Genomic DNA, 46,953 nt, shown 5'->3' with positions numbered 1-46,953 from the left:
GGGGGGTGGGGCGGGGGCCGCGGGGCCGGCGGGTGCGGGCGGGGGTGCGGGCGGTGCCGGATTCGCGAGCGGGCGAAATCCCAGCGTCCCCCCGTCGGCGCACCCGGGCATCTCGCCCGCTCGGTCGCCGCGCCGCCGGAGCGCGTGCCAACCCGCCTCCGCCCACACGCCCGGCTTGCCCCACACGCGAGCGGGCAGAACATCGGCGTCCGGCCGTTTCCGCACCATGGCATCTCGCCCGCTCGCCGACCGCCCGCTCGTCGTCTGCCCGCGCCGCAGTGGCCGCCCACCCCATCCCGGTCCACCTGCTGGCTCCACGATCGGGCGAATCAGCCGCGTGGCTCCGTCCGCGCACTCCGGCACTTCGCCCGCTCACCCATCGGTCGGCTCGCCCTTGCGCGAACGGGCGGAACAGCCGTGTCCGGCGGCACCCTCACCCGGGTGAATCGCCCGTTCGACGCGAGTGGCTCCCCTCCACAGCCGCGTTGCGACCGCGACCATCCACAGTGGAGGCGCGACTCACCCCGCACTCGTCGGCTCGACTCGACGATGTGGAGATGACCGCAAGAAGTCGCCTTCCGATGATCCTTCGGGATTGCTCGTTCCGCGTGCGAAACGCCTTGCACCGGGGCGTGTCCCGAGGGCGTCTCGACGCGAAGGACCTCGTCCGCCCGTTCCACGGCATCCGTTCCGCGACCGTGCCGCACACCGTCGACGAACGCGCCCGGGCACTGGCGCCCAGGCTCCGCCCCGATCAGGTGTTCAGTCACGTCACTGCGGCGGCGATCCTGGGCGTCCCGCTTCCTCGACGGGTCGAGCGCGATGCACGCCTCCACGTCACGACGATCGGCGTCGACCAAGCACTCCGGGTCCGCGGTGCAGTGGGACACCGCGCGAAGTACGGCTCGGTGCGGATGACCATGAGCCGCGGGGTCCCGATCAGCAACCCTGCCGACACCTTCGTCGCCCTCGGCACACTGCTGACGCTCGACGAGCTCGTCGTCGCCGGGGACGCACTCGTCGGGACGCTGGGCTGGGTGACGCTCGACGAACTCTTCGCAGCGGTCCACCGTCGTCGCGGCATCCGGGGCATCGTGAAGCTCCGGCTCGCCCTCGTGGAGATCCGTACGGGTTCCCGTTCCCCGGGCGAGACCCGGACGAGACTGGCACTCCTGCGTCGCGGGTTGCCGGAACCGCGGTTGAACCACGACGTCGTCGTCGATGGCCGGTGGGTCGCGTGCGTCGATCTCGCCTACCCCGACGCACGTGTGGCGATCGAGTACGAGAGCGATCTCCACCGCACTGATCCAGCCACGTTCCGGAAGGACCTCACGCGGGGCGAGCATCTCAAGGACGTCGACTGGTGGCTCGTCCGGGTCACCGCTGACGACCTCGGACGAGACGTCGAACGATTCGTGCGGCGTGTCCGTCGACTTCTCGAAAGCGGGCTGCACGGGAGGCACGACACACGCTTTGCGTCACTTCAGTGAACAATAGTTGACGCTTCAACCAAAAGGGTGCACACTGGCGTAGCATCAACTTCGATGCGGGCGCATGGATCGGGGCTCCGGTTCGTCCGCGTCGCACTCAGACTCTCGTTCGGAAGAAGGACATCATGACGCTCACCTCTGCAACCGTTCCCGGCTACCAGACCGGCACCTGGAAGATCGACCCCACCCACTCCGAGGTCACCTTCTCGGTCCGCCACCTCGCCATCAGCAAGGTGAAGGGCAAGTTCGAGACCTTCGACGCGACCGTCGTCACCGCCGAGAACCCGCTCGAGTCGACCGTCGAGGCCAACATCGACGTCGCGTCGATCAACACCGGCCAGGAGCAGCGCGACCAGCACCTCAAGACGAGCGACTTCTTCCTCACCGAGGAGCACCCGCAGCTCACCTTCCGCTCGACGAGCATCGAGGCCAAGGGTGACGACCTGCACATCGCTGGCGACCTCACCCTCCGTGGTGTCACCAAGCCGGTCGTCCTCAAGGCCGAGCTCGGCGGCTTCACGACCGACGGCTACGGCCAGGTCAAGTTCGGCGCCGAGGCGACGACCAAGATCGACCGCACCGAGTTCGGCGTGAACTGGAACGCCGCGCTCGAGGCCGGCGGCTTCACGCTGGGCAACGACGTCACGATCAACCTCGACGTCCAGTTCGTCCTCCAGGCGGCCTGAGTCCCGACGGATTCGTCGCCCTACTGAGGGCACCGAACAGCACGACCCGAACACGAGACGAACGCCCCGGCTCCTCCCCCACGGAGCCGGGGCGTTCGTCGTACCCGGATCGGTTCTGCGACCCGCCCACGACGCGCGCCTTTGTCCGGGCGGGCGAATCCCCGTGGTCGATCGTGATCGCGTCGGGACCTCTTCACCCGTTCGTGCGTCCGATGCGAGGACACGTTCAGCTCCGGATGTGCACGGCACCGACCGGGCGCAACGCCCGAGCTGCGACGAGCATCGAGCACGCGGGGCCGAACGGGCGAAATGCCAGGGCCGCTCGGCGTCCCACCCCGCCTTCTCACCCGCTCGCACGCGGCGGGGCGCCGGCCACAGGAACGTTGCGGCGACTGGGCGTATTCGACGGGTCACCCGTGCGCGCACGCTGGTATTCCGCCCGCTCGCGGACACGGGTCGGGCGTAGCGTTGCACCGCACGCACCACGCACCACGGACCCCCACGGGAATCCACCCGCGGCCCCGCGGGTTGCAGGCGAGCACGAGCACGCGCACGCGCACGCGCCACGCGCCGTACCCCCGCGAACACGAACGCAAACGCGAACGCGAACACGAACACGAACACGAACACGACGACGAACAGGAGCACCACCATGGCCACCGACTGGATCGCGCTGCAAGCCCTCGCGGCATCCGAGTTCGGCCGCCGCGTCGCCGCCGTGACGGACTGGGACGCCTCGACGCCCGACTCCGAGTGGACGACCCGCGACCTCGTCCGCCACGTCGTCGCCGAGCAGCGCTGGATCCCGAAGCTCCTCACCGGGTGCGACTACGCCCAGGCCGAGGCGGACCTCGAGGAGGTCGGCGACGACCTCCTGGCCGAGTGGGCGAAGTTCGCCACTGCGGCGACCGACGCCTGGAGGAATTCGCCCGCTGACACGCCCGTGCACCTCGCCACCGACGTCGTGCCCGCCGCGCAGTACCTCACCGAGCAGACCAGCGACATCACGATCCACACGTGGGACCTCGCGCGGGCGACGGGCTCGGACGAGCGACTCCCGGACGAGCTCGTCGAGGCCGTGTGGGAGTACTTCCAGCCGCAGATCGAGCACCTCGCGGCGACCGGGCTCTACGCCGCTCCGGTCGACGTCGACGAGGACGCTCCGCTCCAGGTCCGCCTGCTCGCCGTCACAGGGCGCGATGCCAGGGTGAAGGCATGAGCGAAGCAACCACGCGACTCGGCGCCAGCGGCCTCGAGATCAGCGCCGTCGTCCTCGGCATGATGTCCTACGGCAACCCCGAACGAGGCTCCCACGCCTGGAGCGTCGGCATCGACGAGGCCCGCCCCTTCGTCCGCCGGGCCTTCGATGCCGGCATCACCACGTTCGACACCGCGAACGTGTACTCCGCCGGCAGCAGCGAGGAGATCACCGGCACCCTCCTCAAGGAGCTCGCCCCGCGCGAGGACGTCCAGGTCTTCACGAAGGTCTTCAACCGGATGCGCCCCGGCCGGAACGGCGCCGGGCTGTCCCGCGCAGCGATCATGCACGAGATCGACGCCTCGCTGACCCGCCTCGGCACGGACTACGTCGACCTGTACCAGATCCACCGCTTCGACCCGCACACCCCGGTCGAGGAGACGATGGAGGCCCTGCACGACGTCGTGAAGTCCGGCAAGGCCCGCTACATCGGCGCGAGCAGCATGTGGGCGTGGCAGTTCGCCGAGATGCAGCACGTCGCCGAGCTGCACGGGTGGACGAAGTTCGTCGCGATGCAGGACCAGTACAACCTCCTCGAACGCGAGGAAGAACGCGAGATGCACCCGTTCTGCGCCCACACCGGCGTCGGCGTGATCCCGTGGAGCCCCCTCGCCCGCGGCAAGCTGACCCGCCCGTGGGACGCGAGCGGGTCCGGTCCGCGCGCGGACACCGACGAGTTCGGCAAGACCCTCTACCGCCAGGACGAAGACGCGAACCGTGCGATCGTCGACGCGGTGCAGCAGGTCGCCGAGGCCCACGACGCGAGCATGGCCCAGGTCGCCCTCGCGTGGGTGATGCACCAGGACGTCGTGTCCGCCCCGATCGTCGGCGCGACGAAGGAGCACCACATCGACGACGCGGTGGCCGCAGCCTCGCTCACGCTCACCGACGACGAGGTCTCGCGGCTCGAGTCCGCGTACACACCCCGGGTGCCGTCCGGTTTCTGACGTGACCGGCTGACGGCCTGGAGGCGCGGTGCGGGGCCGACCCGCGCCTCCAGGCCGTCAGACCGTTGCGTCCACCCCGCCGGACGCGCGTCGCTCGTCGTCCGCACGTCGGAGTCGCGCGATGCGCGTGAGCGCTGCGCGCTCCGTGCCGGGCTGGTGGCCGAGCACCGCCCCGATGCCGTCGAGCACGACCCCGGCGGTCTTCCGCACCGGGAACTCGACCGGCCCGAGCCCCGGCATCCGCAGACCGAGCATCGACCGGTGCGCCGGGTCGAGGGAGGCGACCGCGCCGTCGAACAGCGCGCGGTACCCGGGCCGGAGCAGCCGGGCGACCGGCGGGTCCTTGATGAACCGGACGACGTCCTTCGTGCGGGCGGTCACGGCGAGCTCCCCGCGGTCGAGGTACCCGTTCATCTGGGCGCGGAGCTCCGCGTCGGACTCCGGGGCGTCCTCGACGCCCATCAGCCGGCCGGCGATCGCCCACTCGCGGACGTACGCGTCCGGCCCGCCGGGGATCGGGTCACCCCAGAGCTGCGCGCTCCGGAGGAACGCGTCGGTGAAGGCGAGGTGCACCCAGCGCGCCAGGTCGGGGTCGTTCGCGGCGTACGGCCGGGTGACGCCGTGCCCGTCCACGTACTCGCCCCGGACCCGTTCGTGGAGCTTCCGGACCCAGTTGCTGGCGTTCGTGGCGGCCGCGGTGTCGCCGTGGGACACCGTGTAGATCCAGCGGATGGTGCCGGCGAGGCGTCCGAACGGGTCCTCGCGGTAGCGCGAGTGGTCGGCGACGCCCGCGAGGGCGCCCGGGTGCAGCGCCTGGACGAGCAGCGCGCGGACCCCGGCGAGGATCGTCTGCTTGCCGCCGTGCACCGACCAGGTCGCGGAACCGGGGCCGAAGAACCCGGCGTCGCTGCCCTGCTCGAGCTCGTCGATCCACGCCGGACGTTCCGTGGCACCGCCGGTGAACGTGTCGTTGAGACGGGAGCGGAAGGCGTCGGAGACGGAGGGCATGGCGCCATCGTCCGTCCCGCCCCTGACAGTGGGCTCGGACAGTGCGCTTCCCAGCCCCAGCCCGGGCGGCCCGCTAGGTTGGTCCGCGTGAGCATCGACACGCCTCGTCCCTGGCTTGCCTCGTACGCCCCGGGGGTCCCGCACGACATCGAGGAGCCCACGGGTTCCCTCTCCGACATCGTGGAGGAGTCCGCACGGCGGTTCCCGAAGCAGGTCGCCCTCGAGTTCTTCGGCCGCACGACGACGTACGCCGAGCTCGAGGAGCAGATCCTCCGGGCGGCGAACGGCCTCCGGAAGCTCGGCGTCTCGGCGGGTGACCGCGTCGCCGTCGTCCTGCCGAACTGCCCGCAGCACGTGGTCGCGTTCTACGCGGTGCTGCGGCTCGGGGCGATCGTCGTCGAGCACAACCCGCTGTACACGCCGCGGGAGCTCCGCCACCAGTTCGAGGACCACGGCGCGAAGGTCGCGATCGTCTGGGACAAGTCCGTCGCGACGCTGCAGGACTTCCCCGCCGACCTCGCGCTCGACGCGATCGTGTCGGTCGACCTCACCCGGGCGATGCCCCGCGCGACCCGGGTCGCCCTCGCACTGCCGGTCGCGAAGGCCCGCGAGTCCCGCGCCAAGCTGACGACGAAGGTCCGCGGCACGACGAAGTGGGACGACGTCGCGTCGAACCGGAAGCTGTCGAAGCGGCACCCGCGTCCCGCGACCGAGGACGTCGCCCTCATCCAGTACACCTCCGGCACCACGGGTGTGCCGAAGGGCGCCGTGCTGAGCCACCGCAACCTGCTCGCCAACGCCACGCAGGCGCGGCTCTGGGTGCCGCAGATCCGTCGCGGCGACAACGTCGTCTACGCCGTGCTGCCCATGTTCCACGCGTACGGCCTCACGCTGTGCTTGACCTTCGCGATGAGCATGGCCTCGCGGCTCGTGCTCTTCCCCGCGTTCGACCCGGCGCTCGTCCTCACGGCGATGAAGAAGCACCCGCCGACGTTCCTGCCGGCCGTGCCGCCGATCTACACGCGGCTGCAGCACGCGGCGGACTCGGCGAAGGTCTCGCTCGAGGGCATCGAGATCGGCATCTCCGGCGCGATGCCGCTGTCGCAGGACGTCGTCGAACCGTGGGAGGCCCGCACCGGCGGCTACCTCGTCGAGGGCTACGGCCTGTCCGAGTGCTCCCCCGTGCTCATGGCGAACCCGGTGTCCCCCGCCCGCCGGCTCGGCGCGATCGGGCTGCCGCTGTCCTCCACCGAGGCGCGCGTGGTGGACCCCGACGACTCCACGAAGGTGCTCGGCACCGACGAGGCCGGCGAGCTGCAGGTGCGCGGACCCCAGGTGTTCCGCGGGTACTGGGGCAAGGCCGAGGCGACCGACGAGGTCTTCACCCCCGACGGCTGGTTCCGCACCGGCGACATCGTGTCGATCGACGCGGACGGCTACGTGAAGATCGTCGATCGTCTGAAGGAACTCATCATCACCGGCGGCTTCAACGTGTCGCCGTCCGAGGTCGAGGACGCCCTGCTCAAGCACCCCAGCGTCCGCGAGGTCGCGGTCGTCGGGATCACGCAAGCCGGCAACGAGCAGGTCGTCGCCGCGGTCGTGCCGAAGGACCCGGACACGTTCGACGCCGAGGCGCTGCGGACCTGGTCGCGCGAGCACCTGGCGGCGTACAAGGTCCCGCGGCGCATCGTCGTGGTCGAGGACCTGCCCCGGTCGATGATCGGCAAGGTGCTGCGGCGGAAGGTGCGCGACCAGATCCTCGGCGACTGACCGCGGTCGGCCGTGGCCGCAGGCGAACCCCGGCAGGCCGACCGGGCCCCGGCGGGCGGCCGCGACCCCGGCGCAGCAGCCGGGCCGCGACCCGCCCGGCTCAGGCGGCGTCGAGCACCGGCACGTCCTGCGTCGTCATCCACTCGAGCAGCCGGGCGATCCCGGCCTCCGGGTCGACCAGCGGCACGTAGCCGAGTGCGTCCCGGGCCGCCGACACGTCCGCGAACGCCGCACGGACGTCCCCGAGCCGGTACTGCCCGGTCACCCGGGGTGCCGGAGCGCCGGCCTGCGCCGCGACGACCGCCGCGAGTTCGAGGAGCGTCATCGGGCTGCCGGAGCCGATGTCGACCGTCCGGGTGCCGTCCGCAGCGGAGCGGGTGGCGGACGCCAGCGCCGAGACGACGTCGTCGACGAAGACGAAGTCGCGCGTGATGGAGCCGTCCTCGTACACCGGGATCGGCCGCCGCTCGCGCGCCAGACGCCCGAACAGGCTGACGATGCCGGTGTACGGGTTCGACAGCGACTGGCCCGGGCCGTACACGTTCTGCAGCCGGAGCACGCTGAGGGGGACGCCGTGCGCGGAGGCCCAGGCGTGCAGCACGTGCTCCTGGGCGAGCTTCGTGGCCGCGTAGACGTTCGACGGACGCGGCTGGGTGACCGCGGCGGTGTGTGCGAGGGGCCGCACGGCGTGGCCGGCGTGGTCACCGGGAGCGCTCGGGTCCCACTGCGCCCGGTCGAGCTGGTGCACGTCGCGCGCATCAGCCACGAAGCGTTCGCCGTCGTCGGTGGCCCACTCGCCCTCGCCGTACACGGCCCGCGACGACGCCAGGACGAAGCGGTCCGGGACGTGTCCGGCCCGGTGCAGGCCGTCGAGGAGCTCGCTCGTGCCGACGACGTTCACGCGGGTGTGGCGGCTCGCCTCGGTCAGGGACTGCCCGGTGCCGGTCTCGGCGGCGAGGTGGACGACCACGTGGGGGCGCACCGTGCGGAGCACCGCGTCCCACATCGTCGGCACGGTGACGTCGAACGGGATCGCGGTGATGCCGCCGGGCAGCCGCGGCCACCCACCGGTGTGCACCTGCGGGTGCAGCACGTCGAGCAGGACGACGTCGTCGCCCGCGGCGGCGAGGCGTGTGGCGAGTCGGGAGCCGATGAAGCCGGCTCCCCCGGTGATCAGGACGGTACGGGTGGTCATGATGCCTCCTCTCCGGTGAGCAGCACGCGCTCATCGATGGTGTCGTAGACGCTCGGGTCGGCGCCGAACTTGCGTGCGAACGGGTGTGGGGCGGCCAACAGCATCGGCACGTCCTCCACGGTGAAGACGTCGGGTCGCCCCGAACGGTGGTCGGACCAGCGGATGGTGTGGAGCGACGCGTGCTCGACCCGGACGGTCGGGTCGTTGCCGAGGACGGTGGACGTGAACGCCTCGACCGGGATCACCGTGCGTTCGAAGTACCGCACGAGTCCGGGGTCGTCGCGGACGCGGTCGACGACGGAGCGCATCGCCCGCCGGTCGAGGGCGAACCAGCAGCTCGTGTACCAGCAGCGCTCGCCGTGGCGGAACGGTGTGCGGAGTGCTCGGACCCCGATCTTGGCGGGTACGTCCACCTCCGGCTTCGCGGCGGACAGCCGGACGGGTAGTCCGTGCACGCGGAGGCGGTGCGACGCGATGCCGAACGCCCGGTCCAGCAGCGTCCGCACCGGTCGGGGCAGCCGGTCGCCGAGCCGGAGGTCCGGGATCGTGTACCACCGGAACCGGTAGCGCTGGTGGACCTCGGCCCGGAGTTCCGGGTCGGGGACCTCGTCGATCGGCCACGACTCGAGCAGGGCGTTGGTGCCACGGTCGCCGGCGTCCTGCAGGCGGTCGCGGAGTGCAGCGGCCGGAGCCGTCGGGTGGTCCTGCTCGGACAGCAGCATCACCCAGTCGACGTCGAGCGTGTCGAGGATCCACGAGAAGACGCGCCACCGCGCCCGTTCGAGCGTGAGGTCACCCCACCCGATGCGCTCCGGGCTGAGCAGCACGTGCACCCCGAGGTCCTGCAGGGCCGGACGGGGCACGGGGTGGAAGGTCTCGTCGTGCTGCACGACGATCTCGGCGTCGGGGTCGCCGGTCCGCAGCGCTCTGACGAGTCGGAGCAGTTGTGTCCCGTCGCCGTACGACGTGATGAAGTAGGCAAGCCGCAGTGGTGCACGGTCCTCGGTGGTGCCGTGGTGCTCGGACATCTTCGCGTTCCTCGCAGGACGATGGTGCCGGCTGATCGCGGTCGAGCGCCGCGGTGCAGTCAGTATCTGTGCGGGCGCACAGCCACGTCGACGGAGACGTCCGCACTTCCGGTGCGGGAAACCGCACCAGCGCGTCAGCGGACGCGGCGCCCCGGCAGCCCGAGGAACGCCAGGCCGACCACCACGAGCCCGATGCCGGCCCATCCGACCACGCCCAGGTGCTCCCCCACGACGAGGACGGCGAGCACCGCGGCCACGACCGGCTCGAGCAGCGACAGCAGCGTCGCCACCGAGGCGCTGACGCTCCGCAGCCCGGCCGCGTACAGCGAGTGCCCGAGCACCGTCGGCACGAGCGCGAGGTACAGGAACACCGGCCAGTGCGCGGGCACACCGAGGTGCTCGTGGCCGCCCACCACGGCGAGGACGACGAGCGGCACGGCAGCGAGTCCGAACACCGCGCCGACGAGCCCGCGAGCTCCCGCCCGGGTCCGGACACCACGCACCTCGGGGGCCGCCTGCATCCCCCGCGCCACCGCCCACGAGTACAGCGCGTACGTGCACCCGGCGAGCAGCGCACTACCGAGCCCGAGCACGAGGGAGCCGTCCGCTCCGGGCCCCTCCGACCGCGCGAGCGTCACGACGACCATGCCGACCACGCTCACCAGGGTGGCGACGACCCACCTGGGCGTGACGCGCCTCCTGGCCGTCACCCACTCGACCAGTCCGGCGAACACCGGTGACGACCCGATCGCGACGGTCGTGCCCAGCGCGACGCCGGCGTCGGCGAGGGCCGCGTAGAAGGCGACCGCGTAGACGACGAGCGAGGCCGCACCGAGCAGCACCCAGCCGCGGGTCGCGCGCCGTGCGACGGCGAGCACGGTGCCACGGCCGGCGGCCGCGGCGAGCACGAGTCCGCCGAGCCCGAACGTCACTGCCCCGAAGACGAACGCCGGCACGCCGGGCGCGAAGTGCGTCGCTGTCCCGGTGGTCCCCCACACCGCGGCGGCCACGACGACGGCCGCGGCACCACCCACGGACCGTCGTGCGTCCGGTGCGGGCGCGGCGGACCGGGAGGCACGACCCGCGCCCGCAGGGCCGGTCACGACACGTGGACGCTCGGTCGGCGGTTCACGTCGGGTTCGGCTTCGCGGAGGACCTCTCGGGTGACCGGCGCGACGTCGCCGGCGCCGGTGAACACGAAGCGGATCGCGTTCCGGATCGGGCTGCCCTCGTTCCACTCGAAGTAGATGCTCGGCACGACGCCGGCGATGTCGCGGATCGCCAGCAGCGTGGACGCGATCGTGTTCGGCACGTTGCCGGACCGCACCTTGAGGACGCGGAAGCCGTGGATGACGTGCCCCTCGACGACGAGGTCCTCCTCGAAGTCGGACGAGTCGGCGGGCAGGACCTCGAGGAACATCGTCGGCACCCGCGCCGGGATGCCCGAGTCGCGGCGTTCCTCGCGCCCCTTCGACCGGTACGCGTCGGCGGTGCCCGCGCCCGGTTCGTTCGCGATGATGCAGACCGAGCTGAACTGGTCGGCGTCGGCCTCGACGAACTGACGGGCGGTGGCGTCCAGCTCGATCGACGACGCGCGGAGCTCGAAGGAGCGCCGGACGCGGGAGACGAGCGAGACCACGACGATGGCGATGATGAACACCGCGGCGATGCGGACGCCGTCCGGCCGTTCGATGACGTTCGCGACCGTCGTGTAGACGAACACGACGGCGATGACGCCGAACGCGATCGTCCGCTTCTTCTGCTGCTTCCGGCGGGCCGACAGGGTCACCGCGACCGCCGCGCTCGTGATGAGGACGAGCACCCCGGTGGCGTAGGCGCCGCCCTGCGCGTCGACGTTCGCGTCGAAGATGATCGTGATGACGAACGCGATGAGCGTGAAGATGATCACCAGGGGCCGTGTCGCCCGTGCCCACTGCGGTGCCATGCCGTAGCGCGGCAGGAAGCGCGGCACGAGGTTGAGCAGGCCCGCCATCGCGCTCGCTCCCGCGAACCACAGGATGGCCACGGTGGAGAAGTCGTAGACGGAGCCGAACACGCCGCCGAGGTACTCGTGCGCCAGGTAGGCCAGCGCCCGGCCGTTCGCGCCCCCGCCCTGCTCGAACTCGCGCTGCGGGATGAGGAACGTGGTCACGATCGACGACGTGATGAGGAACGAACTCATGATGACCGCCGCCACCGTGAGCAGCCGCTTCGTCCCGCGGATCCGCCCCTCGGGACGGGCGCTCGTGTCGTCCGAGGCGTCCCCGCGGACCTGGGGCATCACCGCGACACCGGTCTCGAAGCCGGACAGGCCGAGCGCGAGCTTCGGGAACACGATCAGCGCGATGCCGATCATCACGAGGGGGTTGCTGTGCTGCGCGGTGAGTCCGCTCCACCAGTCACTCGCCACCGTCGGGTGCTCGAACACGTGCCAGAGCGACACCGCGATCACGATCGCGTTGAGCGCCAGGAACACGCCCACGAGCACCACCGCGATGCCGATCGCCTCCTTGAAGCCGCGGAGGAACACGACGCCGAGCAGGAGCAGCAGCGCCAGGGTCAGCGGGACCGGGATCTCGGTGAACCAGTGCGGCGTGTACGGGTTCTCGGCGATGTGCGCCGTGGCGTCCGCCGCCGAGAGGGTCATCGTGATCATGAAGTCCGTCACCGCGAACCCCAGCAGGACGAGGACGAACAGCTTGCCCGCCCACCACGGCAGCAGCTTCTCGAGCATCATGATCGAGCCCGCGCCCCGGAAGCTGTCCTGCGCCACCCGGCGGTACACCGGCAGCGCCCCGAACAGCGTGACGAGCACGAGGACGATCGTCGCGATCGGTGAGAGGAGCCCGGCCGCGAGCGCCGCGATGGCCGGCTGGTAGCCGAGCGTGGAGAAGTAGTCCACGCCGGTCAGGCACATGACCCGCCACCACGAGTGGGTCTTCTCGACCTCGACCTGGTGCGGACCCTGGTGGGACGCACCCTGGTCGGCCCCGTGGAGCATCCACCGGCGCACCCGGGTGCTGCGGTCGAGGGATGGCTCGGTCGCGTCGCGTTCCGCGGCCCGCTCGGCGTCTGTCGCGGTCACGGAGTTGATCGTAAGCCGTCCGGGTGCCGCTGTCGTGCACCCGGACGACCCTGTGGACGGAGCCGCGCGGTCGGGCCCCTGTGCACTTCCGGCGGGATGCGCTCCCGGCGGGATGCGCTCCCGGCAGCATGCGCTCCCGGAAGGGACGCACTACCGACGGGGACGCGCGACCACCGCCGCGACGCCGGCGACGACGAGCAGGACGCCCGCGGCGATGCAGGCGGCGAGCAGGAGCGTCACCGGGTCCACCGAGAACCACGGCAGCGCGGTCACGGCCATGGCCAGCGCGAACACCAGCAGCAGGACGCCCCAGAAGATCGTGCCGAAGCGGGCCGACCGGCGTGGACGGGGTGCGGCCGGGGTCCTGGTCTGCGGTGCGTCCGGCAGCGTCGGGTCGAGCAGCCGGTCCATCGGGGTGGTCGGGTCCGACGCAGCGCTCCGGTCCGTCGGCGTCGTCGGACGCGTCGGGTCCACCGGACGCGTCGGGTCCACCGGACGGGTCGGGTCGATCGGGGTGGTCTCGTCGTCGTTCGTCATGGTCTCGTTCCTCACTGGTCCACGGGCACGGCGCGCGGGACCTCGACGCCCCCGCCGACGACCCAGACGTGCACGGTCGTGGTGTCGCTGGCGGCCGCGTCGCGCGCCGCTCGGTTCTCGACGGTGGTGGTGCCGAGCACACCGCCGACCGAGTCGTCCCCGGATCGGTCCGGCTCCGTGTCGACGCCGTACCCGATGCCGCTCACCTGCACCCGCACCGGCGCGTCGGTCGGCAGCAGCACGGTGGCACCGCCGGCACCGAGCCAGAGGTTCACCCGCCCTCCGCCGTCCGACTCCTCGAGCGCGCGCAGGTCGAGCGTCGGCCCACCCACGACCATCGCGTAGTTCCGTTCGGCGCCCGGCCCGACGTCGTCCACCCGCCAGGTCGTGCCGCCGATGACACTGAGCTGCGTGCCGCTCGGCAGCACCCCCGTCGCGACGAGCGCCACGACGCCGATGGTGGCGAACAGGCCGAGTCCGCCGCTCTCCCGTCCCCGGATCCCGGCGACGATGGTCGCGACCGCGAGCACCACCACGGCCGCTGCGATGCCGAGCACCGCGACCGGCAGCTCGGCCTGCTGCGCCCAGACCGCGACGCCGGCTCCGGCGACCAGGGCCAGCCCGAGGCTCACCGCGACGTACGCGGCTCCCGGAAGCCGCTCGGCCCGGCAGGCGCGACGCTCGGCAGCGCGCGCCCGCTCCGCCCGCATCCGCTCCAGGTGGGCACGGTTCCGGTCCGCCGCGGTCGCCCCGGGGGTCGGTCCCCACTGCCAGGAGGCGCGCCCCGCGTCCGCCGTCGCCCCCGCGGCACCAGCCGTGGCCGGGTCCGGGGCACCCGTGGTCGTCCCGGTCGACCAGGTCGCCCGGTCGACGGGCGGGTCCTCGGGGCTCGTCCAGAAGTCGCGCCGCGGACCGGCCGCGCCAGGTGCCGCAGCAGGGGCCGCGGGGTCGGCGGCGGGGTCGGTCGGTGCGCTCCGCAGGGGTCCGCGCCGTGCGACCACGACGGTCAGCCACACCACACCGCCGACGAGCGCGATGGTCCACGCCGTGCCGAGGGTCGCGGAGAGCCAGCCCGGCATGCCCCAGGCAACGGGGACGCCCTGCCACCAGATGCCCTGGACCGCCGGCACGAAGGTCAGCACGACGAGCACGCCGATCGCGATGAGCGCCGGGTCGAGCACGCCACGGACCATCCGCTCGACGTGGATGCGCCCGGACGAGTCCGGCAGCAGTGCCCAGCCGGCGGCGTACACGAGGAACACCGGGCCGCCGAGGATCGCCACGACGAGGGCGACGCCCCGCACGACGAGGGGGTCGAGGCCGGTGCGCTCGGCGACGGCACCGCAGACCCCGGCGAGCCAGCGGTCGTCGGTCCGCGTGACGTGGATGCCCCGGATCCAGTCGAAGAACCGTGTCGCCGACGCGGGGCCGCCGGTGTCCTGTTGAGTCATGTCCACCAGCCTCCCGGCAGCGGTCGTCCGACGCCATCGGGGTTGCCCCTGATCGCCCCCTGATCCCGGTCCCCCGCACTGCCCGGGGTGGCGGAGAGGTGTCAGGATGACCGCATGCCCACCGCCACGATGTCCCGCCCGGCCCTCCGGGTCGTCGGTGGCGTCTGCAGCGGCTTCGCCACCCACACCGGCCTGCCCGTCGGCGTGGTGCGACTCGTCACGGCAGCACTCGCCGTGTGCGGCGGGGCCGGGGTCCTGCTGTACGCGTGGCTGTGGGCGACGACGCCGAGCCTTGGCCCCGCCACACCGGTCCCGCTCAAGTCGGTGCTCACCGAACCGACGGACGACGCCGACGCCGAGGCCCGCGGCCGACGTGCTCCGGTCGTGGAGATCCTGCTCGGCGTCGCGCTGTTGACGACGGCGGGTGCGGTGATCGCCGCGCGGCTCGGAGCCGACGTCCCGCTCGAGGTCGTGGTCCCCGGTGTGGTCGTCGTCACCGGTGCCGCACTCGCCTGGCGGCAGTTCGACGCGCTGCGGAACGTCCGGGCACCGGGTTCCTCGGGGCTCGTCGTGCGCGCGCTCGGCGCCCTCGTGCTCGTGGTGCTCGGCATCCTGCTGTTCTTCACGACGAGCAGCCGCCCGAACGCGTGGACGGTCCTGACCGCCGCGGTCGCCGTCCTGCTCGGCGTGGCCGTCGTCGTCGCCCCGTGGGTGGTGCGGCTGGTCCGCGACCTCGCCGAGGAGCGCGCCGCCCGCGTCCGCGAAGTCGAGCGCGCCGAGATCGCCGCGCACCTGCACGACTCGGTGCTGCAGACCCTCGCGCTCATCCAGCAGCGGGCCGAGCCGGGGTCCGACGCCGCACGACTGGCCCGTGCCCAGGAACGTGAACTGCGGACGTGGTTGTTCACCGAGCAGGACGAAGCCTCCGGCGACCTCGGCGCGGAGCTGCGAGCAGCCGCTGTCGAGATCGAGGCCGAGTACCCGGCACGCGTCGAGGTCATCGCGATCGGACCGTCCAGGACGGACCTGCCCGACGGCATCGTCGGCGCCGCCCGGGAGGCCATGCTGAACGCCGCCCGCCACGCCGGCGGGACCGTGAGCGTCTACGCCGAGACCGGGGACGACCGGGTCGAGGTGAGCATCGGTGATCGTGGTCCGGGCTTCGACCCGGACACCGTCCCCGAGGGGCGCTACGGCGTGCGCGAGTCGATCGTCGGCCGCATGCACCGGCTCGGCGGGACCGCGACGATCGGACCCGGCCCCGGGCGGACCGGCACCCAGGTCCGACTGACTCTGCCGATCGCCCGGACCGACGGCGTCCGCCCCGGCGACCGCCGACCGGACGCCACGCGACCCGCCGAGACCGAGGAGACCCCGTGACCGAGGACACCGCGCCCACCGACGGCACCGCTCCCGTCGACGACACCGCGCCGTCCGCGCAGCAGCCGGCCGATCCCCTCACCGTCGCGATCGTCGACGACCACTCCATCTTCCGGGCCGGCGTGCGTGCCGGACTGCCACCGGGCCTCCAGGTCGTCGGTGAGGCGGCCACCGTCGACGAGGCGGTCGACCTCGTCACCGCCACCCGCCCACGCGTCGTCCTGCTCGACGTGCACCTGCCCGGCGGAGCCGGGGGCGGCGGCGCCGAGGTGATCACCCGGGCTGCGCCGGGCCTGCCGGACACCCGCTTCCTCGCGCTCAGCGTGTCCGACGCCGCCGACGACGTGGTCCGGGTGATCCGGGCCGGCGCGCGCGGCTACATCACGAAGAGCTCCTCCGGGGCCGAGGTCGTCGAGGCGGTCCACCGCGTCGCCGAGGGGGATGCGGTGTTCTCGCCCCGTCTGGCGGGGTTCGTCCTCGACGCCTTCGGCGCGGTCAGCGGCGAGACCGCCCAGGGTGACGCCGAGCTCGACCGACTGTCCGCGCGTGAGCAGGAGGTGATGCGGCTGATCGCACGCGGCTACGCGTACAAGGAGGTCGCCGCCGAGCTCTTCATCTCGGTGAAGACCGTCGAGACGCACGTGTCGAAGGTCCTGCGGAAGCTGCAGCTGTCCAACCGGCACGAGCTGACGGCGTGGGCGCTCCAGCGGAAGCTGCTCTGACGGTCCCGCCGGAGGCCGCCGCCGCTACTTCGCGCTGATCCGGGTGTACTTGTTCACCGACCAGGGCACGAAGACCACCAGCATCACGGTGATGCCGATGAGCACCGTGACGATCGGGTGCTGCATCGTCCAGATGTCCGGCACCGGCGCCGACCCGACGTTGCCGAAGAGCTCGCGCGCGGCCTGGACGAGCGACGACACCGGGTTCCACTCCGCGAAGACCCGCAGCACGAGCGGCAGGGTGTCGCTCGGCACGAACGCGTTCGAGACGAAGGTCAGCGGGAACAGGATCATGAACGAGGCGTTGTTGATCACCTCGGGCGTCTTCACGCTCATGCCGAGCAGCGCCATCACCCAGCTGAACGCGTAGCTGAAGAGCAGGAGCAGCCCGACGCCGGCCAGGAACTCCAGCGGCGACGAGTTCACGCGCCACCCGACCGCGAGGCCGGTCAGCATCATGATCGCCATCGAGATCCCGTTGAGCACGAGGTCGGAGTTCGTCCGGCCCACGAGCACCGCGGACGCCGACATCGGCAGCGTGCGGAACCGGTCGATCAGACCCTCCTTGAGGTCCTGCGCCATCGCCGACCCGGAGAACGTCGCCCCGAAGACGACCGTCTGCGCGAAGATCCCCGCCATCAGGAACTGCGTGTAGTCGGTGCCCTGCACCGCGATCGCGCCGCCGTAGACCTGGCTGAAGAGCAGCACGAACATGATCGGCTGCAGCACCGCGAAGACGAGCATGTCCGGCGACCGCTTGATCTTGATGAGGTTCCGCTTCGTGACGGTCCAGCCGTCCTCGAACCAGATCGCGGCGGGCGAGGTGACGACGACGGGCAGCTGCCGGCCGAGCGCCGTGGTGGTGGCGGTCATCGGGCCGGCTCCTTCTGCTTGTCCTTCTTGGCGTCCTTCTTGGCGTCCTTCTTCGTCGTCGCGTCGTCACCGTCGTCGTCGGTGGCGGCGTGACCGGTGAGCCGGAGGAAGACGTCGTCGAGCGTCGGGCGGCGCATGCCCGCGTCGTGCAGCTCGATGCCCGCCTCGCCGAGGTCGGCGAGGACCCGCTGCAGTGCCGAGGGCCCGGCCTCGACCGCGACGGCGTGCGTGCGACCGTCGCCGGAGACCTCGACCTCGCCGACGCCGTAGCGCCGCAGGACGGTGGTCGCGGCGTCGCGGTCGACCTGGTCGACGAGGGTCACGACCACCCGGTGCCCGCCGACCTGGGCCTTGAGGTGGTCCGAGGTGCCCTCGGCGATCACGGTGCCGTCGTCGATCACGGCGATGTCGTCGGCGAGCTGGTCTGCCTCCTCGAGGTACTGCGTGGTCAGCAGCACCGTCGTGCCGTCGGCCACGAGGCCCTCGATGATGCCCCAGAGCGCCAGGCGACTGCGCGGATCGAGGCCGGTGGTCGGTTCGTCGAGGAACAGGACGCGGGGGTTCATCACGAGCGCGCCCGCCAGGTCGATCCGTCGACGCATGCCGCCGGAGAACCCCTTCACGGGACGGTCGCCCGCCTCGGACAGGTCGAACACGTCGATGAGCTCCCGCGCCCGCTGCCGAGCCGTCCGACGGCCGAGGTGGTACAGCCGGCCGATCATCTCGAGGTTCTCGAACCCGGTGAGGTTCTCGTCGACGGCCGCGTACTGCCCGGACACACCGATCGACCGCCGGGTGGCCTGCGGATCGGCGATGACGTCGATCCCGTCGATCGTCGCGGTGCCGGCGTCGGGTGTGACGAGGGTGGTGAGCACCTTCACGGTCGTGGTCTTGCCCGCACCGTTCGGACCGAGCAGCGCCTTGACGGTGCCCTGCGGCACGGAGAGGTCGAGCCCGGCGAGGGCGTGGACCGGTCCGGACTTCGACCGGTAGGTCTTCGTCAGCCCGGAGGCTTCGATGATGGCCATGGCACTCCCTTGTCGACCACGGAGAATATCAGTAGGTCGGTGGGGGGCACGACGCGCTACACGTCGAAGTCACCACCGAAGTCGCCGAAGCCACCGCCGAAGTCAGATCCGCCGTCGCCCCAGCCCGCACTCTCGAACCCGCCGCCGTCGCCCGCGCCGGCATCCGACGCGCCGCCGTCAGCGGAGTCGGCACCAGTGTCCTCCGAACCACCGTCACCCGCAGCGTCGGTACCGCCATCGAACGATCCCGGATCCGGCAGGAAGGCGCTCATGATGGCCGAACCGATCACGTAGCCGGCCACCGTGCCGAGGATCGAGGCGCCGATCATGCTGCCGAACGACGGACCCGAGCGCTGCCCGCCGCCGAACCCACCGAACCCGCCGCCGGGGCCGCGTCCGCCGCCGACGCCACCGAGCGAGCGCTCCATGAAGCCGGGCTGGCGGATCTCGGACCGGGTCGCCGCCTGGGCCAGGGACCGCGGGTCGTCGCCGCGGGGTGCCTCACCGGCGGGGGCGGTGCGGGTGAACTCGTCGTAGACCATCCGGCGCTGCTCGGGCGTCAGGGTCGCGAACGCCTCGGCGTGCACTTCCTCGATGCGCTCGGGCGGCGCGGTGCGGAGGAGGTACCGGTAGCGCTCGACCGCGCGCTCGTCGTCGGTCGAGGCGCCGGGGCCCCCGACCGGTCCGCCGGCGGGCGCACCACCCCACTGCGGCACGCCGTGGCCGCCGTCCTGCGGAGTCGGGGTCGGCGCCGGCGCCGCGGTGGGCTGGTGGTAGGACTGCTGCCCGTAGCGGTACCCCTGCTGCTGCGGCTGCTGCTGCGGCTGCTGGGGTTGCCCCCACTGGTTCGGTCCGGCACCGTTCTGCCCGGCACCGTCCCGGTCGCGGTCGGGGCGTCCGAGCAGGCGGTCGAGGAATCCCATGGTCGATGCTCCTTCGGGTGCGGCCGATCCGGATCGTCAGGGCCGTTGGACTGCCACCCTAGGGAGCGGCGGCGACCGCTGACTGAACGCGCGCACAGAGTCGGCCGAGAGCGTCAGGGGCAGGATGGCACCGTGACCGTGGACCTCGACGAACTCCGACGGCTGCGCCGGGCCCGCAGTCGGATGGACCGTGCGTACGCGGAACCCCTGGATGTCGCGTCCCTGGCCGCCGTCGCGTTCATGTCGCCCGCGCACTTCACCCGGCGCTTCCGGGCCGCCTACGGCGAGACGCCCTACGCGTACCTCGTGACCCGGCGGATCGAGCGGGCGCAGGCGCTCTTCCGGAGCACGGACCTCAGCGTGACCGAGGTCTGCATGGCCGTCGGTGCCACGAGCCTCGGGTCGTTCTCGTCGCGGTTCACCGAGCTCGTCGGGATGACGCCGACGCAGTACCGTGCCGCCGACCACGACGCGCTCGCCGGGGTCTGGAGCTGTCACGCCATGGTCGTCACCCGACCGGACCGAGCAGGATCGGAGAAGCACGCCGAGGTCCCACGGTCCTAGGGTCGCAGCCATGACGATCCAGATCAGTGGCGTGCACGTGCTCGCCGACGACATCGACGCCGCCGTCGCCTTCTACGGGGACGTGCTCGGCTTCACCGTCCGGAACACCGTCGAGAACGGCGGCTTCCGGTGGGTGAGCCTGGTCAGCGACGACCACGCCGACCTCGAGCTCGTGCTGTCGGAGCCGCACGCGGGCCGCTCACAGCAGGACGGCGACGCCGTCGCGGCGCTCCTGGCGAAGGGCAGCCTGTCGATGCTCCAGCTCCGGGTGGGCGACCTCGACGCGACCTTCGACCGCATCGCGGCGAGCGCCGACGCCGAGGTGCTGCAGGAGCCCACCGACCAGTTCTGGGGCGTCCGGGACGCTGCCGTCCGCGACCCGGCCGGCAACACGGTCCGGATCGCGCAGGCCTGACGGTCCCGGCGTCCCCACCCACCGGCCTGGAGGCGCGTGGCGGCCCCGCCCCGCGCCTCCGCGCCGTCCCGTGCCGGGTTCCGTGCTCCGTGCGGTGCGCGGACCGCCGCACCGTGTCCGGAACCTCGCGCCACACGAGCAGCGCGCCGTGCGCCTCAGCCGACGGCGAGCGCCGCCGTCCACACCGCGTGCAGCTCGTCCGCCGCACCGGGGTGCGCCACGAGGAACGGCTCCCCCGACGGCGGGAACCCCTCCACCGGCCCGGAACGGGTGAGGACGACCCCGCCCGCCTCGTGCACGAGCAGCACCGCCGCGCCGTGGTCGACGGGGTCGAACGCCGAGACGCACCCGCCGATCCCCCGACCGGCGGCGACCTGGGCGATCGTCATCGTGCCGGAGCCCTGCACCCGGAGCGTGCACGATCGGTCGGCGAGCGCGTCGAGGAACGCGCCGAACCCCGGCCACGGGCGGTGTCCGTCGAGCTCGGTGCCGACCACGGCCCCGGCGAGTGCCCGCGGTGAGTCGTCCAGCCGCAGCTGCCGGTCGCGGAGGGTGGCTCCGCGCCCACGCCGGGCCTCGAGGACCTCGCCTCGCCACGGATCGGCCACCACGCCGACGAGCGGACGGCCACCACGGGTGAGGCACAGCGACATCGACGTCCACGGCACGCCGTTCGCCAGGTTCGTCGTGCCGTCGACGGGGTCGAGGTACCAGCGGTGCCGGTCGCCGGGGGCGTCGCCGTACTCCTCGCCGGTGAACCCGTGCGTGGGGAACGCCATCCGCACGCGGGAGCGGACGTGCCGCTCGACGAGCAGGTCGACGTCGGTGACGAGGTCCGCCGGGTCCGTCTTCGTGGTCACAGACCGGACCGGGTGCTCCCGGGTGAGCGCGATGACCTCGTGGGCGAGGCGGTGCGCCAGGGCCTGGGCGCGGGTCGCGACCTCGGTCTCGGTGGACTCGCGCTCGCGTTCGGGCCAGCCGTCGCGCTCGGCGGCGGCGAGGGCGGCACGGATCGAGGCGACGTCGTTCGTCGTGATCGAGTCGACGCCGAGTCGGGCCGCCCAGAGCGCGGGTTCGGCGTCGTCCACGGTCCAGACGGCGACGCGGAGCCCGAGGGCGTGCGCGGCCTCGACCGTGCGCGGGGCGAGGAACGCGACGTCGAGGTTGAGGGTGGTCGGCCTCAGCGCGTCGAGGTCGGCCGGGGTCGGCGGCTCGAGCGACTTCCACGCGAGCCACACGTCCGCGTCGGGGAGCTCTGCGCGGACCGCCGCCATCGCCGCGGGCGCGCCGCACCACGCGACCGCCGTCGTGCCGCGGTGCCCGGCGACCGTCCGAGCGGCCACGACGGCGTCCGCCGCGTCCGTCAGGTCGATGAGCAGGGACGAGCGGCAGCCGTCGAGCCGTTCGAGCACGGCGTCGAGGCGCGGGATCCGGTCGAGGCCGTTCCCGAGCCGGGCGACGTCGCACCATGCCACCTCGGACACCCGCCGTGCGTCGCCCCACATCCGCCCGAGGGTCTCGTCGTGCAGCAGCACCGCGACGCCGTCCGCCGTGCGCCGGACGTCCACCTCGACCGTCTCCGCGCCGAGCGCCTCGGCGACCGCGACGGCGGGCAGCGTGTTCTCGCGCCGGACGCGCGGCGCACCGCGGTGGGCGACGAGGCGTGGCGGGCGCACGCCGTGCCTCCAGGCCGGGTCCGGAACGGAGGCGCGTGACGGGTCCGCACCGACCGTCGCGAGCGGGGTCTCCGAGCGCAGCGTCATCAGCGCATCGTCCCAGGAGCGGGCGAACCGCAGGTGGCCTCCCGGTGAACGACGGCCTGCGAGAATGTGGTGTGACCCAACGCACCTGGGGCTGGCTGGCAGCCGTGATCGACGTCGTGCTCATCGTCCTGTTCGCCCTCGTCGGGCGCTCCTCGCACGGCGAGTCGGAGTCCGCGCTCGCGCTCTGGACGACGGCGTACCCCTTCCTCGCCGGATGGGCGATCGGGTACGTGACGAGCGGCGCGTGGGCACGTCCGCTGCGCTTCTGGCCGACCGGTGTCGTCGTGTGGATCCTGACCGTCTTCGTCGGGCTCGCGATCCGCGTCGCGACGGGGCAGGGCGACGTCGACGGCAACCCGCTGCCGATCTCGTTCGTCATCGTCGCGACGATCGTCCTCGCGGTGTTCCTGCTCGGGTGGCGCGGGATCGCGCGGCTCGTGCTGCGCGCGCTCGACCGGCGGAACGCGGTCGCCGGCACCGACGTGCGCTGAGCTCAGAAGAGCCCGCTGCGCGGACCGTCCTCCGGTCCGTCGAACCCACGGAACATGTCCGACACCAGCGCGGCGATCTGCGGCTCGACCAGGCGTTCGACGGCCTCGGCGATCCGCGGGCGGTGTTCGATGAGCGCGAGGCACACCGCGGTGCCCGTGGACCGGGCGCACTCGTCGGAGAGCTCGATCTCGTGGCGCAGCGCCGCCTTAGCCTCGTCCGACAGCGGCTCGCGCGGTGACTGCTCGCCCGCGCCCGTGCCGGTCAGCTCCCCGAGGGTGAACAGGAACGGCTCGCCCGGCGACGGCTCCGGGTCGACGTCGAGGCCCTGGAACTCGGGCGAGAGTCCCTCGGTCGGCTGGTACCCCGCATGCCGCTTCCGCGCGTCCGCGCGCTCGAGTTCGCGCTGCAGCAGCGGGAGGTTCCTGGCCGTGTAGTCGTCGACGGCGTCCTCGACGATGGTCGAGATGCGCCCGATGAGCGCGTGCTGCACGGCATGCGGCACGTCCGGACCGAAGCCCGCGGCGCTCGCGATGGGCGAGCCGGTGCACTTCCGGCAGATGCGGGTGCGCGGACGGGCGGTGCCGATCTGCCAGCGGGGCAGCCAGCGCAGCCAGACATCGACCGCGCCGCGTACGCGCCCCTCGATGCCGTCCATCCCTCCACAGTAGGCCGGGAGGCGCGGATCACCCCCGGAATCGCAGGCCTGTTGACGGATCGGCCGGGTTCTCAGGCCTTCGGCTCGGTCACGAAGTCGATGAGCTCCTCGACGCGGCCGAGCAGCTCCGGCTCGAGGTCGGCGAAGGTGCGGACCTGACCGAGGATCCGCTGCCAGGCCCGGGCGATGTCCGCCTGCTCGGCGTGCGGCCAGCCGAGCGCCTGGCAGATGCCCTGCTTCCACTCGATCGACCGCGGGATCGTCGGCCACGCCCGCAGCCCGACCCGGGCGGGCTTCACGGACTGCCAGACGTCGACGAACGGGTGCCCGACGACGAGCACGTGCGCGCCCCACTTCCCCCGCATCACGGCGTCGGCGAACCGGGACTCCTTCGAGCCGGGGACGAGGTGGTCGACGAGCACCCCGACGCGGCGGTCGCGGGTCGGGCGGAACTCCTCGAGCACGTCGGCGAGGTTGTCGACGCCGGAGAGCTCCTCGACGACGACGCCCTCGACACGCAGGTCGGTCCCCCACACCTTCTCGACGAGCTCGGCGTCGTGCTTGCCCTCGACCATGATCCGACTCGGGAGCGCGACCCGCGCGCGCTGCGACTCGACCGCGAACGATCCGGACGCGGTGCGGAGGCGACCGCCGTCGGACGCCTGCCGGACGGCGGGCGCGGCCCCGGGCCTCCTGGCTGGCGGTGCAGCTTCGGCAGACCGGCCCACCGGAGCCTGCGGGCGACCGAGGGTGACGAGCTCGCCCTCGAGCAGGAACTGCCCGCTGAACGGGAACGAGCGGGTGCGCCCCTTCCAGTCCTCGAGCTCGACGTTGCCGGCCTCGAGCCGGACCACCGCGCCGGCCCAGCCGGTCACCGGGTCCTCGAGCACCATGTCGCGTTCGAGCGGCACCTGCCGCACCTTCTTCACGCCCTTCGAGCGCCAGTCACCCGAGAGCACGTCACTGCCGTACCGGTCGTCGTCCACCCGCACGAGGGTACTGTCGAGGCGGCTCCGGACGACGTCGACCGGCCGATCCCCCACCATCTCGACGGAAGGCACCCCTCTTGCGCGCAGCGATCATCCACGCCCCGAACGACATCCGCGTCGAGGACCGTGACCAGCCCACCATCATCACCCCGAAGGACGTCGTCGTCCGGGTCGTCGCCGCCTGCGTGTGCGGGTCGGACCTCTGGCCGTACCGGGGCGTCACCGAGACGAAGCGGCCCCGCCCGATCGGGCACGAGCTCGTCGGCGAGGTCGTCGCCGTCGGGGACGACGTCACGACGCTCCACGAGGGCGACTTCGTCATCTCCCCGTTCACGATGAACGACGGCACCTGCCAGGCCTGCCGCCACGGCATGACCACGGGCTGCGACCACCTGTCCGGCTTCGGCGCGGACGACGCGTACGGCGACCCGGTCGGCGGTGCGCAGGCCGAGTACGTCCGGATCCCGGACGCCGCCGCGACGCTCGTCGCGGTGCCCGGCCCGGTCGACCCGGCGCTCGTGCCGTCCCTGCTGACGCTGTCCGACGTCTTCTCCACCGGCCACCACGCCGCCGTCTCCGCAGCGGTCGGTCCGGGCAAGACGGTCGTCGTGGTCGGCGACGGCGCGGTCGGGCTGTCGGCCGTGCTCGCGTCGAAGCGGCTCGGTGCCGAGCGGATCATCGCGATGAGCCGGCACGCCGACCGGCAGGCGCTCGCCCGCGAGTTCGGCGCGACCGACATCGTGGCGGAGCGGGGCGAGGCCGGGGTCGCGGCGATCCGGGAGCTCCTCGGGGGCGACCTGGCGGACTGCGCGGTCGAGGCCGTGGGCACCGAGGAGAGCATGGACCAGGCGCTGCACTCGGTGCGGGCCGGCGGCAACCTCGGCTTCGTCGGGGTCCCGCACGGGGTGCCCACGATCGGGACCCGCTACCTCTTCGACACGAACATCGCTATCGCGGGCGGCATGGCGCCGGCGCGGAAGTACATCCCGGAGCTGCTGCCCGACGTGCTGTCGGGGGCGATCGACCCCGGGCGGGTGTTCGACCTCGAGCTGCCGCTCGACGAGGCCGCCGAGGCGTACCGGGCGATGGACGAGCGCCGGGCGATCAAGGTGCTGCTGCGGCCGTAGGCGCCCCACGCGCGCGTCTCGGGCTGCGCGCCGCGCGTGCTGCGGCCGCGGGCCTGCGGGCGCGCGCTGCGCGTGCTGCGGCCGCGGGCCTGCGAGTTTTCGCGGTCACCGACACCTCACGCGCCGTCGTGTCCGTGAGGTGTCGGTGAGCGCAAAACGACGTGACGCGAGCCGACGGCATCAACGCCTCACGCGATCCCGCCGCCGCAACACCCCCACGTTTCGCGCAGCAGAACGCGTGTTTCGAATCGGTAAACAAACCTTTCAGTAAAGAAGGTTGTCCGTTACAGTCCTCGACATGACCACACGAGGACGCACCCCCGGGCAGCCCGGGCTCCTGCGCGTCCTCAACGACCGCGCCGCCCTCGAGCTCCTGCTCGACGACGGCCCGCTCACCCGCAACGAGATCGCGCAGCGCACCGGGCTCAGCAAGCCGACCGCTGCGGAGATCATCCGCCGGCTCGAGTCGGCCGACCTCATCCGCGAAGCCGGAACCGCCTCCCAGGCCGGCCGCCGCGGCCCGAGCGCCGTCGTGTACGAGGCGATCACCGACCGCGACCTCGGCGTCGCCGTGGACGTCCAGCTCGTCGACGTCCGCTCGACCGTGGTGGACGCCGCCGGCCGCACGTTCCCGGTGGCGACGCACACCATGTCCTCCGACGAACTGTGCGCACCCGGCGCCGACATCGTCGCCGCCGCGATCTCCCGCGCCGCCGCCGCGGCCGACGTGGACCCCGAGCTCGTCACCGCGGTCGCCGTCGGCGTGCAGGCGAGCGTCGACCACGCCACCGACACGCTCATCTTCACCGACGGCCTGCCCGGCTGGCCCCGCGACCAGGTGTCCGCCACGCTCTCGCAGGCGCTCGGCGTCCGCGTCGTGATCGAGAACGACGCGAACCTCGCGGCGATCGCCGAACGGAACATGGGCGCCGGCCGCGCTCCCGGCTCGTTCGCCCTGTTCTGGATGGCGGAGGGCCTCGGCATGGCCCTCGACCTGCACGGTCACCTGCACACCGGCGCGTCCGGTGCCGCGGGCGAGATCGGCTACCTCAGCGTGCCCGCCGATGCACGCTCCATCGACCCGACGGCCACGATCGTCGCGGACCTCATCTCCGAGCCCGCGATCGTCGCCCTGGCCGCCGAGCACGGGATCACGGCACCGGACGGCACCGTAGCCGACTGGCGCCAGGTGCTCCCGCAGCTGCCCGGACTCCCCGAGCAGCACCCCTTCACCGCCGCCCTCGGCGAGCGCGTCGGGCACAACGTGCTCCCCGCCCTCGCCGTCGCCGATCCCGAGACGGTCGTCCTGCACGGCCCGACCGGCATCGCGGGCGGACCCGCCCTGGCCGCCGCCGTGACCGCCTGGCTCCGGACCCGCACCCGCTGGTCCACCGCCGTCGTGGCACCCGGCGTCCCCGACACCCCCGTCCTGCACGGTGCGCGGCACGTCCTCATCGACGTCGTCCGCACCGCGCTCGCGGACCGGCTCGAACGCATCAGCGACGATGCGCCCGCACCCGACCCCGTCGAGCGCCCCTGAACGACTCCGCACGACGGAGTCCCACCCGCACCACTCGAGGCACCTCCACCCCAGCCCTGTCCGAGGGCTCTTCGGCGCGCCCGCACGCGGCCCGTACCGGAGCGAGATCAGAGAGCGAGTTCCGCATGTCACTCCCCAGTCCGAAGCTCCGGCGCATCGCCGCAGCCACCGCCATCGCCGCCGCCGGCGCCCTCGTCGTCGCCGGCTGCAGCTCCGGCAGCAGTGCGGCCGACGTCGCCGACAAGGCCCCGAAGGACCTCAAGGGCACGGTGTCCCTCTGGCACTTCTTCACCGGACGCGAGGCGGGTGTCGTGAAGAGCGCCGTCGCCGGCTTCGAGAAGGCGAACCCCGGCGTGACGGTGGACATCCACGCCGGACAGGACGACGAGAAGCTGCAGAAGGCGATCTCGTCCGGGCAGAACATCGACGTGGGCCTGTCCTACTCGACGGCGATCGTGGGCAGCTTCTGCTCCTCCGGCGCCTTCCGTGACCTGTCGCCGTACATCAAGCGCGACAAGGTCGACCTGTCCGACATCCCCAAGGCCGTGCAGTCGTACACGCAGTACAAGGGCACCCGGTGCACGCTGCCGGCCCTCGCCGACGTGAGCGCCCTGATGTACAACAAGGCGGCGCTCAAGTCGGCCGGCATCTCGGCACCGCCGAAGACGCTCGACGAGCTCAAGGCCGACGCGCTGAAGCTGACGACGTACAACGCCGACGGGTCGATCAAGCAGCTCGGGTTCAACCCGCTCATCGACTTCTACGAGAACTCGCCCGAGCACTGGGCGCCGATGGTCGACGGCTCGTGGCTGGACAGCAAGGGCAACAGCGAGATCGGCACGTCCGCCGCGTGGAAGAAGCTCATCACGTGGCAGAAGGGCTTCGTCGACGAGATCGGGTACGACAAGCTCAAGGCCTTCACGTCGGGCCTCGGCCAGGAGTTCGCCGCCGACAACGCGTTCCAGACCGGACAGGTCGCGATGCAGATCGACGGTGAGTACCGCACCGCGTTCATCAAGGACCAGAAGCCGGACCTCGACTACGGCACCGCGCCGACACCCGTGATGGACGGCCTCGGCAACTACGGCTCGACGTACATCGCGGGCAACGTGGCGGGCATCGCGAAGGGCTCGAAGAACCCCGAGCTGTCGTGGGCGCTCCTGAAGTACCTGTCCACGAACACCGACGCGCAGGTCACGATGGGCAACGGCCTGAAGAACATCCCGACGCTCACCTCGGCGCTGGAGTCCCCCGACCTCGAGGTCGACGCGAACTACAAGACCTTCGTCGACGTCGCGGGGAACAAGGACACGATGACCTCGCCGGGCACCGCGGACGGCGCCGCCTACATCGGCACCTTCACGAAGTTCTGGCAGGCATACCAGCAGAACGGCGGCGACCTCGACGCGAAGCTCAAGAAGCTCGACTCGGACATCGACAACGCGAACCAGCTGGCTGGTCCGTGATGAGCGTCACCACCAAGACGACCGGCCGGGAGGCGCGGCTCGCCCGCGCCTCCCGGCCCGCCGGCCCGACGGGGTCGGGTCCAGTGCCCCCGACGGCCGCACGACGTCGGCCGCGGTCCGCCGAGTCGCGGCGCCGCCTGGTCGCGTTGACGATGCTGGCGCCGGCCCTGGCGGGCCTCGTGATCTTCTTCGCGTACCCGCTCGTCGCGTCGATCTTCTACTCGTTCACGCGCTACAACCAGCTGCAGGAGCCGGAGTTCGTCGGGCTGCTGAACTACAGGTTCCTGTTCACGCAGGACCCCCAGATCGGCCCCGCGGTCGTCAACACGCTGTGGTTCGTCGTCATCCTCGTGCCGGTCCGGATCGTCTGCGGCCTGCTGGTGGCGGGACTCCTCAGCCGCGCGAAGACCGCGACCGGGTTCTGGCGCACACTGTTCTACCTGCCCGCCCTGGTCCCGCCGGTGGCGAGTGTCGTCGCGTTCGTGTTCCTGTTCAACCCCGGCACCGGGCCCGTCAACCAGATCCTCAAGGTGTTCGGGATCGAGGGCCCGCTGTGGTTCAACGACCCCGCGTGGTCGAAGCCCTCGCTCGTGATCATGGGCGTCTGGGTGATGGGCGACATCATGATCATCTTCCTGGCGTCCCTGCTCGACGTGCCGCGCGACCTGTACGAGGCCGCGTCGCTCGACGGGGCGAACGGCGTCCAGCAGGTTCGGCACATCACGCTGCCGACCATCGCGCCGGTCATCGGCTTCGCGGCCGTGACGGGCGTGATCGCGGCGCTGCAGTACTTCACCGAGGCCGCGGTGGCCTCCGGCGTCGCGAGCGGCAAGGCGACGATCGGTGGTGGGACCGCTGCACAGCTCGGCTACCCGGGCACGTCGCTGCTCACCTACACCGAGCTGCTCTACCAGCACGGGTTCGCGAACTTCCAGTTCGGCTACGCGTCCGCGATGGCCGTCGTCCTGTTCGTGATCACCGCCGTGGTGCTCGTCTTCACGATGCGCCGCATCTCCGTCTTCCGCCCCGAGGAGTCCTGATGACCGCTGTGTCCCAGTCCCCGCTCACCCGGGCGCCCCGGGGCTCCGCACCCCGCACCGGCAAGCCCCGTGGCCGGACCCTCGTCTGGATCGCCGAGCACGCCGCGCTGGTCGCCCTCGGTGTCCTGACGATCGCCCCGATCGTGTTCGTGATCCTGACCTCGCTGATGTCGAGCAACCAGGCCCTCACGGCGTCGATCCTGCCGCGGCCGTTCGACCTGTCGAACTACGGGCGGGTGTTCACCGAGCTGCCGCTCGCGCAGTGGTTCGGCAACTCGTCGATGTACGCCGTGCTCGCCACCGCGTTCATGCTCGTCAGTTCCGTGCCGGCCGCGTACGCCCTCGCCCAGATCAAGTTCAAGGGCGCGAACCTGATCTTCACGGTGATCATCGTCGCGATGCTCCTGCCCCCGCAGGTCACCGCGGTGCCGGTCTACGTGATGTGGTCGCACCTGCACCTGACCGGCACCCTGTGGCCGCTGATCCTGCCGAACCTGCTCGGCGACGCGTTCAGCATCTTCCTGCTCCGCCAGTTCTTCATGACCATCCCGAAGGAGTACGGCGACGCCGCCCGCATGGACGGCTGCAGCGAGTGGGGCGTGCTCTGGCGCGTGGTCGTCCCGATGGCCCGCCCGGGCATCGCGTCGGCGGCGATCTTCATGTTCTTCCACTCGTGGAACGACTACTACGGCCCGCTCCTCTACGCCTCCGAGAACCAGGCCGCCTGGCCGGTGGCCTACGGGCTCGCCACGTTCCGTGGGCAGCACGGCACCGACTGGTCGATGACGATGGCGATGACCGTCGTCGTCATGGTCCCCGTCGTCATCATCTTCTTCTTCGCACAGAAGGCATTCGTCGAGGGCATCGCGCTCACCGGCGTGAAGGGATAGCACCACAGTGAAACTCGCAGTCATCGGTGGCGGATCCACCTACACCCCCGAACTCGTGGACGGCTTCGCCCGGCTCCGCGACCAGCTGCCCATCGACGAACTCTGGCTCGTCGACCCCGACCCGGTCCGGCGCGAGCTGGTCGGCGGTGTCGCGAAGCGGATGTTCGCGCACGCCGGGCACCCGGGCACCGTGCACGTGACCGACGACGTCGTCGCCGGGGTCAGCGACGCCGACGCGGTGATGTTCCAGCTCCGCATCGGCGGGCAGGCCGCACGGCAGCAGGACGAGACCTGGCCGCACGAGACCTGCTGCATCGGGCAGGAGACCACCGGCCCGGGGGGCTTCGCGAAGGCGCTCCGCACCGTGCCCGTCGTCCTCGAGTACGCCGAGCTCGTCCGGAAGCACGCGAAGCCGGACGCCTGGATCGTCGACTTCACGAACCCGGTCGGCATCGTCACGCGGGCACTCCTCGAGGCCGGGCACCGGGCCGTCGGGCTCTGCAACGTCGCGATCGGCTTCCAGCGCCGCTTCGCGAAGGAGTTCGGCGTCGCTCCCGACCACGTGCGGCTCGACCACGTCGGCCTGAACCACCTCACCTGGGAGCGCGGCGTGCACGTCACCGGCGCCGACGGCACCACGCGCGACGTGCTCGACGAGCTGCTCGCGCCGGGTGACGCGCTGGCCCGGATGGCCGAGAGCGTGCACATGCACGAGGACCTCATCCGCCTGCAGCACGCGGTCCCCTCGTACTACCTGCGGTACTTCTACTCGCACGACATCGTGCTCGAGGAACAGCTCCGCGAGCCGACCCGCGCCGAGGCCGTGATGGCGACCGAGCGGGCGCTCCTGGCGAAGTACGCCGACGAGTCGGTCGTCACGAAGCCGGTCGAACTCGAGCAGCGCGGTGGCGCGTACTACTCCGAGGCCGCGATCGACGTGCTGTCCTCGATCCTCGGAGACCGCGGCGACGTGCAGGTGCTCAACGTGCGGAACGACGGCACCTTCCCGTTCCTGCCCGACGACCACGTCATCGAGGTGCCGGCACGCGTCACCCGGCAGGCGATCACCCCGCTGCCGGTGGCCCCGCTCGCCGAGGACATGGTCGGCCTCGTGTCGCACGTCGCGGCTTATGAACGGCTCGCGCTCGACGCCGCAGTGCACGGCGGGCGCGACCGGGTGCTCCGCGCGATGTGGGCGCACCCGCTCGTCGGTCAGGTCGACAAGGCGGAGAAGCTCACCGACCTGCTCCTGGCCGCGAACGCGGAGCACCTGCCGTGGGCGCGATCGGAGCACCTGACGTGGGCGCGCTGAGCCGGACCGACGGGGCGGACACGACCCGCGCCTCCAGTCCGTCGACCCCGCGACCGACGGACGCGACCGACGTGGTCCTGGCCGTCGACGGCGGCGGCAGCAAGACCGACGTCGTCGCGATCGGACTCGACGGCGCGCTCGTCGGGCACGCGCGCGGACCGGGGTCGAACCCGCAGACGCGCGGGTGGGACCTCGCCGGACCGATCCTCGACGACGTCCGTGACCGGGTCCTCCGCGAGCTCGGGGACCGGCGCATCCGCACCACGCACGTGTATCTCGCCGGACTCGACCTGCACGACGAACTCGTCGCGGCCGAGGCTGCTCTCGCCCACTGGGACGACGACGGCGGTGCCCCGGACGTGCTCGACAACGACCTGTTCGCGCTGCTGCGCGCCGGGACGCTGTCGCCGGACGCCGCCGCGGTGGTGTGCGGGACCGGGATCAACGCCCTCGCGGTGCGCGCCGACGGCGAGACCGCGAGGTTCCCCGCGATCGGCGACGTCTCCGGCGACTGGGGCGGCGGCGCGTACCTCGGCAACCGTGCGCTCTGGCACGCGGCGCGCGCGGACGACGGGCGTGGCCCGGCGACGGCGCTCGTGGACGCGGTCCCGGCGGCGGTCGGACTCGGCACCGTCCGCGAGGTGACCGAGGCCATCCACTTCGGACGCCTCGACTACCGCGTGTTCAACCGGCTGTGCCCGGTGCTGTTCGAGGTCGCCGGAACAGGAGACGCCGTCGCCACGAGCGTCGTCGAACGGCAGGCCGAGGAGATCGTGCTCCTGGCGTCGGTGTCGCTCGGGCGGCTCGGGCTCGGCGGGTCGGCGTCGTCGCCGGTGCCGGTCGTGCTCGGCGGCGGTGTGCTCGCGGCGCGGGACCCGATGCTCGTCGACCGCATCGTGTCGGGGCTCGCTTCGCGGGTGCCGGGCGCCGTGCCGACCTGGGTGACCGATCCCCCGGTGCTCGGTGCGGGGCTGGCGGCGCTGGAGTCCGTCGGTGCCGGCGAGGTGGCGCTCCGGCGCTACCGCGAGGCCGTGCGCTCCCGCTCCTTCGCGTCCACCACGGCCGCGATCCGCTGACGCGGGGCGCGGCGGGGCGCGGCGGGGCGCGGCGGCGGCGGCCCGCGGCCCCGCCCGCGTTTCGCGCTGAACGACACTTCACGCGGCTTCGAGCCCGTGAACTGTCGCTCAGCGCGAAATCCGGCAACCGCGCGCCCGCGCCCGCGCCCCGCGCCCTACGCCGCCCGCGCCAGCATCCCCAGCGTGTCCACCACGCGGTTCGAGAAGCCCCACTCGTTGTCGTACCAGGCCACGACCTTCACGTGCCGCCCCTCGTCGACGCGGGTGAGCAGCGAGTCGAAGATGCTCGACTCCGGCCGCCCGGTGATGTCCGTCGACACGAGCGGGTCCGCCGTGAACGCCAGCACCCCGGCGAGCGGCCCCGCGGCAGCGGCACGGTACGCCGCGTTGACCTCGTCCACAGTGACGGACCGCGACACGACGGTGTTCAGCTCGACGAGCGACCCGACGGGCACCGGCACGCGGATCGCGTCGCCGGACAGCTTGCCCTCGAGGCGGGGCAGCACCAGCCCGATCGCCTTCGCGGCACCGGTCGACGTCGGCACGATGTTCACGCCGGCGGCCCGTGCACGGCGGAGGTCGCGGTGCGGTCCGTCCTGCAGGTTCTGCTCCTGGGTGTACGCGTGCACGGTCGTCATGAAGCCGTGCTCGATCCCGGCGAGGTCGTCGAGCACCGACGCCAGCGGTGCGAGCGCGTTGGTCGTGCACGACGCGTTCGAGATCACCGTGTGCGCAGCAGGGTCGAACACGTCGGTGTTCACGCCGTACGCGATGGTCGCATCGGCCCCGGTCGCCGGCGCGCTGATGAGCACGCGCCGCGCGCCTGCCGCCAGGTGCCCGGCAGCGGCGTCCCGTGCGGTGAAGCGGCCGGTCGACTCGAGCACGACCTCGACGCCGAGTTCGGCCCACGGCAGCTCCGCGGGTTCGCGCGACGCGAGCACCGTGATGCGCCGTCCGTCGATGACGAGCGTGTCGCCGTCGACCTCGACGGTGCCGTCGAACGGGCCGAGCGCCGAGTCGTAGCGGAACAGGTGTGCGAGCGTGTCGGGTGCGGTGAGGTCGTTCACGGCGACTACCTCGAGGTCGTCACCACCGCGGGCGAAGAGCGCGCGGAGGGTGTTGCGGCCGATGCGGCCGAAGCCGTTGATGGCGATGCGGGTCATGGGACTTCCTTTCGTTCCGGAGTCCATGCTCATCGGCCTGGAGGCGCGGCTCCAGTGGCAGGGAAGCCAGCGCCCGGAAGGATCTCGCCAACCGGGCGACGGGTCGCCTCAGTCCTGGAACGTCCGGCGGTACGCCGTCGGCGACGTCCCGAGGATCCGCCGGAAGTGCGTCCGCAGGTTCGCGTCCGACCCGAGGCCGGCGCGCTCCGCCACCTGGTCGATCCCGAGGTCGGAGCGCTCGAGCAGCTCCCGCGCCAGGTCGACCCGGGCACGGAGCACCCACTGCATCGGCGTGTACCCGGTGTCCTCGACGAAGCGGCGGGAGAACGTCCGCGGCGACACCGTGGCGTTCCGGGCGAGCACCTCGAGCGTCAACGGTTCGGCGAGGTGCCGGAGCGCCCACTCGCGTGTCTCGGCGAAGACGTCGCCGAGCGGCTCGGGCATGCTCCGCGGGACGTACTGCGCCTGCCCGCCGCTCCGGTACGGCGCGCTCACCAGCCGGCGTGCCACGTGGTTCGACAGCGCGACGCCGTGGTCCTGCCGGACGATGTGCAGGCACAGGTCGATGCCGCTCGCTGCGCCGGCGCTCGTCAGGACGGACCCGGCGTCGACGAACAGCACGTCCTCGTCGACTTCGACGTCGGGGTACCGGTCCCGCAGCACCCGCGTGTAGTGCCAGTGCGTCGTCGCCCGCCGACCGTCGAGGAGCCCGGCGGCGGCGAGCGCGAACGCTCCCGTCGAGATCGCCGCGATCCGCACGCCGCGCTCGTGCGCCCGCGCGAGCGCCGCGACGACGTCGGCCGGGGGCGGTGTGTCCGCGGGGTACCGGTAGCCGGGCACGAACACCGTCTGCGCCCACTCCAGCGCGTCGAGCCCGTGGTCGACGGCGTACGCCAGCCCGTCACCGCCCGCGATGCGACCGGCGCGTGGCCCGCACACCCGCACCTCGTACGGCATGCTCGGCCGGTTCGAGAAGACCTGCGCGGGGATCCCGACGTCGAGCGGCTTCGCCCCGTCGAGCACGAGGACCGCGACGCGGTGCAGCGGATCCGGGGCCATGCTCCGACGCTAGCCGACCCGGTGACCGGACCGGGCGACCTCAGGCGTCGCGGATCGCCAGCACCCGGTGCGGGGCCGCCTGCTCCGCGCGCCACCCGGTCGGCAGCGCCTCGCGCAGTTCCGGCAGCGTGAACGAGCGTCGGATCGACCGCAGTCCGTCGACCCGCACGAACGTGCCCGCCGCGACGAAGGCCGCTCCGAGCGCGTAGGCGCGGTACGCCTCGGTCGATCGTCGGATGTCCGAGTGCAGGCTCCGGTTCACCGCGAGCGTCTCCGAGTCGGCGAGGAACCCGTGCCGCTCGTCGTCGCCGAGGTGGTGCAGCACGTGGTTCGACACGACGACGTCGAACCGCTCCCCCGCCGCGACCAGGTCGCCGCTGGACTGTTCGCGGAACGTGACGCCGCGCGTGGTCGACCGGGTCGCCGCGTCGATCGCCCGCGGGTCCGGATCGACCCCGACGACCTCGACGTCGAACCCGTCGGCGGCCGCCCAGCGCACGATCGCCCGGGCGAGGTCGCCACCACCGCACCCGAGGTCGAGCACGCGCCCGCGGCCGTCCGCCGGCAGCGCGGGAGCCACGTGGGTCCGCCACACGGCCCGCCAACCGCTGACGAGCGCGTTCACGAGCGCGAACCGCCGGAACGTCCGCGCGAGCGCCTGGGGATCGCAGTCCGGTTCGTCCATCAGCTCGCGCAGGTCGACGGCGCGCCGGGTCAGGTCGACCGGGAGGCGCGGGTCGGGTCCGACGGGCCGGCTCACGACACCCCTGCGGTCGCGGCGGCGAGGACGTCGGTGCGGTCATCCGCCGTGGTCACCGCCGGCACCGCGGTCCGCGGGGTCGTCCCGACCGCGGTGAGCCGCGCCGCCTCGACCGTCAGGCCGGGTCCGAACGCGAGGGCGACGACCGGTGTGCCGTCGTCGACACCGTCGTCGAGTGCGTGCCGGAGGACGAACAGCACGGTGGCGCTGGACATGTTGCCGTGGTCGCGGAGGACCGCACGGCTCGGACCCATCGCCTCGTCGGACAGGCCGAGGGCGTCCTGCGTCCGGTCGAGGATCGCGCGACCACCGGGGTGCACGGCCCACACCGGGATGTCCGCGGCTCCCCCGGCCGGCAGCAGCGGTCCGACGGCCTGCGCGACGGTCGCGCCGACGAGCTTCGGGACGGCGGTGCTGAGGACCATCTCGAAGCCCTCGTCGCCGATGTTCCACGCCATCTCCGACGCGCCCTCGGGTACGACCGTGGTGGCGAAGTCGTCCATCCGCAGGCCGGGGCCGTCCGCCGTCACGACGACCGCGGCGGCGCCGTCCCCGAAGACGCTGTTGGCGACGATCTGGTCCGGGTCGTCCGAGGCGCGGACGTGCAGGGTGCAGAGCTCGGCGCACACCACGAGCACGACGGCGTCCGGGTCCGAGGCGGCGAAGGCGTCGGCGACGCGGAGCGCCGGGAAGGCCGCGCAGCACCCCATGAACCCGATGTGCTGGCGGAAGACGGTCGGTCGGAGGCCGAGTTCGCGGACGATGTCGAGGTCCGGCCCGGGCTGCGTGAAGCCCGTGCACGACACGGTGACGACGTGGGTGATCGACGTCGCATCGATGCCCGCACGCTGCACGGCGTCCTGTGCGGCGGCGACGAACAGCGGCGGAGCGAGTTCGCGGTACCGGTCGTTGCGCGTGCCAGTGGACGGCGAGCGGAGGATGCCCGCGTCGTCGCGGAAGGTGCCGGCCGCATGCGAGGCGTCGAGCTCGTCGAGCACGGTGTGCCGGTGCTCGACGGCGGACGCGTCGAAGGCGGCGGGCACGAGTCGGCGGCCGAGCCGACCGAGGTCGGGCTGCCGGACGAACAGGTCCCGGACCGCCGCCTGCTCGAGCGTCCTCGTCGGGACGGCGGTACCGATGGCGCGGATCGTTGCGGACACGACTCATCTTGTCACCGGGTTGCTGACGCGTCCCCAGGTTGGACGGGAGGCACGGTGCCAGCCGGCACCGTGCCTCCCGTCGCCAGTCAGGTCCGTCTAGGACTGCTGTGCGCGCTCCAGCACCAGCTCACGGACGCGAGCCGCGTCGGCCTGGCCCTTCATGGCCTTCATGACGGCACCGATGATGGCTCCGGCGGCCTGCACCTTGCCGTCCTGGATCTTCGCCAGCACGTCGGGCTGGGCGGCGAGGGCCTCGTCGACGGCGGCGGTGAGGGCCGAGTCGTCGGAGACGACCTTGAGCCCGCGGGCCTCGACGACCTGGGCCGGCGAACCCTCGCCGGCGATGACGCCCTCGAGCACCTGGCGTGCCAGACGGTCCGTCAGGTCACCGGACTCGACGAGCGCGATGACCTCGGCGACGTGCTGCGGCGACACGAGGTCACCGGGCGCGGAGTCCTGCGCGTTGGCGACACGGCTGATCTCGCCGGTCCACCACTTGCGGGCGGCCTGCGGTGCCGCTCCGGCGGCGACGGTGCCCTCGACCTCGTCGAGCAGCCCGCCGTTCACGACGTCCTGGAACTCGAGGTCGGCGAACCCCCAGTCCCCCTTGAGCCGACGACGGCGCGCCACCGGGGCCTCCGGCAGCGACGCCCGGAGCTCCTCGATCACGGCCGGGTCCGGCACCACGGGGAGCAGGTCGGGCTCCGGGAAGTAGCGGTAGTCGTCGGCGTCCGACTTGGGTCGGCCGGCCGAGGTGCGACCGGTGTCCTCGTGCCAGTGCCGGGTCTCCTGCGTGATCGTGCCACCGTCGGCGAGGATCGCGGCCTGCCGCTGGATCTCGTAGCGGATGGCACGCTCGACGGCCCGGAACGAGTTGACGTTCTTCGTCTCGGTGCGGGTGCCGAGCTTCTCCTGCCCGCGGGGACGCAGCGAGATGTTCGCGTCGCAGCGCAGGTTGCCGCGCTCCATGCGGGCCTCGGAGACGCCGAGCGCCCGCACGAGGTCGCGGATGACCTGCACGTAGGCCGCACCCAGCTCGGGGGCACGGTGCTCGGCACCGACGATCGGCTTCGTGACGATCTCGACGAGCGGGACCCCGGCGCGGTTGTAGTCGACGAGCGAGTACTCGGCGCCCTGGATGCGTCCGGTGGCACCGCCGACGTGGGTCAGCTTGCCGGCGTCCTCTTCCATGTGGGCGCGCTCGATCGGGATGTTGAAGATCGTGCCGTCGGCGAGCTCCACCTCGACCTCGCCCTCGTACGCGATCGGCTCGTCGTACTGCGAGATCTGGTAGTTCTTCGGGTTGTCCGGGTAGTAGTAGTTCTTCCGGGCGAACCGCGAGGACTCGGCGATCGAGCAGCCGAGCGCGAGGCCGAGCTGGATCGAGTACCGCACGGCCTGCGCGTTGACGACCGGCAGCGACCCGGGCAGCCCGAGGTCGACCGGGGTCACGTTCGTGTTCGGCTCGCCACCGAAGAAGTTCGGGGCGTCGGAGAACATCTTGGTCTTCGTCGCGAGTTCGACGTGGACCTCGAAACCGAGGACCGGCTCGTACCGCCGGAGTGCCTCGTCGAAGTCCATCAGCGCGTCCTTCTGCGCCATCAGATCACACCTTCCTGCGCAGCGGACTGCTGACTCTGGTCGAGGTCCGGGATGCTGTCGATGAGCGGGTGTCCCCACTGCTGCTCGAGCAGGCGCTCGAGTGCCGCGCCGTAGCGGTAGAGCCGGGCGTCCTCGCGCTGCGGGGCCATCAGCTGCACCCCGGTCGGCAGGCCGTCCTCGGGCGCCAGGCCGTTCGGGATGCTCATGCCGGGCACGCCCGCCAGGTTGGCCGGGATCGTCGTGAGGTCGTTGAGGTACATCGCGAGCGGGTCGTTGATGCGCTCACCGATCGGGAACGCGGTCGTCGGCGCCGACGGGCTGACGAGCAGGTCGACCTGTTCGAACGCGGCCGTGAAGTCGCGCTGCACCAGGGTCCGGACCTTCTGCGCCGAGCCGTAGTAGGCGTCGTAGTAGCCGGCGCTCAGGGCGTAGGTGCCGAGGATGATGCGACGCTTCACCTCGGGGCCGAAGCCGGCCTCGCGCGTGGCGGCCATGACGTCCTCGACCGTGGCACCGTTCTCCGGCGTGACGCGGAGGCCGAAGCGCACCGAGTCGAACTTCGCCAGGTTGGACGACGCCTCGGCCGGGAGGATCAGGTAGTAGGCGCTGATCGCGTACGCGAACGAGGGAGCGTCGATCTCGACGACCTGGGCCCCGGCGGACTCGAGGATCGCCACCGTCTCGCGGAAGCGCTGCGTGACGCCGGCCTGGAAGCCCTCGCCACCGGCGAGCTCCTTCACCACGCCGACGCGGAGCCCACGGAGCGTGTCGGCCTGCAGGCCCTCACGCGCGGCGGCGGCCATCGACGGCCAGGCGTCCGGGATCGAGGTCGAGTCCTTCGGGTCGTGCCCGCCGATGACGTCGTGCAGGAGCGCGGCGTCGAGGACGGTGCGGGACACCGGACCGACCTGGTCGAGGCTCGACGCGAGCGCGATCGCCCCGTAGCGGCTGACCCCGCCGTAGGTCGGCTTCACGCCGACGGTGCCGGTGACGGCGCCCGGCTGGCGGATCGAGCCACCGGTGTCGGAGCCGAGGGCGAGCGGTGCCTCGTGCGCGGCGACCGCCGCGGCCGAGCCACCGCCGGAGCCGCCGGGGATCCGGTCGAGGTCCCACGGGTTGTGCGTCGGGCCGTACGCCGAGAACTCGGTCGTCGAGCCCATCGCGAACTCGTCCATGTTGGTCTTGCCGAGCGGCACGAGGCCGGCGGCGCGGAGCTTCGCGACCGGGGTGGCGTCGTACGGCGGCACCCACCCCTCGAGGATCTTCGAGCCCGAGGTGGTCGGCATGTCCTGCGTGCACAGGACGTCCTTCACGGCGATCGGCACACCAGCCAGCGGGCCGAGGTCGTCGCCGGCGGCACGGCGGGAGTCGATCGACTTCGCCGCCGCGAGGGCGTTCTGGTTGACGTGCAGGAACGCGTGGACGTCGCCGTCCACCGCCTGGATGCGGTCGAGGTGCGCCTGGGTGGCCTCGACGCTCGACACGTCGCGCGCCACGAGGGCGTCGGCGAGCGCGGCGGCGCTGAGGCGGGTGATGTCGTTGGTCACTGTTCTGTCGCCCTACTGTTCTTCGCCGAGGATCGCGGTCACGCGGAACCGCTCACCGTCGGAGTCCGGTGCACCCGAGAGCGCCTGCTCCTGCGTGAGGGTCGGCCCGACCACGTCGGGCCGGGTGACGTTGCCGAGCGGCACCGGGTGGCTCGTCGCGGGGACGTCCGGGGTGGCGACCTCGGCGACGCGGGCGACGCTCTCGACGATGTGCGAGAGCTCCCCGGTCAGCTTCTCGATCTCTTCGGGCGTGAGTGCGATACGTGCGAGGTTCGCCAGGTGGGCGACCTGCTCGCTCGTGATGTCAGGCATGGTGCTCCGTCGATCGGTTCGTGGAATGCCCACCAGTCTATTGGTGCCCCACGACGCGCGAGGCGCCTGTGGAGAACGCGACGGTCTGGAGGCGCGGGGCGGTCTCCGGGACCGGCACCGCGCCTCCAGGCGGTCACTTGCCGTCGCCCGGCTTCGCCGGCTGGCCGTGGCCGCCGTGCTGGGTCGGCTGCTGCTGCGCCGGCTGCTGCTGCGCGGGCTGCTGCGTCTGCGGCGCCGGTGCCTGCTTCGTGGACTGCCCGGATCCCGTCGACGCGGCCGTCGGCGGAGCCGCCACGTGGCCGACGAGGGCCGGGTCCGGCGCGGGCAGGGGGTCGCCGCCGACGGTCTGGTCGAGGTAGCCCATGAGCGCCTTGCCGACGCCGAACTTCGCGCTGTACCCCGTGGTGCCCTGCGGGAAGCCGACGTTCGCCAGCCCGACGTGGCCCTGCACGTTGCCGATCCAGGTCGCGTTCGTGTACTTGGTCGTCGAGGCGACGAGCCAGTTCTGCACGTCGCCGTCGGTCGTCCCGGTCTTCGCGAACTTGTCGACCGTGTCGTTCGGGTTCGCGGCCACCGCCGTGCCCTTGCCGGTGAGGACCCCGCGGAGGGCGTAGTCGACCGTGGCGGCGACGTTCGCGGGGACGCCCTGCGTGCACGACGCCGGCGTCGGGGTGATCTTCTCGCCGGTCGAGGTCGTCACCGAGTCGATCGCGGTCGGGGTGCAGACGACGCCGCCGTGGGCGAAGCCGGCGTACGCCTCGGCCAGGTCGATCGGCGACAGGTCGTTGACCCCGAGGATCGAGGACGGCGTCTGCGTGAGCTCGCCGCCGCCCGCGGGGTGGATGCCCATCGCCTTCGCGAGCCCGGCGATCTTGCAGAGGTCGAGCTGCTTGCCCATCTGGGCGTACGCGGTGTTGATCGACTCGGAGGTGGCGTCCTGCACGGTCAGGGACGGTCCGACCTTCTCGGCGTTCGAGACGTTCCAGACCCCGCCGCTGACGTTTTGGCAGGAGTTCGTGAACTCGGAGTTCTGGAACTCGCTCTCGCCCGTCGGGACCGACTCGGACAGGGTGTGCCCGGTCGCCAGCCACTCGGCGAGTGTGAAGACCTTGTACGTCGACCCGGTCTGGAACCCGCCCGAGTTGCCGTACCCGCTGTCGGCGCTGTAGTTCACCGCGGTCGCCCCGGCCCCGCCGTTGTCGCTCTGCGTGTACGCCGTGTTCTGCACCATCGACAGGATGCGTCCGGTGCCGGGTTCGACCGTGACGTTGGACCCGCCGACGTCGACGCCCGGCATCGTCTGCGGGACGTAGGAGGACAGCGCCGTCTGCGCCTGGTTCTGCAGGTCGAGGTTCAGCGTGGTGTGGATCTGCAGGCCCTCGGTGTCGAGCGCGGCGATCCGCTCCGGGGCGGTCTTGCCGAACGCGGTGTCCTGCAGCACCTGGTCGCGCACGTAGTCGCAGAAGTACCCGGCGTCGTAGCCGGCCGCGGCCGTCGAGCAGCCGTTGGCGGTCGCCGTGATCTTCGGCGTGACCGGCGTGGCCTTGGCCTGGGCGAGCTGGGCCTTCGTGATGTCGTGGTGGACGTACATCCGCTGCAGCACGTAGTCGCGCCGGACCTTGGTCGCCGCGTACCCGTTCGCCGCCCCGTTGTCCTTGTCCTTCGGCTGGTCGATGCGCAGCCGCGACGGGTAGTTGAAGATCGCCACGAGGGTCGCGGACTGCACCAGCGAGAGGTCCTTCGCGTGCACGCCGAAGTAGTACTCGGCCCCGGCCTCGGCGCCGTAGACCTTCCCGCCGAGCCCGACGATGTTGAGGTACCCGGTGAGGATCTGGTCCTTCGTGTACTTCTTGTTGACCGCGACCGCGTACCGGATCTCCTGCAGCTTCCGCGCCTTCGACTGTCCGGCGACCTTCTTGTAGCAGGCGTCCACCAGCGCGGTGGTCGCATCGGTGTCCTTGCCGGTCAGCTGCTCGCACTGCTGGACGAGCACGTTCTTCACGTACTGCTGGGTGATGCTCGAGCCGCCCTGCACGCTGTGGTGCAGCGCGTCCGCGATGGTCGCGCGCAGGGTCCCGATGACGTCGACGCCGCCCTCGTCGTAGAACCGCGGGTCCTCGGTGTCGGTCGCCGCCTGCTTGAGCGTCCGGGCCATCGCCGCGGACGACACGTTCGTCCGGTTCTCGGCGTAGAACGACGCGATCTTGACCTGCTGGCCGCCCTTCGTCGCGTAGACCGACGACACCTGCTGCGGCGTCTGGATGTCGAGGTAGCTCGGCAGGTCCTCGAAGAACGACACCGCACCGGAGGTCCCCTCACCGGCGACGGCGACCCCGGGGGTCACGGCGACGGCGACGAGCATGCCGGCCAGCGCCGACATCGCGACGAACGTCAGGAGAGCACCAGGCCATCGCACCACACGCATGGGGGCACGCTAGGGCGCAGGGCTGTACTGGTTCTGCCGTGGAACGAGATCCGGCTGCGCCGGCACACAGGTTGGCACCCAGCGACGGCCCGACCGTCCCCGCCGTCGGTCAGTCGCGCGGGTGCAGGTCCTGCGGGCGCACGAGGTACATGTCCGGCGACGTCTGCGGGACGCCGTCCTTGCCGCCCTCGCCGCGGCGGAGCTGCTCGCGCACGAGGTCCCCGCGGCCGACTGCGATGAGCGCGACGTCGTGCAGCGAGGCCGTCCCCGGCTTGAGGTAGTCGTTGTGCCCGACGGGCCGCCGGAACACGTCCCCCGCGTCCTGCACGTCGAGGCCGCCGGCGAGGTCGAGGACGGTCGAGCCGAACGCCGACGACCCGGGGTCGGTGCCGAAGTAGCCGGAGCCCGCGATGGGGTCGCTGTGTGCGTCGCCGACGAACACCTGCCCGGCGCCGACGGACAGCTCCGACGACGTCTGCACGTCGCTGCCCGGCGATCCGAGCACGGTGAGGGAGTCGGCGCTCATCCGTCCGGACGACAGCGCCATCAGGGCCGTCGTCGACCCGTACGAGTGCGCCACCACGTTCACCCGGGGCTCCTCGCCGTCGCGGACCCGCCGCAGGCCGTCGACGGCCCGCTCGAGCCGTTCCGCGCCGGTCTTCGCGAGCCCGAGCGACAGGATGTTCGACAGGTCGGGTGTCCGGTACCCCATCCATGCGATGACGGCGACCCCGCTCCCAGGTGCCGGGGCCGCGACGCCGGCCAGGGTCGCCTGCTCGCTGTACAGGTCGTTCGCGGTGTTCGTGAAGTCCGTCATCTGCCCCGTGACGGTGAAGAACATGCCCGGGACGACGACCGTGACGTCGGCCGCCGCGTCGAGGTCGCCGATGGCGATCGCCGCCCGCCCGGACCCACGGAGGTCGAGCGTGACGAGGTTCCGTCGCGGTGCGCCCGGCTCGTGGACGAGCGACTGCTCGACCTGCCCGAGCATGGCGCTGCGAGCGGCTCCGACCGAGGGGTCGGCCAGACCGGCGGCGAGGACGGACCGGTTCGCACGGTCGCGGACGTCGTACGGCACCCCCTCGAGGTTCCCGACGACGGCCGGCGCCGCCGACTCCAGCCGCCGACGTTCGTCGACACCGAGCCCGGCCCACCAGGTGGTGACGTCGGCAGCCGACGGCGGGACGTCCTGCGCGGTCGCGAGCACGCGGCGGTCGGACGCGGCGCGGGTGAGCGCCGACCGGTCCAGACGGGACAGGTCGAGGAGGAACGTCCGGCCGTGTGCCCCCGCGAGGTCCTCCGCCGTCATCTGTACCCCGGTCACGACCGGCCGCGCGGACGGACGCGCGGACGGGTGCACGGACGGCTCGACGGACGGATCGTCGACGAGGGTCGTCGACGACGTCGGCGCCGCGACCGAGTGGACCGCGGGCGCGACTGGGGCCTCGACCACTCCGAGTGAGTGCATCGAGGCGGTGAGCAGAGCCGCGGCGATGAGCAGCAATCGGGTCTCCCCCGGGAAGGCCGTCCCGTCGTCCCCCTGCAGACGACGGGTGATGCTCTCACGAGTGTAAGGAGAATGACCGCTCGATGGCGTGCGGGATGCAACTTGACCCCTGAACTGGGTGCGGAGCCGGGCGCGCCGCGGCGTGCGGACAGTCCGGGTCTGTGCTCCCGAGGACTCCTCAGTCCGTCGGCGTGGTCTCCGGAGTCGGCTCCGGTGCCTCGCCGAGCGCCGCAGGACCCTCGGTGACGAGCAGGCGGAACTGCTCGGCGTCGATGATCCGGAGCCCGAGTTGCTCGGCCTTCGTGAGCTTCGACCCTGCCCCCGGTCCGGCGGCGACGAAGTCGGTCTTCTTGCTCACACTCGACGCGGCCTTGCCCCCGGCAGCGATGATCGCTTCTTGTGCGCCCTCGCGGCTGTACCCCTCGAGCGACCCCGTCGCGACGACGGTCACGCCGCTCAGCACGCCACCCTCGGTCTCGGCGGCCCCGGGCCCCGGGTGACCCGGTGTGGTGAACTGCACGCCGGCCGCGGTCCACCGGTCGATGATCTCGCGGTGCCAGTCGACCTCGAACCAGTCGAGCAGGGCGTCGGCGATGATCCCGCCGACGCCGTCCACCGCCGCCAGGTCCTCGCGCGAGGCGGAGCGGATCGCGTCGAGCGACCCGAAGTGGTTCGCCAGTGCCCGGGCCGCGACGGGCCCGACGTGGCGGATGCTCAGGCCCACCAGGATCCGCCAGAGCGGCTTCGTCTTCGCGGCGTCGATGTTGGCGAGCATCTCGAACGCGTTCTTCGACGGGTACCGGCTCGGCTCGCCGGTGTGGTCCGCGCCGCGGGCGTCCGGGTCGAACGGCGGGTCCGTCTTCTTCCGTGCCCGACTGAACGGCGTCACGCGCTTCGGGGCGCCGTCGTCGGTCGTCTTCTCCATGCCGGTCTCGGAGTCGCGGACGATGACCTCGATCTGGACGATGTCCTCCATCGTCAGGTCGAACAGGCCGGCCTCGGTCACGAGCGGCGGCTGCTCCGGGTGCGACGGCTGGGTCAGCGCAGCGGCCGCCACCTCGCCGAGGCCCTCGATGTCGAGCGACCCGCGCGAGGCGATGTGCTCCACGCGGCCGCGGACCTGCGCCGGGCAGCTCTTCGCGTTCGGGCAGCGGAGGTCGATGTCGCCCTCCTTCGCCGGGGCGAGCTCGGTGCCGCACTCCGGGCAGTGCGTGGGCATCACGAACTCGCGCTCGCTGCCGTCGCGGAGCTCCACCACCGGGCCGAGCACCTCGGGGATGACGTCGCCCGCCTTCCGCAGCACGACGGTGTCCCCGATCAGGACGCCCTTCGCCTTGACCACCTGCTGGTTGTGCAGGGTCGCCTGCCGCACGACCGACCCGGCGACCTCGGCCGGGGCCATCACCGCGAACGGCGTCGCCCGACCGGTGCGGCCGACGCTCACGACGATGTCGACGAGCTTCGTGTGGACCTCTTCCGGCGGGTACTTGTACGCGATCGCCCACCGCGGTGCCCGCGAGGTCGACCCGAGTTCCTCGTGCAGGGCCAGGTCGTCGACCTTGATCACGATGCCGTCGATCTGGTGCTCGACCGAGGCTCGGCGGTCGCCGTAGTCCTGCACGAAGCCGAGCACCTCGTCGATGCCGTCGAACACCCGGTAGTGCGAACTGGTCGGCAGGCCCCACGACTGCAGGAGCTCGTAGACCTCGGACTGGGCGCGGACGTCGGTGTCGCGCTCGAGCTCGCGGACCGGCCAGGCGCCGATGCCGTGCACGAGCATCCGGAGTCGACGCAGCCGGTCGACCATGAGCGCACGCTTCGCCTCGGACTTGCCCTCTTCCTTCTGGCGGAGGGAGCCCGCGGCGGCGTTCCGCGGGTTCGCGAAGACCCGCTCCCCCGCGTCGCGCTGCCGGGCGTTCAGCTCGTCGAACTGCTCGACGGGGAAGAAGATCTCGCCGCGGACCTCGACGATCGGTGGGTGGCCGCTGCCGGAGAGGCGGTCCGGGATCGTGCCCATCGTGAGCACGTTGCCGGTGACGTCCTCACCCACGACGCCGTCGCCACGGGTGGCCGCGGAGACGAGCCGACCGTCCTCGTAGCGGAGGTTGATCGCGAGCCCGTCGATCTTCAACTCGGTGAGGAACCGGACGCGCTCGGCGCCGGCGTCACGCTGGACCTTGACCGCCCAGTCGGTCAGTTCCTCGGGGCTGAAGACGTTGTCGAGTGAGAGCATCCGCTCGGCGTGCTCGACCGGCGCGAACTGCACCGTCTGCACCTGCCCGCCGACGGTCTGCGTCGGGCTGTCCTCGGTCACCAGTTCGGGGAAGCGGTGTTCGATCGCGTCGAGGCGCCGTGCCAGCACGTCGTAGTCGGCGTCGGTGACCGTCGAACCGTTGTCGCCGAAGTAGTACGCGTTCCGCAGCTCGGTGATGCGAGCCCGCAGCCGGTCGACCTCGCGCTGCGCCTGGGCGGCGTCGAGCGCGGCAGGGTCGATGGTCTCGAACGTGGCGTCGGTCTCGTTCATGGAACAGTTCTACAGGGCGCCACCGACCCTGGCGTCAGCGGTCGCGCCGCCCGGGAGCGGCGCGGCACGGCGCCGCCCGGGAGCGGCGCGGCACGGCACCGCGCGCCAGCCGGGCCAGCCCGGTCAGGCCGTCGCCCGGGTCAGGCCGTCGCCGGCACCGCCGGCACCGCCGACACCGCCGACA

40 protein-coding genes are annotated in these 46,953 nt (G+C 72.2%); 17 read left to right on the top strand and 23 right to left on the bottom strand.

The features are described 5' to 3' along the window. The first annotated feature begins 632 nt into the window (after positions 1–632). The 4 genes from BIU96_RS01865 to BIU96_RS01850 all read left to right on the top strand — a co-directional run bounded on the left by BIU96_RS01865 (position 633) and on the right by BIU96_RS01850 (position 4,381). A complete protein-coding gene (locus BIU96_RS01865; RefSeq protein WP_083402578.1) occupies positions 633–1,490 on the top strand; it encodes a hypothetical protein in 858 nt (285 codons plus the stop codon). Positions 1,491–1,615: 125 nt separating this feature from the next. Continuing rightward, positions 1,616–2,176 (top strand): YceI family protein, encoded by a 561-nt coding sequence (locus BIU96_RS01860; RefSeq protein WP_071290910.1) that lies wholly within the window; start codon positions 1,616–1,618, stop codon positions 2,174–2,176. Positions 2,177–2,828: 652 nt separating this feature from the next. Next, the gene (locus BIU96_RS01855) at positions 2,829–3,395 is read left to right on the top strand and encodes a TIGR03086 family metal-binding protein (protein ID WP_071290909.1); all 567 of its coding nucleotides are present in this window, start codon (positions 2,829–2,831) and stop codon (positions 3,393–3,395) included. Continuing rightward, on the top strand, positions 3,392–4,381 hold the full coding sequence (locus BIU96_RS01850) for an aldo/keto reductase (RefSeq protein ID WP_071290908.1): 990 nt from the start codon (positions 3,392–3,394) through the stop codon (positions 4,379–4,381). The genes BIU96_RS01855 and BIU96_RS01850 overlap by 4 nt, the downstream gene beginning before the upstream one ends. A gap of 57 nt (positions 4,382–4,438) precedes the next feature. Here the strand turns inward: BIU96_RS01850 and BIU96_RS01845 are convergent, their stop codons facing one another. Then, positions 4,439–5,389: an oxygenase MpaB family protein gene (locus BIU96_RS01845; protein ID WP_071290907.1), complete on the bottom strand. Its 951-nt coding sequence runs from the start codon at positions 5,387–5,389 to the stop codon at positions 4,439–4,441. 87 nt (positions 5,390–5,476) lie between these two features. On the opposite strand from BIU96_RS01845, the gene BIU96_RS01840 reads away from it, so the two are divergent. Beyond that, positions 5,477–7,159, top strand: coding sequence for a long-chain-fatty-acid--CoA ligase (locus tag BIU96_RS01840; RefSeq protein ID WP_071290906.1), 1,683 nt, complete (start codon positions 5,477–5,479; stop codon positions 7,157–7,159). Positions 7,160–7,259: 100 nt separating this feature from the next. Here the strand turns inward: BIU96_RS01840 and BIU96_RS01835 are convergent, their stop codons facing one another. The 6 genes from BIU96_RS01835 to BIU96_RS01810 form a co-directional block, all read right to left on the bottom strand. Then, entirely contained in the window at positions 7,260–8,354 is a 1,095-nt protein-coding gene (locus tag BIU96_RS01835) for an NAD(P)-dependent oxidoreductase (protein WP_071290905.1), read from the bottom strand. After that, positions 8,351–9,382: a hypothetical protein gene (locus tag BIU96_RS01830; protein WP_071290904.1), complete on the bottom strand. Its 1,032-nt coding sequence runs from the start codon at positions 9,380–9,382 to the stop codon at positions 8,351–8,353. Before BIU96_RS01830 ends, BIU96_RS01835 begins: the two co-directional genes overlap by 4 nt. 134 nt (positions 9,383–9,516) lie before the next feature. Beyond that, positions 9,517–10,485 carry a DMT family transporter gene (locus BIU96_RS01825; RefSeq protein ID WP_139199697.1) on the bottom strand — a complete coding sequence of 323 codons (969 nt, stop codon included), beginning with the start codon at positions 10,483–10,485 and terminating at the stop codon, positions 9,517–9,519. Then, positions 10,482–12,383, bottom strand: coding sequence for an amino acid transporter (locus tag BIU96_RS01820; protein WP_254785903.1), 1,902 nt, complete (start codon positions 12,381–12,383; stop codon positions 10,482–10,484). Before BIU96_RS01820 ends, BIU96_RS01825 begins: the two co-directional genes overlap by 4 nt. Positions 12,384–12,617: 234 nt before the next feature. After that, positions 12,618–13,004 carry a hypothetical protein gene (locus BIU96_RS01815; RefSeq protein WP_071290902.1) on the bottom strand — a complete coding sequence of 129 codons (387 nt, stop codon included), beginning with the start codon at positions 13,002–13,004 and terminating at the stop codon, positions 12,618–12,620. Between the two features lie 11 nt (positions 13,005–13,015). Then, entirely contained in the window at positions 13,016–14,455 is a 1,440-nt protein-coding gene (locus tag BIU96_RS01810; protein WP_139199693.1) for a PspC domain-containing protein, read from the bottom strand. A gap of 114 nt (positions 14,456–14,569) precedes the next feature. Between BIU96_RS01810 and BIU96_RS01805 the strand changes: the two genes are divergently transcribed. Both BIU96_RS01805 and BIU96_RS01800 read left to right on the top strand, forming a co-directional pair. After that, the gene (locus BIU96_RS01805; protein WP_083402577.1) at positions 14,570–15,835 is read left to right on the top strand and encodes an ATP-binding protein; all 1,266 of its coding nucleotides are present in this window, start codon (positions 14,570–14,572) and stop codon (positions 15,833–15,835) included. Between the two features lie 89 nt (positions 15,836–15,924). Further along, positions 15,925–16,557, top strand: coding sequence for a response regulator transcription factor (locus tag BIU96_RS01800; protein WP_071290919.1), 633 nt, complete (start codon positions 15,925–15,927; stop codon positions 16,555–16,557). Positions 16,558–16,581: 24 nt separating this feature from the next. Here BIU96_RS01800 and BIU96_RS01795 read toward each other — a convergent pair whose 3' ends face one another. The 3 genes from BIU96_RS01795 to BIU96_RS01785 are packed head-to-tail and all read right to left on the bottom strand — an operon-like array spanning position 16,582 to position 19,381. Then, entirely contained in the window at positions 16,582–17,430 is an 849-nt protein-coding gene (locus BIU96_RS01795; protein ID WP_071290900.1) for an ABC transporter permease, read from the bottom strand. Continuing rightward, complete coding sequence (locus BIU96_RS01790) at positions 17,427–18,458, bottom strand: ATP-binding cassette domain-containing protein (RefSeq protein ID WP_071290899.1); 1,032 nt, start codon at positions 18,456–18,458, stop codon at positions 17,427–17,429. The genes BIU96_RS01795 and BIU96_RS01790 overlap by 4 nt, the downstream gene beginning before the upstream one ends. A 56-nt stretch (positions 18,459–18,514) precedes the next feature. Then, positions 18,515–19,381, bottom strand: coding sequence for a hypothetical protein (locus BIU96_RS01785; protein WP_254785902.1), 867 nt, complete (start codon positions 19,379–19,381; stop codon positions 18,515–18,517). 183 nt (positions 19,382–19,564) lie between these two features. Between BIU96_RS01785 and BIU96_RS01780 the strand changes: the two genes are divergently transcribed. Together BIU96_RS01780 and BIU96_RS01775 are read left to right on the top strand one after the other, a co-directional pair. After that, positions 19,565–19,945, top strand: coding sequence for a helix-turn-helix transcriptional regulator (locus BIU96_RS01780; protein WP_175477431.1), 381 nt, complete (start codon positions 19,565–19,567; stop codon positions 19,943–19,945). 10 nt (positions 19,946–19,955) lie between these two features. After that, positions 19,956–20,360, top strand: a complete 405-nt coding sequence (locus tag BIU96_RS01775; RefSeq protein ID WP_071290898.1) for a glyoxalase/bleomycin resistance/extradiol dioxygenase family protein — start codon at positions 19,956–19,958, stop codon at positions 20,358–20,360. Between the two features lie 155 nt (positions 20,361–20,515). On the opposite strand, the gene BIU96_RS01770 is transcribed toward BIU96_RS01775, so the two are convergent. After that, positions 20,516–22,123, bottom strand: a complete 1,608-nt coding sequence (locus BIU96_RS01770; protein WP_071290897.1) for an inositol monophosphatase family protein — start codon at positions 22,121–22,123, stop codon at positions 20,516–20,518. A 71-nt stretch (positions 22,124–22,194) separates the two neighbouring features. Between BIU96_RS01770 and BIU96_RS01765 the strand changes: the two genes are divergently transcribed. Next, positions 22,195–22,614: a DUF3054 domain-containing protein gene (locus BIU96_RS01765; protein ID WP_071290896.1), complete on the top strand. Its 420-nt coding sequence runs from the start codon at positions 22,195–22,197 to the stop codon at positions 22,612–22,614. A gap of 2 nt (positions 22,615–22,616) precedes the next feature. On the opposite strand, the gene BIU96_RS01760 is transcribed toward BIU96_RS01765, so the two are convergent. Beyond that, complete coding sequence (locus BIU96_RS01760) at positions 22,617–23,270, bottom strand: spermidine/putrescine ABC transporter substrate-binding protein (protein WP_071290895.1); 654 nt, start codon at positions 23,268–23,270, stop codon at positions 22,617–22,619. Positions 23,271–23,341: 71 nt separating this feature from the next. After that, the gene (locus tag BIU96_RS01755) at positions 23,342–24,256 is read right to left on the bottom strand and encodes a DUF3097 domain-containing protein (RefSeq protein ID WP_071290916.1); all 915 of its coding nucleotides are present in this window, start codon (positions 24,254–24,256) and stop codon (positions 23,342–23,344) included. Positions 24,257–24,336: 80 nt separating this feature from the next. Here BIU96_RS01755 and BIU96_RS01750 point away from each other — a divergent pair, with 80 nt between their 5' ends. From BIU96_RS01750 to BIU96_RS01720, 7 genes are all read left to right on the top strand, one after another. Next, entirely contained in the window at positions 24,337–25,386 is a 1,050-nt protein-coding gene (locus BIU96_RS01750; protein WP_071290894.1) for an alcohol dehydrogenase catalytic domain-containing protein, read from the top strand. Between the two features lie 298 nt (positions 25,387–25,684). After that, positions 25,685–26,926: an ROK family transcriptional regulator gene (locus BIU96_RS01745; protein ID WP_071290893.1), complete on the top strand. Its 1,242-nt coding sequence runs from the start codon at positions 25,685–25,687 to the stop codon at positions 26,924–26,926. Between the two features lie 125 nt (positions 26,927–27,051). Further along, on the top strand, positions 27,052–28,392 hold the full coding sequence (locus tag BIU96_RS01740) for an extracellular solute-binding protein (protein WP_071290892.1): 1,341 nt from the start codon (positions 27,052–27,054) through the stop codon (positions 28,390–28,392). Then, positions 28,392–29,432 (top strand): carbohydrate ABC transporter permease, encoded by a 1,041-nt coding sequence (locus BIU96_RS01735; protein WP_217642225.1) that lies wholly within the window; start codon positions 28,392–28,394, stop codon positions 29,430–29,432. The genes BIU96_RS01740 and BIU96_RS01735 overlap by 1 nt, the downstream gene beginning before the upstream one ends. After that, positions 29,432–30,322 (top strand): carbohydrate ABC transporter permease, encoded by an 891-nt coding sequence (locus tag BIU96_RS01730; RefSeq protein ID WP_071290891.1) that lies wholly within the window; start codon positions 29,432–29,434, stop codon positions 30,320–30,322. The genes BIU96_RS01735 and BIU96_RS01730 overlap by 1 nt, the downstream gene beginning before the upstream one ends. A gap of 7 nt (positions 30,323–30,329) precedes the next feature. Continuing rightward, entirely contained in the window at positions 30,330–31,634 is a 1,305-nt protein-coding gene (locus BIU96_RS01725) for a 6-phospho-beta-glucosidase (protein WP_071290890.1), read from the top strand. Then, positions 31,622–32,710 (top strand): N-acetylglucosamine kinase, encoded by a 1,089-nt coding sequence (locus BIU96_RS01720; RefSeq protein WP_254785901.1) that lies wholly within the window; start codon positions 31,622–31,624, stop codon positions 32,708–32,710. Before BIU96_RS01725 ends, BIU96_RS01720 begins: the two co-directional genes overlap by 13 nt. Positions 32,711–32,865: 155 nt before the next feature. On the opposite strand, the gene gap is transcribed toward BIU96_RS01720, so the two are convergent. The 10 genes from gap to ligA form a co-directional block, all read right to left on the bottom strand. Then, entirely contained in the window at positions 32,866–33,873 is a 1,008-nt protein-coding gene (gap, locus tag BIU96_RS01715) for a type I glyceraldehyde-3-phosphate dehydrogenase (protein ID WP_071290889.1), read from the bottom strand. A 108-nt stretch (positions 33,874–33,981) separates the two neighbouring features. Then, positions 33,982–34,932: a GlxA family transcriptional regulator gene (locus BIU96_RS01710; RefSeq protein ID WP_071290888.1), complete on the bottom strand. Its 951-nt coding sequence runs from the start codon at positions 34,930–34,932 to the stop codon at positions 33,982–33,984. A gap of 40 nt (positions 34,933–34,972) precedes the next feature. Continuing rightward, the gene (locus tag BIU96_RS01705) at positions 34,973–35,692 is read right to left on the bottom strand and encodes a methyltransferase domain-containing protein (RefSeq protein WP_083402576.1); all 720 of its coding nucleotides are present in this window, start codon (positions 35,690–35,692) and stop codon (positions 34,973–34,975) included. Continuing rightward, positions 35,689–36,852, bottom strand: a complete 1,164-nt coding sequence (locus tag BIU96_RS01700) for a type III polyketide synthase (protein ID WP_071290887.1) — start codon at positions 36,850–36,852, stop codon at positions 35,689–35,691. The genes BIU96_RS01705 and BIU96_RS01700 overlap by 4 nt, the downstream gene beginning before the upstream one ends. 96 nt (positions 36,853–36,948) lie before the next feature. After that, positions 36,949–38,454: an Asp-tRNA(Asn)/Glu-tRNA(Gln) amidotransferase subunit GatB gene (gene gatB / locus BIU96_RS01695; protein WP_071290886.1), complete on the bottom strand. Its 1,506-nt coding sequence runs from the start codon at positions 38,452–38,454 to the stop codon at positions 36,949–36,951. Then, positions 38,454–40,001, bottom strand: coding sequence for an Asp-tRNA(Asn)/Glu-tRNA(Gln) amidotransferase subunit GatA (gatA, locus tag BIU96_RS01690; protein WP_071290885.1), 1,548 nt, complete (start codon positions 39,999–40,001; stop codon positions 38,454–38,456). Before gatA ends, gatB begins: the two co-directional genes overlap by 1 nt. 12 nt (positions 40,002–40,013) lie before the next feature. Continuing rightward, positions 40,014–40,313 (bottom strand): Asp-tRNA(Asn)/Glu-tRNA(Gln) amidotransferase subunit GatC, encoded by a 300-nt coding sequence (gatC, locus tag BIU96_RS01685; protein ID WP_071290884.1) that lies wholly within the window; start codon positions 40,311–40,313, stop codon positions 40,014–40,016. A 133-nt stretch (positions 40,314–40,446) separates the two neighbouring features. Then, the gene (locus BIU96_RS01680; protein WP_083402575.1) at positions 40,447–42,738 is read right to left on the bottom strand and encodes a transglycosylase domain-containing protein; all 2,292 of its coding nucleotides are present in this window, start codon (positions 42,736–42,738) and stop codon (positions 40,447–40,449) included. A 109-nt stretch (positions 42,739–42,847) separates the two neighbouring features. After that, positions 42,848–44,242 carry an alpha/beta hydrolase gene (locus BIU96_RS01675; RefSeq protein ID WP_071290882.1) on the bottom strand — a complete coding sequence of 465 codons (1,395 nt, stop codon included), beginning with the start codon at positions 44,240–44,242 and terminating at the stop codon, positions 42,848–42,850. Between the two features lie 181 nt (positions 44,243–44,423). After that, the gene (gene ligA / locus BIU96_RS01670) at positions 44,424–46,769 is read right to left on the bottom strand and encodes an NAD-dependent DNA ligase LigA (RefSeq protein WP_071290881.1); all 2,346 of its coding nucleotides are present in this window, start codon (positions 46,767–46,769) and stop codon (positions 44,424–44,426) included. Between the last annotated feature and the right edge of the window lie 184 nt (positions 46,770–46,953).

This window comes from Curtobacterium sp. MCBA15_008, assembly GCF_001865065.1.
In the GTDB taxonomy this organism is placed as follows: Bacteria; Actinomycetota; Actinomycetes; order Actinomycetales; family Microbacteriaceae; genus Curtobacterium.
The sequence above is the reverse complement of the archived record's forward strand: the minus strand, read 5'-3'. Positions and strand labels throughout refer to the sequence as shown.

What these genes read in the sequence shown, in the direction of transcription:
- BIU96_RS01835 (WP_071290905.1), bottom strand. Translation starts at nt 8,354, where the DNA reads ATGACCACCCGTACCGTCCTGATCACCGGGGGAGCCGGCTTCATCGGC.
- BIU96_RS01740 (WP_071290892.1), top strand. Translation starts at nt 27,052, where the DNA reads ATGTCACTCCCCAGTCCGAAGCTCCGGCGCATCGCCGCAGCCACCGCC.
- BIU96_RS01845 (WP_071290907.1), bottom strand. Translation starts at nt 5,389, where the DNA reads ATGCCCTCCGTCTCCGACGCCTTCCGCTCCCGTCTCAACGACACGTTC.
- BIU96_RS01805 (WP_083402577.1), top strand. Translation starts at nt 14,570, where the DNA reads ATGCCCACCGCCACGATGTCCCGCCCGGCCCTCCGGGTCGTCGGTGGC.
- BIU96_RS01785 (WP_254785902.1), bottom strand. Translation starts at nt 19,381, where the DNA reads ATGGGATTCCTCGACCGCCTGCTCGGACGCCCCGACCGCGACCGGGAC.
- BIU96_RS01790 (WP_071290899.1), bottom strand. Translation starts at nt 18,458, where the DNA reads ATGGCCATCATCGAAGCCTCCGGGCTGACGAAGACCTACCGGTCGAAG.
- gap (WP_071290889.1), bottom strand. Translation starts at nt 33,873, where the DNA reads ATGACCCGCATCGCCATCAACGGCTTCGGCCGCATCGGCCGCAACACC.
- BIU96_RS01770 (WP_071290897.1), bottom strand. Translation starts at nt 22,123, where the DNA reads ATGACGCTGCGCTCGGAGACCCCGCTCGCGACGGTCGGTGCGGACCCG.
- BIU96_RS01745 (WP_071290893.1), top strand. Translation starts at nt 25,685, where the DNA reads ATGACCACACGAGGACGCACCCCCGGGCAGCCCGGGCTCCTGCGCGTC.
- BIU96_RS01850 (WP_071290908.1), top strand. Translation starts at nt 3,392, where the DNA reads ATGAGCGAAGCAACCACGCGACTCGGCGCCAGCGGCCTCGAGATCAGC.
- gatB (WP_071290886.1), bottom strand. Translation starts at nt 38,454, where the DNA reads ATGGCGCAGAAGGACGCGCTGATGGACTTCGACGAGGCACTCCGGCGG.
- BIU96_RS01860 (WP_071290910.1), top strand. Translation starts at nt 1,616, where the DNA reads ATGACGCTCACCTCTGCAACCGTTCCCGGCTACCAGACCGGCACCTGG.
- BIU96_RS01830 (WP_071290904.1), bottom strand. Translation starts at nt 9,382, where the DNA reads ATGTCCGAGCACCACGGCACCACCGAGGACCGTGCACCACTGCGGCTT.
- BIU96_RS01795 (WP_071290900.1), bottom strand. Translation starts at nt 17,430, where the DNA reads ATGACCGCCACCACCACGGCGCTCGGCCGGCAGCTGCCCGTCGTCGTC.
- BIU96_RS01810 (WP_139199693.1), bottom strand. Translation starts at nt 14,455, where the DNA reads ATGACTCAACAGGACACCGGCGGCCCCGCGTCGGCGACACGGTTCTTC.
- gatC (WP_071290884.1), bottom strand. Translation starts at nt 40,313, where the DNA reads ATGCCTGACATCACGAGCGAGCAGGTCGCCCACCTGGCGAACCTCGCA.
- BIU96_RS01760 (WP_071290895.1), bottom strand. Translation starts at nt 23,270, where the DNA reads ATGGACGGCATCGAGGGGCGCGTACGCGGCGCGGTCGATGTCTGGCTG.
- BIU96_RS01730 (WP_071290891.1), top strand. Translation starts at nt 29,432, where the DNA reads ATGACCGCTGTGTCCCAGTCCCCGCTCACCCGGGCGCCCCGGGGCTCC.
- BIU96_RS01710 (WP_071290888.1), bottom strand. Translation starts at nt 34,932, where the DNA reads ATGGCCCCGGATCCGCTGCACCGCGTCGCGGTCCTCGTGCTCGACGGG.
- ligA (WP_071290881.1), bottom strand. Translation starts at nt 46,769, where the DNA reads ATGAACGAGACCGACGCCACGTTCGAGACCATCGACCCTGCCGCGCTC.
- BIU96_RS01855 (WP_071290909.1), top strand. Translation starts at nt 2,829, where the DNA reads ATGGCCACCGACTGGATCGCGCTGCAAGCCCTCGCGGCATCCGAGTTC.
- BIU96_RS01780 (WP_175477431.1), top strand. Translation starts at nt 19,565, where the DNA reads ATGGACCGTGCGTACGCGGAACCCCTGGATGTCGCGTCCCTGGCCGCC.
- BIU96_RS01680 (WP_083402575.1), bottom strand. Translation starts at nt 42,738, where the DNA reads ATGCGTGTGGTGCGATGGCCTGGTGCTCTCCTGACGTTCGTCGCGATG.
- BIU96_RS01815 (WP_071290902.1), bottom strand. Translation starts at nt 13,004, where the DNA reads ATGACGAACGACGACGAGACCACCCCGATCGACCCGACCCGTCCGGTG.
- BIU96_RS01735 (WP_217642225.1), top strand. Translation starts at nt 28,392, where the DNA reads ATGAGCGTCACCACCAAGACGACCGGCCGGGAGGCGCGGCTCGCCCGC.
- BIU96_RS01820 (WP_254785903.1), bottom strand. Translation starts at nt 12,383, where the DNA reads ATGCTCCACGGGGCCGACCAGGGTGCGTCCCACCAGGGTCCGCACCAG.
- BIU96_RS01775 (WP_071290898.1), top strand. Translation starts at nt 19,956, where the DNA reads ATGACGATCCAGATCAGTGGCGTGCACGTGCTCGCCGACGACATCGAC.